Here is a 57,671-nt window from a genome sequence, read left to right as displayed (position 1 = left end):
TTCTACTAACTCTATAAACTAATATAACTTTTAAATATTTATAAAAGAAAAGAGATGACTTAGAATAATTAAAATTATTTTTAAGCCATCTCTTTTAAGTTGTATATAGGTTATGTATTTAAAATTATATTATATTTATTCAAATTACTCTATTAACTTATTTATTAAACTCGAATATATCCACTTTTTATCTTTCTATGTATTGTAGAAGGATATATTCCTATCACTTCGGCTGCCTTTGTTATTGACCCATATTTATTTATAGCTTTACTTATCATTATTTGGTCTACCATTTTATATGCATCATTCAGATTCATAATTCCATTTACCACTATTGGTGATAAATCATCTGATTCGTTATCAATCATATCCAGATTTATAAGCATATTAAATTCATCTTCTCCAATTACGTTTTTGGCTGATAATACTACAAATCTTTCAATAATATTTTTTAACTCTCTTATATTTCCTGGCCAAGAGTATTCTTCCAATAACTCAATAACCTTAGGTGAAACTTCTACTTCTCTATTGTACTTATCATTATAAAGTTTTAAGAAATACTCAACCAATGGAACTATATCTTCTTTTCTTTCTCTAAGTGGTGGTATCTTTACTGGAATAACACTCAATCTATAGTACAAATCTTGTCTAAATTTGAGGTTGTTTCTAAGGTCCTCATGAGAAATATTAGTGGCACTTATATATCTAACATCTATCTTTATAGGTTTACTTCCACCAATTCTAGTAATTGTATTTTCTTGTATGACTCTAAGTAATTTTTTTTGCATTTGCATTGGCAGTTCGCCTATTTCATCCAAGAATATAGTTCCACCATTTGCTTCTTCAAAAAGTCCTTTTTTACCTTTTTTCTTAGCTCCAGTAAAAGAACCTTCTTCATATCCAAAAAACTCTGATTCTAATAATTCATTTGGTATAGCCCCACAGTTTATAGCTATAAAAGGCTTTTCCCTTCTTGAACTATACTTATATATTGTCCTAGCTATAATTTCTTTTCCTACACCTGATTCTCCATTTATAAATATAGAAGAATCTGATGCTGCAGCTCTCTTGACAACTTTTTTTATATTGTCCATAGTCTTACTTTTGCTTATATACTCTGTATCTTCTGATACATCACTATATCTTATCTGAGATTCAAGTTTAATAACCCTTGATATATCTCTTCCTGTAAGTACTCCTCCTGTAAGTTTTCCTTTTGAGTCCCATCTTGGAACAGCTGTATAAGCGATAAGTTTTCCATCAGGATAAACAATATTTCTATAAATCTTTTTCTTTACCTTAAGCATATTTAATATTATTGGTTCTTCAACTAATCCCTGTCTGACAAGATCTGTTATATTTCTACCAAGTACTTCAGTTCTTTTAAAAGGTAAAATCTCATCACTGACAGTATTCATCTTTTCAATTACTCCATCTTTGTTAAATACAACGACAACTTCATCTATATGTTCTATTATATCCTCAACTACTTTGTCAGATATTACAGACTTCTCAAATAAATAAACTATGTTATTTTCATTATCATTATCTTTCATATTATAAATATGTGCAGTCATTCTTAATTCTCTAAAAGCTATTTTCTTTTTATTATTCACCAGTATATCTTTTTTGTCAAAATTTGAATCTAATTCATTTATATTTTTAGGTCTTTTTATATCGAGAAAACTAAAAATATTATCTATTAGATGATTACAGTATATTATTTCGCCTGACTCTTTACATAAAATAGCTGGATTTTCTACATATTCTATAAGCCCTATCAAATTATTATCCATTAATATTCGCACCTTTCATTAAGTAATTTATTGAACTACATACAAAATTTATTGTTTGCTTACAATAAATACTATTAGCACATACAACCAACTCCTTATTTGTCTTTTTTTTAATATCTTCCTTCATTAAAATACAACTTACAGATAATTTTAATGGTCATAGTTTGTTAAAAATTTCATTTTGCTTTTAATTGTATTTTATCACATATTCAGTAATTATTTGTCTATTTAATACAATTTAATTAAAATTAATACTTATTTTTGAAAATAAAGATAATCCTTATAGAATACGACTCACATTTTGTAAGTAATATACATATAAGGATTATCTAGATATCTTGTATTATAAAATTTTATTCAAACAGACTTTTTAATAACTGACAAATACGATTTAGCAATAACCATATTATGTAATAATATTTATGTTACTAACTAATAAGGCTTATTTCATCAGTAGTATTTAGGTACTTGTTACCTATTAAGCTTTTATAGCTTCTAATAAATCATCAACGCTATCTAATTTATCTATAAGCATTGGAACTATTTCATGTAAGTCTCCAACTACTCCATAATCAGCAATTTCTAATATTGGAGCTGCTGGGTTTTTGTTTATAGCAATTATGAAATCTGATGATTGCATACCTGCTAAATGTTGTATTGCTCCTGATATACCACAAGCTATGTATAGGTTTGGTTTAACAGTAGTTCCTGTTTGACCTACTTGGTGAGAATGGTCTATCCATCCAGCATCTACAGCAGCACGAGAAGAACCAACTACTCCACCTAATTTGTCAGCTAATTGTTTAAGCATTTCAAATCCTTCAGGTCCACCTAATCCTAGACCACCTGATACTATAACATTTGCATCTGTAAGAGATACTAAATCTTTTTTACTCTTAACTGTTTCTAAAACAGTAGTTCTTATATCATCTTGAGTTATTTTGTAATCTAATGCTATAACTTTACCAGTTCTTGTTTCGTCTTTTTCAGCTTTATCCATAACACCAGGTCTAACTGTAGACATTTGAGGTCTATGGTTTGGACAAATGATTGTAGCCATTATGTTTCCACCAAATGCTGGACGAGTTTGTTTTATTTTCTTATCTTCTGGGTCTATTTCTAATTTAGTACAGTCTGCTGTTAATCCAGTTCCTACTCTTGAAGCTATTCTAGGTGCTAAGTCTCTACCTATATGAGTTGCTCCGAAAAGCATTATTTCTGGTTTTATTTCATCTATTGCATCTTTTATTACTTTTGTATATGCATCAGTTGTATATTTTTCTAAAAGAGCATCATCTGCAACATAAACTTTATCAGCTCCATAAGAAATCAATTCTTTAGCTAATCCATCAACATCTTTTCCTAATAATACTGCACAAAGTTCTGCATCTACTTCTTTAGCTAATTTTCTTCCTTCTCCTAATAATTCGATAACTACTGGAGTTATTTTTCCATCTCTTTGCTCTGCAAATATCCATACGTTTTTATAAGAACTTAAATCTTTTATATCATTCATAGTTTGTACTCCTCCAACTTATATAATGTGCTTTTGTTTTAGACCTATTATTATTTTGTTAGCTATTTCGTCAGCTTTACCTTCTAAGATTTCTCCTTTTCCTCTTGGTTCAGGAGTAAATGATCTAAATACTTTAGTTGGTGATGCTTTTAAGCCAACTTCTTCTTTATTTACGTCTAAATCATCAATTGTCCAAACTTTTACATCATGTTTATATGCTTTAACTATTTTATCAACAGACATATATCTAGGTGCATTTAATTCTTTTACTGCTGTTAAAAGTACAGGCGTACTTACTTTAATTAATTCATATCCATCTTCTAATTGTCTTTGAACTATTATGTCTTTTCCTTCTATTTTGAAGTCTTGTACATATGTAACTTGAGGAATGTCTAGTTTTTCTGCAATTTGTGGTCCAACTTGTGCAGTATCTCCATCTATTGCTTGTCTTCCTGCAAATATTATATCATAATCGCCTATTTTAGATATTCCTGCTGCGATAGTATTTGATGTAGCCCAAGTATCAGCTCCTCCAAATGCTCTATCACTTAATAATATTGCATCATCAGCCCCCATAGCTAAACACTCTCTTAGCATAAAATCTGCTTGAGGAGGTCCCATTGTTATAACTGTTATAGTTACATCATCATGCTCATCTTTAATTTTTAATGCTTCTTCTAATGCATTTGCATCATCTGGGTTTAATATACTAGGAACCCCATCTCTTATAAGAGTACCTGTTTCTTTATTTATTCTTACTTCGTTAGTATCTGGAACTTGTTTTACGCAAACTAATATTTTCAAAGTCTATACCTCCAATTTCATTAGATTATTTATTATTTTAATACGTTTGATGAAATTACCATTTTTTGAACTTCTGATGTTCCTTCGTATATTGATACGATTCTAGCATCTCTGTAAATTCTTTCTATTTCATAATCTTTTATGAATCCATATCCACCGTGAAGTTGTAATGCTTTATAAGCAACTTCATTTGCAACTTCTGCTGCATAGTATTTAGCCATCGCAGATTCTTGAGCAACTCTCATTCCTGCATCTCTCTTTTGTGCTGCGTCATAAACTAATCCTCTAGCTGCACAAACTTTTGTTTCCATATCAGCTATAGTAAATTGAGTATTTTGGAATTTAGCTATAGGCTTACCAAATTGAACTCTTTGTTTTGTATATTTAACAGCTTCATCTAAAGCACCTTGAGCAATTCCTAAAGCTAAGGCAGCAACACCTATTCTACCTACTTCTAAAGTACCCATTGCTATTTTAAATCCATTACCTTCTTTTCCTATAAGGTTTTCTTTTGGAACTTTAACATTTTCAAATATTAAGTCAGAAGTTTCAGTTCCTCTTATACCCATCTTATCTTCATGAGCTCCTGTTGAGAAACCATCCCATTTGCTTTCTACTATAAATGCTGATGTCCCTCTAAGACCTTTAGATCTATCTGTAACTGCTATTACTATAGCTATATCGCAGAATGGTCCATTAGTTATGAAAGTTTTTCTACCATTTAATATGTAGTGGTCTCCTACTAATTCTGCTGTTGTTTGTTGTCCACCAGCATCAGAACCAGCTCCTGGCTCAGTTAAACCAAATGCTCCTATTAACTCACCTGTTGCTAAACCTCTTAAGTATTTTTGTTTTTGCTCTTCAGTACCATTGTAAAGTATTGGTAATGTAGCAAGAGAAGAACCAGCTGTTACAAAAGTAGCTGTTGAAGCACATCTTCTAGCTATTTCTTCCATTATGATAGCGTAAGAAACATAACCTGCTCCCCCTCCACCATATTCTTCTGGGATATTACTGCTTATAAATTTTGTCTCAGCTAATTTTTTGATTAATTCCTTAGGCATTACACCTGTTTTATCCATTTCTGCTGGTAAAGTATCTAATTCTTTACTAACAAAATCTCTTACTGCTTTTCTTAAAAGTTCTTGCTCTTTGTTATATAACATAGCTTCCTCCAATTTTCATATTTTATAGTAAATTTATTTTAATGAACTTAAGCTAAACTCATCATCTCAGCAAATGTTTGAATACGAGTTCTTGCTTGTTCATTATTCTGAGTTTGTTGGTCAATTTCAACATATAAAGTAGGTATTCCACTATCTTCTATATCTTTCTTAACTAAAGGATAATCGTATTCTTCTGGGTCACAGAATTTCATCATACAGAAGATAACACCATCTACATCTTTCTTTTTAACTTCATCTACTATAAGTGACCCACGTTTTTTCTTAGGGTCATAAGCTAATGAACAACCTTCTATGTTTGACCATTGTCTTGCTAATCTTTCTAATGCATCATCACCTGCAGGTACATCTGTTCTGAATTGTCTTGTTTCTTGAGCTAAATCATCTGCTACTACTGCTATATTATTGTCTTCTAAAATATCTAATATATCTTTAGAATCTGCTAATATACCTGTCAATAAAACTTTCTTTCCAGAACAGACTTCTTCTGGCATTGCGTTTAATTTTGCTATTAAATCTTTTACTAATTTAGTGTGTTCTTCTTTTCTCATAAAGAATCCACTTTTAATTACTAAGCTTCTTATTGATGGTTTTATAGTATTAGAATGTTTATAAGCTACTTCAACAAAGTCTCTCATAGTTTTTCTATGTTCATTGTAAATTTCTATACTGTCATGAATTTTTGCTTCTTCTATTTCATAACCACATATTTCTTCAAGTTCTCTTTTTACACCTTTGTACTCACTGATTAGGTATTTTACACCAGCTTCAAGTTTTCTGTTTTGTGGGTGTACTAATGATATATATTTTATGTGAGGTACTGCTGATTTCCAGTTTTGTCCTAAACAAATTAATGTGTCACACATACCTGGTATGATAACTCCAGATAATTCATCATATGCACCTTTTAATCCATATTCTAGACATGATTGCATTATTGAACATGCAAATGCAGGGAAATATTGTTTAGCTAAATCTAATTCTGTTTGTCCACCCCATATACCAACTGGAAGCATTCCAGCTGCATGTATAATTTCTTCTGGGCAATAAACTGGGAAACAACCTATAGCTTTTTTACCAGTTGCATTTTTATATTCTTTTACAGCCTTATTTGGATTTTCAACTACTTCTTTCATTTTAGATAAAATAGCTTCCATTATATCTCACCTCTATTAAGTTTTTTTCTTTCTTCCATTACTTCAACTAACCCTTGAATTCTTGTTTCAAATTGAGCATTAGTAAAGGCTCTAGGGTCTGCTTGGTCACCATCAAATCCAGCATATGGTAATCCAGTTTCTTCAGCTGCTCTTCTTTGCATTTCATATTGTATTAAACTCATAAGTTTACAGCTTCTGTTCATATGATAGAATGCTCCATCACATTTACCCTCTACTAAAGAATCAACTCTATATTTTGTCATACGGTCTAAGTTTACATTGTTAAACATAGTACTGTATGCTACTGCCATTCCATCTAAATCATTAACTTCATATTGTAATGCCCAAGCATGTGGGTAAACACTACCTGTCATATTAACTCCAAATTTAGCTAATGTTTTCATTTTATATCCAATATATGGCCAGCAAGGTATACCTTCCATCATTATTCTGTATTTTTCTTCTCCTCTGAAAGAAGATTTTCCAGTTTTCATGTTGTCTTCTAACTCTTCTATAAGTAATTTAAATGCTTCTGTAGTTTCTTTTTTACCTCTAGCACAAACTATTACAGCCATGTAAGTAAATAAATCAAATCCATTCATTGGTGAAGGAGAAGAATCTGCTGGTAAACTCATAGAATATTTCCATAGTCTTCCGTTTTCAGCTGATATTTTCATTACTTCTTCAAATTTCTTAGGGTCAAATTTCTTTCCTGATATAACTTCTAATTGTTTTATAGCTTCTTCAAATTGAGCTTTTATATAGTCTATTCTTGATTGAGTTACTTCATCTTCATTATTGAAAGTTGTATCAATCATTATTAAAGGTATATCCAATTCTCTTGAAATATTTTCATACCATTTTATAACTTGATTACATATATTATTACAGCAAAGTAGGAAATCTGGAGCTGGCATATCTAAAGCTTCGCATCCACCATTTTCTAAAAGACCAAAGTTTGTTCTTGCATATGCACATAGGTCGATAGAATATCCTTTAGATTCAGCCATTTCACATAATTCTAAAGAACCTTTTTTAGCCGCTACCCCAGCTGCTTGATTTTCTGGATATAATACATTTAAGTCAAATACTTCTGCTAACTCTTGAGGAAATACTGATGTTGACCAACCTACAGGTCTTCCTTCTTCTTTAGCTTTAAATGCATTTGCATATTGTTCAGCTAATAAATCGTTTATTACTACTCTAGCTTCTTTTTTTTCAGACATTGTCATCCCTCTTTTTATATATTTTTCACTTCTTTTTGTGATTCTTTTGCTTCATCAAAAGCATATAATGCTGCTCCTAAAGCACCAGTTAATTGAGGTATATCAGGTACAATAATTTCTGTATTGATTTCTCTTGCCATAGCTCTTACAATTCCACTATTTCTGGCAACTCCACCAACCATTACTACGTTTCTTTGTACTCCTATTCTTTTTGCTAGGCTAGAAACTCTCTTTGCTACTGAAGTGTGAATACCTGCTACTATATCTTCAATTTTTGCATTTTCTGATAAGTGTGATATAACTTCAGATTCTGCAAACACTGTGCATGTACTACTTATTGATACTTCATTTTGAGAATTCATAGATATACTTCCGAGTTCAGATACATCAACCTCTATTATTTTTGCCATTACATCTAAAAATCTTCCTGTACCTGCAGCGCATTTGTCATTCATAAGAAAGTTTAGTAATCTTCCATTCTTATCTAGCTTTAGTACTTTAGCATCTTGACCACCTATATCAATAATGGTTCTTGTCTCTGGAATTATGAAGTTTACTCCTCTAGCATGACAACTTAACTCACTTATCTGTTTGTCAGCATCAGAATATTTCATTCTCCCATACCCTGTAACTACTATTTTCTCAATGTCTTCTCTTGCAAGACCTGACTCACTATATAATTTTTCCAAAACTCTTGATGGTCCAGTAGTCCCAGTACCAGAAGATATAGTAGCTGAAGCCACAATATCCTCTCCATCTTTTAAAATTACTCCCTTTGATGCAGTTGAACCTATATCTAATCCCATTGTATACATCTTTAGTATTCTCCTTTCCCAAAATCTAGAAATACTAATTAGTATCTTACAACTTTATCTTCTTTTAAGTTATTTATTTTTGATTCGTCATAGCCTAAAGTTTTTAATACTTCTATAGTATGTTCCCCTACTTTTGGTGCTGGTGTATAATCTTTTATTCCTTCATTTCTAAACATAACTGGAGTATTAACTAAGACACCTGTATTTCCACTATCATATGTCTTCTTAAATAAGAAGTCATTTGCCCAAGCTTGTTCATCATCTAGTAAATCTTCACAGCTTTGGATTTTTTCAAATGGTAAGTCTGCTTCTTCTAATAGAACTGACCACTCATCTAATGTTTTTTCTAACATAGCTTCTCCAACTATCTTAACTAAACCTTCAATGTGATTAACCATTGAATCTATGTTGTTGTATCTGTCATCTTCTAATATATACTCTCTATTTATAACCTTACAGAATTTGCCTAACCACTTGTTGTATTGTATTAAAGCTAATTGAATCCATCTTCCATCTTTACATTTATATGTAGTCATTAATGGGCTGTTTGGATTTTCTCTTGATAAAGGCATTTCATTTCCGTATTGTGCTGTTGTTATCATTGTTCCCATTCCATATATAGCTGTATGGAAAAGACTTACTGTTACTCTTTCACCTATACCAGTTTGACCTTTTTTATGTAATGCTGCTAAACTACCTGCTGCTAATGCTAGACCTGCATAGTGGTCACCAAATCCTGCTGCTGTATTTGCTGGAGATGTTCCTTTTTCCATTACAGATTGGCTAACTCCTCCTCTTGCAAAGTATGCAGTATAGTCAAATCCTGGTTTATCTTTTAAAGGTCCTTTTTCACCATATCCTAATATTTGAGCAAATATTAATCCTGGATACTTATCTTTTATTTGATCATAAGCTATACCCATTTTTTCTAATGCTTGAACTCTAACATTAGTTACAAATATGTCTGCTTCTGATATTAATTTATGTAATATTTCTATTCCTTCTTTTGATTTTATATTAATACTTACACCCTTCTTATTTCCATTTTCTAATTCAAACATAGGGTTTTCATCATCTGATGCTGGAGATTTAAATGTTCCACCCATAACTCTTATTCCATCACCTTCTATAGGCTCAACTTTAATAACATCTGCACCCCAGTCACCTAACATTTTTGCACAACATGGTGCTGCGATGAAACTTGAAAGTTCTACTACCTTAACTCCTTCTAAAAGCATAACGTTTTCCTCCTTAATAGTATCAATTATAAAAATTCAATTAAATCACACATAAAGTACTTTTTTCTGATATTAACTATTTGGTGTCAAAGTTCCTAATCTTATTAAGATAACTTATAAAATTATTAAAAGTTATAAATGATTATTTTTTATATTTTTTATTGTCTTACACCTATATTGTTAAGCATTTATCGTGCCAACTTTATATTTAATCAAAATATCGCTTGATTTGAATGTTTTTTAACAATATACAATTGCATTATTAATTCCATTTCGTGGCATTATGCAACTCTCCATTGCATCTTGCTATTTTTTCCATGCATTTAAAAGTTTTTTTTATATATTTTTTTATGAAAAAGCTTGACATTTCAAAAAAAGTTTTCATTGCTAAACTCAAAAACACATGTTATCATTGTAATTAATCAGCAAGTTAGTTAACTAATTTCAGACTTAGATAATTTTTTAATAATATTTAATCTAAAAAATAACAATTTCTTTGATAAATTTTTAAAGCAATTATTCTATTAAATAAAAAATGACTAGATATAAAAATGACACAGGGAAAACAATTTCAAAACTAAATTTTTAACCTTAAAAATTTTGTACAAAAATATAACCTTATATGCTACATATTATTTCTAAATGAAAGATTACCATATAATTTAATAATTACAGGAGGGTATTGATATGAAAATACTAGTATTTGGAGCACGCGATTATGAAGAACCAGTAATAAAACAATGGTCTGAAGAGCATAAGGATGTTCAAGTGGATATTTATCCTGAAAACATGACTGAAGAAAATATCACTAAAGCTAAAGGATATGATGGTATATCTATACAACAAACTAACTATATAGATAATCCTTATATCTATGAAACTTTAAAAGATGCTGGAGTTAAAGTTATAGCTTCAAGAACTGCAGGGGTTGACATGATAGATTTTGATTTAGTTAATAAAAATGAACTTATTGTTACAAATGTTCCTTCTTATTCACCTAATGCAATAGCTGAATTAGCTGTTACTCAAGCTATGAACCTTTTAAGAAAGACTCCTTTAGTAAAGAAAAAAGTCTGTGAAGGTGACTATCGTTGGATAGCTGAACTTCTTGGAACAGAAGTTAGATCTATTACAGTTGGTGTTATAGGTACAGGAAAAATAGGTGCTACTTCTGCAAAATTATTCAAAGGCTTAGGAGCTAATGTAATTGCATTTGACCAATATCCAAATAAAGATTTAAATGATATATTAACTTATAAAGATTCTTTAGAAGACCTTCTTAAAGAAGCTGACCTTATAACATTACATACTCCTTTACTTGAAGGAACAAAACATATGATAAATAAAGATACTTTAGCTATAATGAAGGATGGAGCTTACATAGTAAACACTGGTCGTGGTGGTTTGATTAAGACAGGGGACTTAATAGAAGCACTAGAAGCTGGAAAAATAAGAGCTGCTGCCCTTGATACATTTGAAACTGAAGGATTATTCTTAAATAAAAAAATGAACCCAGGTGAATTAACTGACCCAGAAATAAACAAACTTCTTTCTATGGAACAAGTTATATTTACTCATCACCTTGGATTCTTCACTAGTACAGCGATAGAAAATATAGTTTATTCTAGTTTAAGTAGTGCTGTAGATGTTATAAGCACAGGAACTGCTGCTAACAGAGTAAATTAGTATTTTATAAATATATTTTTTCATTAATTAGCTATTATCTAACAAAATAGCCTTTAATTTCCCAAATATAAGAGAGTCTATTCAATATACATTGAGTATGACTCTCTTATATTGCTTTTCTTCTTTTATATAATCATCCTATTAAATTACCCTAATTACAATCTACTTTTCCATCAAAAGACTTTGAATGGGTACAATTCACTTTTTACCAGAAAAATACCAAACAAACTATGAAAATTGTATGATTAATATTAATATATTTATAAGAAAACATTACAAGAATGCTAGTTTGGGATTTTTGAGGAGGGATTATATTGGAAAAAATGAACAAAGCTACTTCTAAAAAGACGACCTGTATCGTCACTTCAGCGTTATTTGCATCTATAATATGTTTGACAATAGCTTATATATTACATATTCCAGTTGGTGGAAACAACGGATATGTTCATATAGGAGATGCCTTTATTTATCTAGCTGCAACTATTTTACCAACAAACTATGCTATAGCGGCCTCTGCAATAGGTGCTGGTCTAGCTGATTTATCTACAGGAGCTGCAATATGGGTAATACCAACTATAATTATAAAGCCAATACTTGTATTATTTTTCACTTCTAAAAGTGACAAGATAATAAACAAAAGAAATATAATTGCTTCATTTGTAGCAGGCATAGTAGGTCTAGTTTTATATATGTTTGCTGAGGGAATAATTATTGGAAGCTTTACGAGTGCTTTCGTAATGAGTTTACTTGGTTTGTTACAACCAATAGGAAGCTTTATTATGTTTGTACTTCTAGGGATGGCACTTGATAAACTTGATTTTAAAAGACGTTATTTTAACTAAAGACTTAAATTTATGGAGGGAAAATTATGAATATCTTATATACAATTGAAAGCAGTATCTATGTAAATATAACTAATACATGTCCATGTAAATGTGTGTTTTGCATAAGAAATGAAAAAGACGAAGTAGCAAATAGTGGTAGCTTATGGTTAGAACACGAACCAAGTATTGATGAAGTAAAAGAAGCCTTTGACAAATATAATTTAGATGAATATGATGAAATTGTATTTTGTGGATATGGTGAACCACTAATGAGAATAAATGAATTAATAGAAGTTGCTAAATTTATAAAGGAAAAAAGTAATATCAAAACAAGAATAAATACAAACGGTCTAAGCGATTTAATACACAATAAAAAAACTGCTATCATGTTAAAAGATGTAATAGATGCAGTATCAATAAGTCTTAATGCTCCAAATAAAGAAGCTTATAATAGAGTTACTCAACCAAAATTTGGAGAAAAATCATTTAACTATATGCTAGATTTCGCAAAGGATTGTAAAAAATATATAAAAGAAGTTGCTTTTTCAGTAGTAGATGAAATATCTCCAGAAGAAATAGAAGAATCTAAACAATTAGCAAAAGAACTTGATATACCATTAAGAGTTAGACATAAGAATTAACAATTATAAATTAGTATTTAAAATTTTAATACAAGATTGACAACATAAAAATAGTGACTATAGGGTTTTTAAAATAAAAGGGAGGCTGTAAGTAGATTTGTGTAAAAACAAATTTACCTATAGCCTTTTATACACTTTCATTATCTCTCTGATTTATCAATTAAAGCAATAATAACCATCCACCAATTAATATCAGAATTGAACCTGGTATTTTCTCCTTAATATTTTCTTTAAATATAAAGTGAGCAAGTATTAAAGTTATTATCATAGATACTTGAGAAAATGGTTCTGCTATACTGAGTTCTAAATTATTTAAAGCAATTAATAATGCTAGATAAGAATACCCATTAATAGCACCACTTAAAATCGAAAGTCCTTTCTTATTACTAAAAATTTCATAGATTACTTTTTGTTTCTTTTTAAATGCTAAAAAAACAAATAGATTTAATCCGACAAAAAAGTAAAGTATCGTTGAATACAGTATAGGAGATACTTGAACATAAAATGCCTTATCTAATACCCTTCCTACGGATTGAAAAAATATGTACAAAAACATCAATCTACATGGTAGATTATTTAAAATGGCAGATGCATTTTTTAATAAAGAGCTTACATTTTTTAATATAAATACTCCACCAATCATAATTATAATTCCTGCAACTTTTGCTAAACTAAAACTCTCACCTAAAAATACAACTGATAAAAGCAATAGAAATAGTGAGTTTAAACTGTTTATTGGAGTTACAAGTGAAACTTCACCAGTTGCTAGAGATGTTACATATGCTACTGACCCAATTGAATAAACTAAGCTACTTATATAGCATGGTAGTAAAAAAGACCAATCTCCAACTTTACTCGTTATACTAAATGGTAGTAAACATACTCCACCTATAAAGAAAAATAAAAATGATGAAGCTATATTTTTATAAATATCACCTTCTTCATCACCTAATAATCTTACAACTACTCTTTCAAAGGCTAATAGCACTACTCTAATTAATAGTGCAAAATAAGATATTATCATTTTTGACCTCACTTAAAAATTAATCTGACTTACTGAATATACTTACTAAATCTCATTATTATAAATCAAATCTACCATATGGGCAAATCTTTTGGGGTTTTCAATGTCTTATGTTTAAATACAGGCACCTTAAGCTTTTCTCCTAATTTACGACATTGTTCTTTATAAGCCCCCTTTAACTTATCATGAAAAACTATACCATCAATTCCACCATCAATACTGTCTACACACTTTTCTAATTTTTCAAATCCATCTTCATTATCATACATTCCACTTACAATCCATTGATTTGGTAATACATGTCCAATTGATATATTGTATTCTCTATTTTTTATAATATCTGCAAAAGAATTTTCAAAGTGAACTCCTCCTACACACAGTAAAGTTTTTATAGACTCATCATTATCAAATACTCTAATTAGAGATTTCGATAATACTTGTATTGCCGTCTTATTATTAAAACTATTACTATTACTTCCTATCTCAATATCTAACATAGGTACAGAATATTCTGTAATTAATTTAGATACTTCCCCATATGTAGTTCCAGACCAGTGAGTTGCTTCTGTTAATGTAGTGAATTCATCAAGAGAGTTTTCATTTTTTATATCTTCAATTGCATTAATTAAGTTTCTAAAATATTTTGGATTTGAATTTCCAAACTCGCCTGTTGGTACATCTCCAATAGTATGAGCTGTTAGAATATTTGCTGGAGCATTCTCTCCTTCATGCCAATTCACAACTCCTGCAAAATCAAAATTTTTGAAATACTTATTTAAAATTGGCAGATAATATTTATAATCATGACTTATTACATTTTCCGTTTTTACAAACTGGAATAAGTTATTATTTTTATCTATAAATTCTAATACAAAATTATCATCAACAATAATATCAGTCTGCTTTAAATCCATTACTTCCTCACAACAGTTAATTACATTCTTAGCCACTGGGTCTTTATCTAAATTATTACAAAAGAAGAAAACTGCTTTTTTGTTATTCATCTATAAATCACACTCCTATTATTCAAATACTAAATACTCTCATACTTAAAATCATCTAAATATCACTATATACTCCATTCAATTATTATACATAATATACTACCATACTTATTTTAGCTACACCTCTACCTGAGTTTCTATATATATGTGATACATCAGCTTTAAATCTTATAGAATTTCCACTAGATACAATATAATCCTCTCCATTTATTTTAATAGTTATTTCACCACTAAAAACTGTAATAAACTCTTGAGTTCCTGGAAGTTCAGCATTTGAATCCAATGTTCCACCCTCTTCTATCTCAATCATAAATATTTCAAATCTTCTTTTAGAATCAAATGGAAATATCGGATAACTTACATATTTTCCATCATCCTCAATAAAATGGTCTACATCCTTTTTATCAACCAATTCTATATCACTTTCTTGTCTTTCCATCAATGATGTAAATGATATTTTTAATCCATTCGTTATTTTCTTGATAGTAGATATAGTTGGATTCACTTCGCATTTTTCAATTTGAGACAACATACTCTTACTTACCCCACTAAGTTGAGAAATTTTATCTAAGCTAAGATGTTTTTCTTTCCTTATCTTTTTTAAATTCTCAGCAATTATTTCATTTAAATTCTGCATAAATTCACCTCTAATATACTTATATAATCCTAAGTATATTTAATTATTTTATCTAAAGACAGTAACTTACTTTAAAATATTTTATTCGATATACTGTACATTATGTTTAATATATAATATTCTTTTAGAAATGTAAATACTATTTTGAAATTTCCTTTAAAAATGAGCAAATAAAAAAGCCAGTAGCCCATATTTTTTTAAGCTACTAGCTTTTATTATCATAAAATTATATTTTTATATTTTAACTATAAAACTTAGATGCTCCTATCAGTTGTCTTTTGGAAACAATCTTAGCTAGATTAGCTAATGAAGATATTTTTATATCCTTAAAAGAAACTAAAAATACAAACTTAAAATCAGTGAATTCTTGATTTATATTATATATATCAAAATAGCATCTCAAATTATCAAATAGGTAATTTTCTTGCAAATCTGCCTCTATTTCATCAGTAGCATCTTTTAAATATGCTCTTACATCCTCAAATAAGACATTGAAATAAGACTCATCTATTTCCTCACCTAATTCTTCTAATATTTCTTCTATATCTAAATCATCCATATCAAAAGAATTTCCTGTTAATTGACAATCAAACACCAATATATTCTCCTGATTTATAGTATTTGATATATCTTGTACATATTCAAAATCTGGACGTAATTCTAAAATATCTTTTATCTCACTACTCTTTACATGAATTTTTCCTTTTCTGTTTTCTAGTTTTAAATCTATCATATGCTCCCCCTTTCAATTTATAAGTCTTTTAATTACTTTGTTCTATAATCTTTTTAATATCTATCCAGTTATTAACTCTAATTATGTTTTGATGTTCAATATTTTTATTATAGTTAGTATCTAAAAGTATTACTTTAACACCTGCATCAGCTAATTGGACTGAGTTTAAAGGGTTATCTTCTATAAATATATCACAACTCAGTTCTCTTGCCTTTTCAACTTTATAATCACTTCCTAATAAGTAAACATCTATATCTAAAATTCCTTGTCTAATTAACCAGTTTTTAGTTACATCAGTTAAACATTCATGTCTAGCAGTTACAAAATATAAATTATGCCCCTTAGATAATTCATCTATTACTTCAATAGCTCCTTCTACAATTTCTGCTTCATCATATGAATGTACATACTTATCATTAAATTCTGTATATACATCGCTTATTCCTGAACCATATAATTCTTCCCAATTGTGAGTTATACACTCTGACTCTGTAATGTTTTTATTGAAGATATCATTTAGGTATGGAAGAAAATGATAAGGACTAGTTATTGTTCCATCTATATCAATACATATATTTAATTTGTTCATTTTTACCTCCATGTAACATTTATTGATTTTATTAATCAAATATTATAGCACAGCTTTAATTATAAATCAAAATCACATATATGACTATACCTATATAATACCAAAAAGCTTGCATATTTAAGCAAGCTTTTTATAAATTTTACATTTTCAACTAATATATAAGTTTTTCTAAAGTTGGTTCTACTCCAAATTGTGTTTTTAGTTCTCTATATTCATTTAATGCTTTTTCATTATTTATTTTAGTTTTTATTGCTCTTATCATTAAATTTTTTGGTGTATCTAATGGGGATATGTATTCTACCACAGAAGTATCGTATCCATTTCCTTCTAACAATAAAGTTCTTAAACCATCAGTTATTAAGTCTGCAAATCTAGCTTTAAATACTCCATGTTTTAATATTGGTTCCATAGCTTCATATTTATATTGTCCTAATAACTCCTTATGACAGCATGGTACTACTACTATAGCTTCTGACTTTGCTCTAATCCCTAGTCCTATAGCCATATCTGTTGCTGTATCACAAGCATGTAAGCTTATTACAAGGTCAACATCTCTATTAGGTGTATAATTAGTTAAATCCTCTTTTATAAATAACATATTTTTATAGCCTAAATTTTTAGCCATCTTCTTTGAAGCTTCTATAACTACATCTGAATAATCTATTCCTATAAAATAACAGTTTTTCTTTAATACTTCTTTTATATAGAAGTTTAGTACAAAACTTAGATATGATTTACCACAAGCACAATCTAATATTGTTATACAGTCTTTGTCTTTTATTTCTTTTAAAATATTGTCTATAAGCTCCACAAAGTGGTCTATTTGATTATACTTTCTTATTTTATCGTTTTTTATTTTACCATCTTTTGTAAGTACTCCAATTTCTTTTAAAAGTGCATTTGCTTGTCCTACTTTTACATAGTACTCTCTGTTTTTTATTTGAGATGCTGTAAATTCATCTATTTTTGGTACTTCTTCTTTATTATCTAGATACTTTACATTTACTTTTTTATTGTCTCCTTCTATTACGACAATAGTACCTCTTTCAATATATCTAAATACTAGTGCATCATAATTTTCAGCTTCTTTAGATATAATTTTTAACAATTTACTAAATGTATATAACTCTGATTTGCCTTTAAAATTAAATTTGTACTTACCTTCTTCTTCTGTTGCAATTCCTTTAAATTCTTTTCTTCCTGATTTAAAAACTACTTCTAATTCAATAAAAAAATCTTCATTTTCAAGGTTTCTCTGAGTAATCCCCATAAAAAACATATTTAGTTTTCCTATACTCTGCTTATTCATCCTAATCTCCCTTTTAACTTATCTCTTTAACTCTTATTAATCAATAGTATTTGACCCATCTATTTCTTCATTTAAATCATTCAATCTATTTTTAAAACTTTCTATCTGCTTATCTGATAAATCAAGATACTCAGTTATCTTGCCTATATATTTAGGACTTTTAGTATTTATTAATTTTAAGGCACTATCCATGGACTTTTGTCTAAGTTCATACGCCTTTTTTACATCATCTCTAGCACTGCTTAATACCTTTGTATATTCATCCTTAGAAAGTTCTGGGATTTGCATATTCTCATATTCTTCTATAACTTCTTTACATTTATTTCTAGCATTTGTAACATCTTTTTTTATACTAGATAATTTAGTTATGTTTTTTGCAATATCCTTAGTATAAGGTATACATTCTCTCATTGGTACTAAAGCTACTCTTTCTATATTATAAATTTCTTTCTTGAAAATTCCTATACTTTCTAGGTCTATTTTTTTAATATCTTCACTATCATTTTCTTTACTTGTATAATTATCATTGTTTTCTTCAGTATTTCCTTGTTTTTCTGATTCACTATTTGTTGAAGTATTTCTTTCTAAATCATTATTCTTTGTTACATCTTGTTTATTTTCTTCTTTATTATTTTCTGTACTTTGTGTATTTTTATCTTGTTTTAAATCACTATCTTCTTTTTCATTAAAATTTGATACATATTTTTCATCATACGTCTCATCAGAAATATAATTATGATAATACATAGATTCTTTTATCTTATTAAGTCCACTCATATATATGTTGCTTATCATTATTGTTGTAGCTAACACTACATAAATACTACTGTAGATACAAGACCTCTTAAAATTCTTGTAATTTCTGAATATCACTATCAAAGGAATAAGATATAAAAATATAAAAACTAATATCCACCTCATAAATCGTGTCTCCTTTCTCAAAACCGAAATCCCTCAAATATTTATTTTTAATCGTGTATCTTATAGTATTTACCAATTTATGTTTTTTAATCGTGAACTTTTATTAAATTAAATTCTGTATAATCACAAGATGCTAATATATATTCAACTCCATTTCGAATCCCTTTTAGACCCATTTTAAAAGACTCTTTACCATGCAAGTGACCATAAATCACCTTTTCAACATTATATTCTTCATATAATTTTGTAAACAAAGACTCCTCTAATCTATCATTTGTAGGAGGATAATGAGTGATTACTATTATTTTAGAATAACCTTTTTTATGTGCAGACTCTAATGACAGCCTTAATCTATTTTCTTCTCTTTTATAAACTTTTTCATCCGTCTCATCAAATTTAACATCATTAGGACATATCCAACCTCTGCCTCCACAAATTGCATAATCTCTATATTCATAGAAATTTGTTTGAATAAAACGCATATTTTCATATAGCTTATTCAAACTTGTAACTGTTGTCCACCAATAGTCGTGATTTCCCTTTATAAGTATTTTTTTACCTGGAAGTTCATTTATTATGTCTAAGTCTTTTTTAGCTTCTGATAAATTAATTCCCCAAGACGTATCTCCTAATACTAATACTACATCTTCCTCTGTAACAACCTCTTTCCAATTATCTATAATCTTTTTTTCATGACCATCCCAATTACTGCCAAAGATATTCATTGGCTTATTTACCGATGTTGAAAAATGTAAATCACCTATTGCATATAAACTCATAACATCATTCCTTCCTTGATTAAACTAAATAGGCTGTCTCTTCTTAGAAATTATTTTCCATTAAGAGGCAGCCCCATTAATATTTAGTAAATTTTCTATAAGTAGCTTTATTGAACCACTCTATCATCTACCTTAGTATCCTTATATTGCTCTAATAACATATCTATTTCTTGTTTTAATTCTAAAATTTCGGTTATGTTTTTGTCTGTTTCAGTTCTATCCAACTTTCTTTGATACTGCATAGCTTTATGTGTATCACCTAAGTCATATAACTCTTGTATTCTATTTAGAGTGTCTCTAATTGCTATAGACTTCATTTGATACATAGCCTGAGCTTTCATTATATCCTCTCTTATTTCACTCATTTCTTGGTCTAAGAGAAACGCAGCATCAGAAGCTCTTCTAAGTCTTTCTGCTAGAGTCTCAGGTATGTAATGGTCATATTTATATTTTAATGAATGTTCTATTGTAGCCCAGAAATTCATTGCAAGAGTTCTTATTTGTATTTCACATATAATTTCTTTTGAGCCCGCAATTGAGTTTATAGGATATTTTATTATAACATGATAGCTTCTATAACCACTATCTTTGTAGTTTGTAATATAATCTTTTTCTCCTATTATAGTCATATCGTTTCTTACTTTTATCAAATCAACTATAGAATATATATCTTCAACAAACTGGCACATTATTCTTATACCAGCGATATCATCAATTTCAGTTTCTAAATCTTTTGCATTTAGCCTTTTTAACTTAGATATTATGGAAGATATTTTTTTTGTCCTTCCTGTGACAAATTCTATGGGAGAATATTCGCCTTTTGCTAAATATTCTTTTCTTATATTTTTAAATTTTATTTTCAATTCTTCTACTGCATGTTCATAAGGCGCTAGTATTTCATTCCATTTTTCGTATTCCATATTGCTCACCCTTTATTTGTTTTTTATGACCTTCTTTATTTTATCATAATTTATTTTGTTTTTGTATAGTAAAGCAATTCTCCATCCTCTAAGATATACCCTATTTCGTCTAAATCAATTAGGTAACTTATAACAGATACCAATGAAGATTTAAAAAAATGATACTCTTTATAATTATTGCTTAAATTATTGTTATTTATAATATTTTTTAGTAAAATTTCTAAAGATTTTGGTTTTTCAAGTAACTGTCTTATTTGGTATAAATATTTATCTAAAGCATTCAAATGCTTTTCTATTAATTTATAAGCATCTTCTTTTGATATCACTTGTTTTCCATGACCCAAAACTAAATACTCAAAATCTATACCTTTTAACTTTTCTAATGAGTTCATTTGTTCTTGTATATCATATAAAAATAAGAAATCATATTTTGATAGAATTTCATCTCCTATCAAAAGGTCTCCCACAAAAATCACCTTATCTTTAGTTAAAACAGCTATACTTCCAGGTGTATGTCCCTGAAATTCAATTATATCAAACATTTCATTATTTAATTCCAGCCTACCTCCATCTATAGTTTTATCTATTTCTATATCATCTAACATTTTACTTTTTAAAATATTATCCATAAATATATTGCTTTTCCCCCCAACAATATACTTTGAAAATAATTCTGGGTTTTCTATATATAACTTATCGTATTTTGATGACATTACACACACATCTTTATAATGTTCTTTAAATTGATTACATGCCCCATAGTGGTCATCATGGCCATGAGTATTTATAATATATCTAACTTGTATTTTATTTTCATCCAATACTTTGGTTACTCTTCTGGGCCTCGAACCACATAATCCTGGGTCTATCATAAGTGCTGTATTATCCTCAAACACATATATTCCTGTATTTGTACCACCTTTTATAAAGAAAGTATTCCCTTTTACTTTTGTTAGATTCACCATCTTCACCTCATTTTGACAATATTTATACTACAAGTTATTATTTATTTAATATAAGACTCTAGTAGAATAAGCCTTTTTATTCTATTAATAGTTCTTTTTTTTATTTTAGGTTCTTTAGATATCCTTATTTTTACATTATATGCTAAATCTCTGTAAAATAGCGATTCTATAAAATATTCAACTATACCTCTATCCTTAAAATCTATATCTATAATGCCATTAGAATAAAGTTTTGAATCTAGTATCATAAGTTTATCAAAAAAGCTTAATCTCTCAGATTTGCTCAAATAACCTTTGCCTGGAATAAAGCTTTCACAATAATCTATTCTATAATTTACCACTTCATCATTTATTTCAAATCCAAATTGTCTCTTCATCAACTCTTTATAGTCATTATTTTTCTTAGTGACATTATCTAGATTTTTGTTATAGTCTGCTTTTTTCCAATGTCCAAATAATCTGCAATTTAGTGGTCTAACTTCATATATTAAACACCTATTATCATCGTCTTTGAATGGACATGAATTTTTTTTGGAATACTCTTCAAAATAATAGTCTACTATTTTACTTATACATCTTCTTCTTAAATCCGCTCTATCTTCAAGATAACAAAATATATTCAAAAACTCAATTAAATTTATACCTACTGATTCCATACAACAATTACCACAACCAGAACAATTTCCAGTTGGTAAGGATTCATATACATCATTTAGTTCATTAAAGAGCTTATTTTTAGTGGAATAATCTATACAATTTAAAATATCTTTATTTTTTATACTAGTCATTATTATTACTCCTTGTTATAATTATTAAGTTAATACAAACAATTATTATAACATATTTTTTAAATTTAATCGCATGAGGAGGCATTTTATGAATAGATATACAAAAATCATTAATATGATGGGAAGTTACTATACAAAAGACTTTGAAAAAGAAAAAAAGAATGTAGTAAAAGTTAGAGAAGTTAAAGAAGACACGGTTAAAAAATTTTTCTTACAGGGTGACTGTGAAGTTCTAGTAGTATTTGAAGATACTGGCAAAGAAATACTTATTGACGATTTTTCTCCTGAAGAGGATATCAAAAAATACTTAGGAATAAAATTTATAAATAAAAAAAGATAGTTATTAAAACCAATCATCTAAAATATATAATAATAACTACATGTAGTTATTATTATATATTTTCACAATCAAAAGTTATCTTTTATCTCTTTTTTAGACTTTAAGATAGCTTTTTTTCTATTTTTTGTAAAATAATTCCATAACCCACACTAATATTTCACAAAATGATATAATATAACAAATAGATAAATTTTTTAAGTTTCTTAATACTTAATATTTTGCGAGGTGATTTTATGCAAATTTATTTTAGAGTTAAAGCTGTTGGCAAACGTAGACCTATGCTAGAACTTACCCCCTTTGATTTATCTGACAACATCAATTGCCTAAAAGAGGCTATCTCTGAAATTGTATCTAAAAATGTTCTTGAATATAATGAAAAGACCCCAGAAAAATCAATAATAAGCTTTTTAACTAGTGAAGAGATTGAGTCTCAAGCTACCATTGGAAAAGTTGGATTCGGCTCTATCTACAATGAGAACAAACAATCTGTAGAAAAAGCCATAGAAGTTGCACTACAAGCATTTGAAGATGGAATCTATAAAGTTCTTATAAACGAAGATGTTATTGAAGAACTCAATTCTCCTATAAATTTAAAAGATGGTGATATATTCACTTTTATAAGACTCACTCTACTTGCTGGAAGAATGTTTTAAAATAAATAAATTGGAGGTACATAAATGTCAGAACGTACTAGAGTAGAAAAAAATACTAAAATAATTGAAGATTTTAAAAACAATTTTACTAAATCTTCTTCAAAACCATATTACGACTTAGCTAAATCTCTTTGGGATTGTGTAAAAGATGAATCATACTATTATGATGTAAAAGATGAAAATAAATTCTTAGATATGATAAAAAAATACTATAATTGTTATTACTACGAAATTGAAAGTGTAGACACTTTACTTTCTGGTCCTTTAAAAAATGCCTTAGAATTAATGTTTTCTCCTGAACAAGTGGAAGAACTTTGCCAATTAATTAAAAGAAAATTGAATTATCCATATTCAGGAGGATACTATCGTAAAGGATATCGCTCAAATAGACTTAAAGATTATTTTAGAAGTATAATTAGGCTTATTTCACATTATGTTAGTTTGATATACTATGATTTTTCTGTCTTAGATTATCTTACACTTCCAGATAAAGTTCTTCAATATGACTATATAATGAGTGATAAAATCGCACTAGAAATAGATAAAGGAAATAATGATGTAATCAACGCTTTAGAAGAAGTAATTTTTGGAGAAAATCAAACCGCCCTACTTACTAGACAAATGATAATTGGTATTATGAAAAGTCATAGTGAAAAGTGCTATGAAATGCTTTCTAAACTTCTTTTGGCTGCTAAACAACAAGAAGGCCTTAGACAACAAATTGTAGAAAGTCTAGATGAAGGTACAATTCCTGCATCTGTCTATATGTTAAAAACTATCTTAGATAACAATTTAGAAAGATTTAGTTCTGTTATAAGAGCTTTGGATACATGGACAGGACTTGGTTTTTCAGACCAAAAACCTGGAATAATTCGTAAGTGTTTAGAACTTTCATATAAATCATTGACTGATGAAGAGTTTCGTATAGAGTCAATTAATAGTAATGATAACCTTGAAATTTATTTTGCTTTATGGGCAACTGCAACTTACAATATCTACGATTCCTACTCTCTTATTGAAAAATTACTTTCACATGATGAAAAGTACAAAAAGCTTGTGGCACTTTACTTCTTATCAAACACAGAAAGTACATATTTTAAACACTCTGTTGCATCTAAAAATATTAAAGGTGACGATTTAGAGATACTTGCATGGGTAGTTAGAAACTTCTATGTAGAAAGTTCTGTTGGCTACTATTATAATTGGCAAAACAGAAAAGTTGATTTTGACTTATCAGATTCTCCTATTGATAAAAACTTTGAAGCTAGAAAGGAACAATTTGAAAATCTAAAACATACCTTAGAACTTTTAAATTCAAAAACTAAGGAATTTTCTGGCAGTGTATTTCCATGGTCTTGGGTTGAAATTTCTTCTCACAATATACTTAGATGCATGATGACATTAACAGCATATGATATGAATACTCAATTTATGGATGTTCTAATGGACAACTGTCATCTTATGAGTTCAGATTTAAGAGCTTCACTTATAGCTAATTTTATAAATGAGCCAAAAACAGATAAACAACGTAGTTTCTTATTAGAATGTTTGAGCGATAAGAGTGTTTCCAATAGAGAAATTGTATTAACTTTACTTAAAGAACTTGACTTATCAGATGTAGAGTTAGACAGAATAAACAACTTGCTTACTTTAAAAACAAGTTCCATCAGACAAACAGTAATAAAGATTTTACTTGAACAAGATGATTTAAAGCTAGAAAATATTGCTTCTTCTCTAATAAAATCTTCAAATTCGCAAAAATGTCTTGGAGGACTTGAAATTGTAAACTTATTAAAAGACAATACTGATAGACAAGAGCTATATAATAAACTTATTTTATTAGTGGAAAGTGTTGATAAGTCTAAAAAGAATACATCTCAAGTTCAGATATTAATTGATAATTTATTAGGTAAAGCAAAAAATGATTATTGTAAAGAAAATGGATTTGGCATATACAATCCTGAAAATAAGGTTCAAATTCCTGAACAATTTGATTTTAAATGCGATTCCTCTAGTCCATCAAAACTTAATAAGATTATTTCTAATTTAAGCTTATCTTCTAATGAGGATTCTGTTTCTATATCAACTAAAAAAGAAGCTAAGAAGATTCTCGATGTAGATATAAATAAAATATTAAAAGTATATGAAAAATTTGATGAACTTATCATTGAAAATGCAGATTATGAGTATGAAGTTGAGAGATGGTCAGGTAATATGGATAAAATACTTTTAGGTTACTCTACATATAATCTAACTCCTATTAAACGTATAACTGGAAATAATAAGGATACTATTGATAATTATCCATTAGCTGAGCTTTGGAGAGAAACTAGCAAGAAACTTAATTTAGATTATAAAACAATCCTTGAGATTTTATTTTATAGTATACGCCCATGTGCTTATCATGAGATAGAGAAAAGTTGGTTTTCATCTATATATTCAAATGTCCTTGATGAAAAAAAACAAAAGAAATTATATTCAAAATTAGAGAAATTAAAATTTGATGTTCTTACAAGAAGAATACTTTCAGTATTACTAAATGAATTTGACCAGAAAGAAATGTTTGAATACTGTTTGGATACATATTACAAACTAAGAAACCTATTAACTACTGAACAGTGTAAAAAGCAAAGAGTTGAGTTTACTAAAAACTACTATAGACAAAATGAATACTGCCCTGCTTTAGATGCCCCAATTTTGAACTATTGGCTTGGAAAGGCACATTCATTTATTCATGATGATATTTCATTTACTAAGTTCTTCTACACTACATTTGCAAATTATCAACTTCTAGAATATAAATTCCCATTTTATACTAATATAGATATATTTGCTCGTGCATATGAATTGGGATTAATGACTGAGGAACAAATCAATCGAGAAATTGTAACTGGATACAATGCAACAAATATAGTACGAATTTTAACAAATCCTAGATGGAGTGGTGATACATTAGAAAAACATCCATGGCTTGAAAACAATATAAAAACTGTTACAAATAGGATTATAGAAATTGAATCACGTAGAGGTGATATGCCAACAGAAGTTTCTCATCTAGCTGATAATATACAACATTTTGAAGGTATGAATTATTTTGTAAATATCTTAGTTGCTCTTGGTAAAGAAACTTTCCAGAGAGGATATTCATATGGCAGTAATTATTCAAAAAAAGATGTTTTGAGTTCTCTACTTAAAAATTGTTATCCTACTAAAGAAGATAATTCTAAGGAATTAAAAAATTTACTTAAAACTACTGATATTACTGAATTAAGATTAATAGAAGCTGCTATGTATGCTCCTCAATGGGTAAACATAATTGAAAAATATTTAAACTGGAAAGGTTTAAAGAGTACAATTTGGTATTTCCATGCACATATAAATGAAGGATTCTCTGCTCAAAAAGAATCAGAGGTTGCTCTATTCTCTCCTATATCACCACAGAGTTTCATGGATGGAGCATTTGATGTAGATTGGTTTTTGGATTCATATAAAACTATTGGAGAAGAAAGATTCAATATCCTTTACAAATCAGCTAAATACATAACTAGTGGCGGAAACTCTCACAGACGTGCACAGCTTTATGCTGATGCTACACTTGGAAAGCTTGATAAAGACATGCTGATGAAAGAAATTGAAACAAATAGAAATCAAGATAAATTGAGAAGTTTCTCTTTACTTCCTATGAAAAAAGGTGACCTTAAAGAAGCAACTTTCCGTTATGAATTTATTCAAAAGTTTGCTAAAGAAAGCAAACAATTTGGTGCACAACGTCGTGAAAGTGAATCAAAAGCTTGTGCAATAGCAATGGAAAACTTAGCTAGAAGTGCTGGTTTTGAAGATATCAATCGTATGATGTGGGCTCTTGAAACGGAAAAGCTAAATGAAGTTGCTCATCTGTTTAAACCAAAAGATATTGATGGAACTTCACTTTGGATAGATGTTGATGAAAAAGGAAAAACATCTATAAAAGTCCAAAAAGGCGATAAGGCTTTAAAAAGTGTGCCAAAAGCACTTGCAAAACATCCATATGTACTTGAACTTAAATCAGTACAAAAAGATTTAAAAAGTCAGTATTCTCGCGCAAAACAAAGTTTAGAGCAAGCTATGAAAAATGAAACAGTATTTACAGTTAAGGAAATCTCCAATATTTATAAAAACCCAGTTATTTGTCCTTTAGTTAAAAATCTAGTTTGGGTATGTGATGATACTATTGGATATATATATAATGATAAGTCTAAGTTCTTTATTTGTGATACAACTGGTGAATCTTATAGATTAACTGCAAAAAATAAATTAAAACTTGCACATCCAGTTCATCTATTTGAATCTGGTAAGTGGAGTGAATTCCAACATGACTTATTTGATAAGCAAATTGTTCAACCATTTAAGCAAGTGTTCCGTGAATATTATAGAATAAATGCTGACGAATTGTCTGAAAAAACTATATCTCGTAGATATGCTGGTCATCAAATCCAGCCAAAGAAAACGGTAGCACTTCTTAGAAATCAACTTTGGACTGTTGACTATGAGGAAGGTTTACAAAAAGTATTCTACAAAGAAAATATAGTAGCAAAGATGTTTGCACTTGCAGATTGGTTTTCACCAGCAGACATTGAACCTCCAACTATTGAAACAGTAGAATTCTTTAATAGAAAGACTTATAAAAGCTTAGAACTAGCTTCTATACCTCCAATTCTTTTCTCTGAAGTTATGCGTGATATAGACCTTGTTGTAAGTGTTGCTCATGCTGGTGGTGTTGACCCTGAGACAAGCCACTCTACTGTAGAGATGCGTATAGCTATTGCTAAAGAGCTACTATTATTATTAAAGATTAAAAATGTCAATTTTGAAGGCTCTCATGCTCTTATAACAGGTAATTTAGGCGATTATTCTGTACACATGGGTTCTGGTATTGTACATAAAAAAGGAATGGGTGCTTTAAATATACTTCCTGTACATTCTCAAAGTAGAGGTAAGATATTCCTTCCATTTGCTGACGAAGACCCTAAGACTGCTGAGATTATGTCTAAGATATTATTGCTTGCTGAAGATAATAAAATTAAAGACCCTAGTATCTTAAGTAATTTATAAATATAAAACTGTCTCTAAAATATATTGGACTTTCTAATTTTTTAAAGAAAGTCCAATATATTTTACACTATAACTTATATAAATTAGTTCATAATTATAAATAATTTATATAAATCTTTCTTATATATCACCTTCATAGTACTTGCTGTATCACACTAAAAGAAATTTTCCTTCTTCCTTTACTAAAATCTTTTAACCCTATAAAATCTATATAGAAAATCTTTTTCTAGAGATTTGTTTAATATGGCACTTTCTTGAAAATTTATAAACCTTATCTCTAATGAAGATTTATTTATAGGTATAACCTTATGTATAAACCTTAAATTTACTATGTATTGTCTATGAGTCATAAAGAAATTAGGAGGTAGGCGTTTTTTTAAGTCATCAAAGTTCTCATAAAACTTTATTATATCTTCATCTTTAGTATATAGATTAATAGCTCTAGAATTTTTCTCAAACATAACTATATCATCAAAATTAATCATATGTACCTGTTTCCTTATTTTATATACAAAAAGAGTGTCTTCTATAAAATTATTCTTAGCAATTTTATGAGAGTTGATATGGTCTATTGCTATATTAATAGAATCAAGTATTTTTTCTTTTTTAAATGGCTTAACTATAAAATCTATAGGATGCACTTTAAAGCTTTCTAGACTATAATCAGCAAAACCTGTTACAAATACTATATGTATATCCTTATCTATAGAAAGAATTTCTTTAGCAGAATCAATCCCATTTTTATATGGCATATCAATGTCAATAATCAATAAGTCTATTTTCTCATTTTTTATAAATTCAATTGCCTCTATACCATCCTTAACTTTTTTAACATAATCTACATATCCAGACTCTTTAACTATATTTGCTATATCATCTCTTACAATTTTATCATCGTCGCAAATCAAAACTTTTATCACAGACTTTTCTCCTCCTAACTAATAATATTTTGGGATTAAGATTACAAATTCAGTAAAAAAATCATCACTATTTACAAGTATACTATAATCATACTTGTCTAATATGTTTTTAACTAGATGTAACCCATAACCCCTATCTTGCCCTTCTTTAGTACTAAAACCATCCCAAAATATACTTTCAACATTATGTATTTTAGGACCATTATTTTTTATAGCTATAATATACTGAAATTCATCTTCATATGCATGTAATCTTATATATTTCTTTTCCTTTTTTATACCAGACAAAGACTCTATTGCATTGTCTATTATATTTAATAGTACTGAACTCATATCATTAGGTTCAATCTCTAAATTATCCATAAAATCTTGAATGTAGACATCAAAAGATATATCCTTTTCAAGACATTCCTCATATTTTAATGAAGCTATAGCATCTAAATAAGATACTTTTCCATACCTTGAATTTTTTGATTTAAAACTATTTGATATATTCATTATATATTCTTTGGCATCTTCATCTAACCCAGTATTTAATAGAGAATACACTACTTGCAAATGTTTCAAATAGTCATGTTTTTGACTTCTTAATTTGACGATTATATTATCCTTATGATTTATTTTACTATCTAGTTTTTGTAGTTTAGATTCTTGTTCATTGTTATTATTTATCAATCTTATAAATTTAAAGCCTATATAACAACTTAAAATAATTAAAATTAAAAAAAGTATAATATTTAATACTCCTTCAAGTAAAGAATTATATCCTAAACTTAATTGTATATGTTGAATACCCCCCATGAATAAAATCCATACAAAACACGATATAAAAAATGTTAATAGTCCTCTTTTTAATATGTCTAATTCTTTGTAAAACCTGTACTTATTCATTATAAGGTTACTAAATATAAACAAAGCTAATATTACTACAGGAAATATAAAATTGTTCTCCATAATTCCCCTCCCCTCTGCAATTTATATGAGAATTATATCATTTTAAAAAAAATATGTAAAAAGTCAAAATTTACATATAGCTTAATTAAACTTGTAAAAATACATATAAATTTATACAATTAACTACTTAAAACTTGAAAATACTTACTTTGCTATATATTTTAAATAAATATATAATTGATTTAGTTAAGAAAGGAAGTGGTAAATATGAAAGATAATCTGAAAATAGTAGTAAGATACATAAAAAGTTATAAAGCTAGATCTTTAGCAATTGCTCTGAGTATAATTCTTGCTACATCACTTATTGTTGGTATTGGTACCCTCTCAAGAAGTGCTCAGCAAGCAGATGTAGATAGAATGAAAAGAGAAACTGGAGCTGACCATGTATACTTTAAAAATGTAAAGAGAAATCAATTAAAATCCATAAAATCTAGCAAAGATATTAAAAATCTGGGTATAACATCTTACTATGCGTCTACAGATGTTAATGAAAAATTACCTATAAACATACTACATGCAAATAAAAATTACTTGACTAGTCATTCTAAACTTATAAAAGGTCGATTTCCAAAAGCTAGCAATGAGGTGGTAGTCGAGAAATGGATTTTAAATAGTATGGGTTTAAAACCAGAGACAAATCAAGACCTTACTTTTAAATTATATCAAAAAGAAAATCCAGAAACTTTTAAAGTTGTTGGAATACTTGAAGATAGATTTATAGAGAAACAAAAGGGGATGTGTGAAATTTTTTTGAATCTCAATGAATCAAAATTGGATAATTTTACAACTTATATTGAATTTAATGAAGACAGTAATATAAATACAAACATAGACAATATAGCAAAAAATGCTATATTGGATAAGGAAAGTGTGAGAAGAAACTCAATGCTTATAGAGTCTACCATGAAAAATGGTACTTTAGATGACTCAAGTAAATATACTGCAATTGCTATGAGCCTATTTTCTGGTATTGTAATATATAGTATCTATGTTATATCAATATACCAAAGAATACAGGAATATGGTGTCTTAAGAGCTATTGGATCCACTAATTTTAGGATTTTTAAACTTATGTTTTATGAACTTTTCATACTTGCTTTGATAGCAATGCCTATAGGTATATGTACAGGTATGGGGGGTGCACAAATATTTAATAGGTCTGCAGGAAATATTCAATTTGAAGGAAATATAAAGGTTACACCTTTTGTTATTCCAGATAAAATAATCCTCTTATCAATTGCATCTACAATACTAATAATACTAATTATAAGTTTCTTTACATACTTAAAAATAAGAAGAATTTCTCCTATTGATGCTATCAGAAAAACTTTTGGAACTAATAAAAATGTAACCAAAGTTAATTCTTTAATATCAAAATTAACTTTAAATATATCAGTAACAAAATCTATATCTGCAAAAAATATCTTTAGAAATAAAAAGGGCTTCATTATAATTATATTATCTATGAGTATAGGAGGTATAATCGTCATAAAAGACAATTATAAATCTTCTTTTTTAGATGTCCAAAACAAAAGCTCTCAAGAACAAACATATATGAATGCAGATTTTATTCTATCAAATACTTTTTCTAATGAAACTGGTAACAATACTTCTTTCAAGGATATAAAGGGTTTTAATGATAATCAGATAGATAAAATAAAAAATATAGATGGAATTGACAAAGTCAAAACTGCTAGTATCTTAAACACGAGAATAGAGGTAGATAAAATAAATAGATTAGATTACTACGAAGCTATAAATTCAACTCCTTATTATAAGGAATATCCTCTATTTACAAAAAATAATACTACTGGAAAATATACACTAAAGCAAAAGCTAAGAGGTTATAATGATGAGATGATAAAGTCATTAGAAAAATACTTAGTAAGTGGAAATATAAACTTGAAAAAAATGAAAAAAGAAAACTTAGCTATAGTATACGTACCAGAAATTTCTAAAACGAAAAAATACCAGAAGACTTTTACCCATGGTAAAGGAACACCAGTTGTAGATATAAAAGTAGGCGATACTATAAAAGTCAAATATCCAAATGGTAGAATAGATATGGACCTTTATGAAAGTCAAAAAGATAATTATGAATACCTAGAATATGAATTTAAAGTTGGAGCTATTGTAAATTATCCTTTTGCAGATAGTAGTACGTACTCTGGAGATGATGGTGTAGATGTAATAACGAGTAGCGAATATCTAAAAAAATTAACTGGTGTAGATAAGTACAACTTAGTTTATGCAGACCTTAATGAAAATGCAAACAGTAAAAAAATAAATAAACTTTTAGGTAAAATTGGAAGTGAAGTCTCTGGAACTACAACAATAGATATGATGGTAGAAAAAGAAAACTCTGATAAGATGACATCTAGATCCATGATTTATAATTATGGCATAGTAGCAATAATGTTCATAATTAGTGTGCTTAACATAATAAATAACATAAGTTATAACTTAACTTCAAGAACTAGCGAATTTGGAATGTTAAGGGCTATTGGTATCTCTGAGAGAGAATTTAAAAATATGATACTCTATGAGGGAATATTATATGGAGTACTCTCAAGTATAATTACCATCGTGTCAGGACTTATAATACAATTTAAAATGTATTATCTACAGGACTTTGCATCATATGGATTAGATTTTACAATAGATTACAAAATATATATACTAGTTGTTTTAGCAAATATAATTGTAGGTATTCTAGCTACATGTATTCCATCAAGGAAGATAAATAAAATTAGTATAGTTGAAGCTATAAACATCACAGAATAGGAGGGGTAATTATGCCTATATTGGAAACTATTAACTTAGGTAAGATTTATGGAAAAAAGGAAACATCTGTACATGCACTAAAGGATGCAAATTTAAAAATAAATAAGGGTGAATTTGTTGCGATAATTGGTCCAAGTGGAAGTGGGAAAAGTACATTTCTACATTTAGTAGGAGGTCTTGAGAGACCAAGTAATGGTACTATAAAAGTCGATGGTAAAGATATATGTTGTCTTTCAAATAAAAAACTAGCAAAATACAGAAGACAAAAAGTCGGATTTGTATTTCAACAGTATAACTTAATTCCTGTATTAAATGTAAAGGAAAATATAGAATTGCCATTAAAGTTAGACAATAAAAAAGTCGATGAAGAATACATCGAAGACCTTATAACTTTATTGGGACTTAATAAAAGGAAAAATCATCTTCCTAATCAATTATCTGGTGGACAACAACAAAGAGTTGCTATTGCACGTGCTTTATCTGCAAAACCAAGTATAATCCTAGCAGATGAACCAACAGGAAATTTGGATAGTAAAACTACAGAAGAAGTTATGGATTTACTAAAAAGTTCTATAAAAAAATATAACCAAACTCTTATCATAATAACACATAATGAAAATATTGCTAGAAAAGCAGACCGAATTATATCTATAATAGATGGAGAGCTTAGTTAAACTAACACTCTAAAACTACTTATAGAAAAGAGGATTTAAATGTTATTAGTTTTAGGTAATTTAAATTTAGACTTGGATTTTGACTACAGAATAATAAGAGAAGATAATAATGATGTAGATATATTTATAGATATTAATTATCGTAGCTTAGATATAGATACTGATGGCTCTAACTTATTTAATTCTAGAATCCAATTCCCATTTGTAAGAGCATTAATTCTAAGGTTGAATAAAAACAATCATTGCATGACAATTCATTTGTTAAGAGATATAGATTTATTTTCTGCCTTTGCTAACTTCGAGGTAGATTACAGCGACTCTGTAATAAATATAAAAAATCAAAATGAGAAAGTAGTTTTAAATAAATCTATCAAAAAGTAGTAAGGGGGCCTTAATAGGCCCCAGTTTTTTTGTTTTCTATACCTATTATATCATGATAAATAGATTAGTCAATAGAATTTTCTGAATATTTTTATAATTTTTTCATAAAGTTTTTTATATATTTTGCTTTAAAATTATATGTAATAAAAAAATTTTGTGACTAATTTTAAAGTTAATTGATTAAATATACATATTCAAAATCAATATGAATTTTCTTACCTTTTATCATTTTTATTTAGGTTTTAAGTTATAATCTATTATTAACAAATTATTTATATAGTTCTAGTAAAATTCTATTTATATGCAAATCGAATAATTTATATACAAATCTAATAGAATCGATATTCTAAAATGAATATTATTTACCATAATAAACTTTCAAATATATCTCTTTTAATTCACTCATCAATGGATATCTAGGATTAGCACCTGTACATTGGTCATCAAATGCTTGTTCAACCATAGCATCCAATCCCTCTAAGAATTTAGCTTCATCTACTCCTGCTTCTTTTATAGTCTTAGGAAGACCCACTCTTGCCTTTAATTCATCTATTGCTTTTATAAGATTATCCACTTTTTCTTGGTCTGTATTCCCCTTAATTCCTGCAAAAGAAGCAAATTCAGCATATCTTTGTATACAATCAGGGTGTCTGTATTGTGAAAATGCACCCATTTTATTTGGAGCCTCTGCACAATTGAACTTGATTACTTCATTTATTAATAATGCATTTGCAACACCATGTTGAACATGGTGGAATGCACCAAGTTTATGTGCCATAGAGTGGCAAATTCCTAAGAAAGCATTCGCAAAAGCCATACCAGCCATAGTAGATGCCATTGCCATTTTTTCTCTTGCTACTTTATCAGTCTTTCCATTTTTATATGCACGAGGTAAATACTCAAATATTATTTTACCTGCTTGAAGTGCTAGTCCATCAGCTGGTTCAGTTCTTAACATAGATACATATGCTTCTAGTGCATGTGTTAAGGCATCAACACCTGACGCTGCTGTTAATCTTGGTGGCATTTCCATCATCATATCTGCATCAATTATAGCCATATTTGGCATTAATTCATAATCTGCTAATGGATATTTTACACCTGAATCTTGGTCAGTTATAACTGCAAATGGAGTTACTTCTGAACCAGTTCCTGCTGAAGTCGGAATAGCTGCAAAGTATGCTTTTTCACCCATCTTAGGGAATGCATATACTCTTTTTCTTATATCCATAAATCTCATTGCTAAATCTTGGAAATCTATTTCTGGATGTTCATACATTACCCACATTATCTTGCCGGCATCCATTGCACTACCTCCACCTACAGATATTATTAAGTCTGGTTGGAAATCAGCCATAGCCTTAGCCCCTTCTCTTGCACAAGCTAGTGTTGGGTCTGGAGCAACATCAAAGAATGTAGTATGCTTAATTCCCATTTCATCTAATAAATCAGTTAGTTTCTTAGTATATCCATTATTGTAAAGGAAAGAGTCTGTTACTATAAAAGCTTTCTTTTTGTTCATAACATCTTTAAATTCTCTTGCTGCTACACCTAAACATCCTTTTTTAAAATAAACTTTTTGTGGGGCTCTAAACCAAAGCATATTATCTCTCCTTTCAGCTACTGTCTTGATATTAAGTAAATGCTTAACTCCTACGTTTTCTGATACAGAGTTTCCACCCCAAGAACCGCAACCAAGAGTAAGAGATGGAGCCAATTTAAAGTTATATAAATCACCTATACCACCTTGTGATGATGGAGTATTAACTAATACTCTACAAGTCTTCATAGCATTTACAAACTTCTCTACTCTCTCTGGTTGATTTATAGAGTCTACATACAATGATGAAGTATGACCATACCCACCATCAGCAACTAATTTTTCAGCCTTAGCAACTGCATCTTCAAAACTCTTAGACTTGTACATTGCAAGGACAGGAGAAAGTTTTTCATGTGCAAAAGGTTCCTCTACTTCAACAGATTCAACTTCGCCAATTATTATCCTAGCTGTTTTTGGTACTTCTACATCTGCCATTTTAGCTATTACATGAGCTGGTTGCCCAACTATTTTGGCATTTAAAGTTCCATCAATTATTACTACTTTACCTACCTTTTCTGTTTCTTCTTTATTTAAGAAATGTGCGCCACGATATTTAAATTCTTTTTTAACTTCTTCATATATTTTTTCTGGTACTATTACTGCTTGCTCAGAAGCACATATCATACCATTATCAAATGATTTTGATACTAATATTGAACTTACAGCCATTTTTATATCTGCACTCTCATCTATTATTGCAGGTACATTTCCAGGTCCAACTCCAACAGCTGGCTTACCTGAAGAGTATGCAGATTTAACCATTCCAGGTCCACCAGTAGCTAATATAAGGTCTGCTTCTGCCATAACAACATTAGTCAATTCAATTGAAGGCACATCTACCCAACCTATAAGACCTTTTGGTGCTCCTGCCTTAACTGCCGCATCATGTACAACTCTAGCCGCTTCTATAGTACAGTTTTTAGCTCTTGGATGAGGTGAAAAAATTATACCATTTCTAGTCTTTAGGGCTATTAGTGATTTGAATATAGCAGTTGATGTAGGGTTAGTTGTTGGTATAACTGCTGATAATACACCTACTGGTTCAGCAATTTTCGTAAATCCAAATGCCTCATCTTTTTCTATGACACCACAAGTTTTAGTATTTTTATAAGCATTGTATATATATTCTGAAGCAAAATGATTTTTTATAACTTTATCTTCAACAATACCCATACCAGTCTCTTCAACTGCCATTTTTGCTAGAGGAATTCTCTGTTGATTTGCTGCTGTTGAGGCTGCTAAGAAAATTTTATCTACTTGTTCTTGTGTAAATGTTGCAAATTCTTTTTGTGCTAATCTTATTTCTTCTAGCCTTATTTTTAATGTTTCAACACTGTTGACAATCTCAGGACTACATACTTCAACATTTGACTTCTCTACAATCTTTTCTTTTTTATCCATACCAAAAACCTCCCTAAAATAATTATGCATCCTCATATTTTTTATAAATCTTAAATGCATTATCTATATCTTTTAACCTATACTTAAAATAATTTTATAGATTTAATCTCTACACTTTAGATTTTATTTCCTTTATTGTTCTAGGTCAAGAAGTTTTTTTCTGAATATTTCGTGAATTTATTTTTTAACAAATACATTATTTTTTTTACTATTATTAAATTTTTTTACTTAAATGAGATATATTTCATTTAAATAATTTAATTTAACTAAATAAAACACTAAAATGATAATTTATATCTTTCATTTTTTTAACTTATTAAATTTTATATGTTATTTGTACAAGTAATATATAATATTTGGATTCATTTTCATAAAATAATACTTATTTTTGGTTTATATATACTTTTTATTTTTAATAATAACTATATAATTTTAAAAAATACATAATCTAAAATTATTTTAATTTCTATCAGTTATTTTTAAATCAATATTTTAGAATAATATTTTTCATATAGATAAATAATTTTTATATAGCACTCGTTAATTTTTTACTTATGAGATACATACAAAAAAATTTATACTATAAAATTTTCATAAATTTTTATTTACTCATCATATTAATTAATTTTTTCGCAGCTATCTTCAATGAATTAGTTGTTAATAAACCCCAATTTCATTGAATAAAAGTATAAATCATAAAAATTTTTATATTAAATTTGTTATATATGTAAAAGATAAAATTGCATATAATATTTTTTTCATTAAATTTTTTTCTTTTTACAACAAATACTCACTACCTTTTGATATAATATTTTTATCAATTATTATTATATTCAAGTTTTGAAAGGAGTTTTAAAATGAGTTTATTAGTTTTCGGACATAAAAATCCAGATACAGATTCAATATGTTCTGCAATTTCATTAGCATATTTAAAAAACAAGCTAGGAATAGAAGCAACAGCTTATGCTTTAGGAGATATCAGAAAGGAAGCTAAGTATGCCTTAGACTACTTTAAGGTAGATGCACCTGAAATCTTAGATAACGTTAGAATACAAGTTAGAGATTTAAATTATGATAGGGTACTACCTTTAACTCCAACTTCTTCTATATTAGAAGCCTATAATCTTATGGATGAAAAAAATGTTAAAACATTACCTGTAACTTATGAGGATGGAACTTTTGCTGGTATTATTACTATGAAAGAAATAGCTAAAAACCTTCTTCATCAACATTTTACAACTATACACACATCACTATCAAATATCTGCAAAAACCTTAATGGTACTATCCTTGTAGATTGTGGTGAAGATGTAAAAGGTAGAGTTGTTACTTTATCATTTGGTATGGAAACCCTAATAGAGACTTTAAAAGAAGGGGATATAGCTATTGTTGGTGATAGATATGATAGTATTGAATACGCCATCGATACAAAAGTTAAACTTTTAATACTTACTAATCATACAGAAATTTCAAAAGATTTACTAGCTCTTGCTAAAATAAATGGAGTGTCTGTTGTTTCTGTTGAAAGTGACAACTACAAAACTTCTAATGTCATAAATCAATGTAGCTTCTTGGATTCTATAGAAGCCACAGACAACTTGATTACATTTAAAGAAGACGACTATATGGATGAAATAAAAGAAATTATGTTAGAAACAAACTTTAGATCTTATCCTATATTAGACGATGACAATAAGTTTTTAGGATTAATTTCAAAAGGGCATCTATTAAATCCATCTAAAAAGAATGTTGTTTTAGTTGACCACAATGAATATGCTCAAAGTGCTGATGGAATTGAACAAGCAAATATAGTTGAAATAGTTGACCATCATAAACTTGGTGGTATTTCTACTGATGTTCCTATGTCTTTTAGAGTTATGCCTGTTGGATGCAATAGTACTATAATTTATCAAATGTATAAAGAAAATAACGTTGAGATACCTTATGAAATAGCTGGTCTTCTTTTATCTGCTATATTATCTGATACATTATTATTTAAATCTCCAACAACTACTGATATGGATAAGAAAGCTTGTGAAGAATTAAGTAAAATAGCAAAAGTAGACATGGAAAAATATGCTATGGATATGTTTAAATGTGGTACTTCTTTAGATGAGTTTACTATAGAACAAATAGTAAATATGGACTTTAAAGAGTTTAACATGAGTGGACATAAAGTTGGTATTGGACAAGTATTTACTTTAGACACAGACTCTATATTTGCTAAGAAGGATGAATTTTTATCTTATATAAATTCAACTGATTATGACAAATTAGTTCTTGCAGTTACAGATATAATAAAAGAAGGTTCTTATTTAATTTACAAAGCAGAAGATAGATTGATTGCTGATGCATTTGGTATTGAAGGAGTTCAAGGAACATTTGCTCCAGGTGTTGTATCTAGAAAGAAACAATTAGTACCTAACTTAACTACTGCAATTAAAAATTTTAAATAATATAAAATCTTTAGACAACACAAAAACTGTTTCAAATTTAAATTTGAAACAGTTTTTTTCTTACATAACAATAATAAATTCTATAAAAAAAGAATACACTATTAGAAAATTCTAATAGTGTATTCTCTTCTTATTATATATTACACTTTAAATTATTCCTTGACTGGTCTAGCTGGTGTAAACTAAACCAGTCTCTCTCAAATATTAAGCACTTTTTTCTTATTATGTTTTTAGGATTTATTGTCTCTATTATTGTAAACCAAAGTTATGAAATTGTAAATAGAATATATTACCATTATAATGTTTTTTCTTAAGTAAAAACATACAAATAACTTTCTTTTTTTAAACAAAATCATTAAATTAGCTTTAAAAAATGTTAAAATAAATGTTTTCCACATATCTTATATATTTATTTTAATATCTTATATATTAAAAACCTAATCATAAATAATTTAATAGAATTATTTTTCTATAATACTATTAAATAATATTCTAATAAGATTATTGGAGCTATTTAGTATAATAAAAATTTAATATATAACTAAATTTCAGTAAAATAAATTAAATTAAAAAGTGAGATGTATTCATATCCTCTAGAAAATATAATAACATCTCACTTTATATTTAAGTTGTATAGATTTTTACTTTTATCTATCTATGACCTAGTTTTTTTCTACATCTGAGTAATCTACTCCAAAAGTTTCTACAGTCACAGCTTTCATAATTTGTGGAGTCTTTGGCTTGTCCGCTGCTCCTGTTCTAACTGATGCTATTTCATCAACTGTATCCATACCTTCTATAACTCTACCAAAGCCTGCATATTGACCATCTAAATGTGGTGAATTTTTATGCATTATAAAGAATTGAGAACCAGCTGAATTAGGTGCCATAGTTCTAGCCATTGATATAACTCCTCTTTCATGCTTTAGATTGTTAGTAAATCCATTTCCACTAAATTCACCTTTTATAGAATGGCCTGGGCCACCCATTCCAGTACCATTTGGGCATCCACCTTGTATCATAAATCCTGGTATTACTCTATGAAATGTTACTCCATTATAATATCCATCATCTACTAATGATACAAAATTCTTAACTGTATTTGGTGCTATATTTGGGTATAACTCAATTTTTATTTCTTTTCCATTTTCCATTACTATAGTTACTATAGGATTTTTATTTTCCATGACTTATTACCTTCCTTTTTATTAATTAAATTACACAATTACATTTATTATATTATACTCTAAATTAAAGTCTATCAAGTATATTTTTTCCTATTTCATATCCTTCTTGATATATAGTTTTACAAAACTCATCATCAAAGTTAAGAGTATCTTTAGGTGCAAATTGAGTGTTAGGTCTAACTACTATTATTTTATCTTCATTATATATTTTTTTGATGTCATCTGGTAAATCATAATTATACTTTGTGGATATCAAAATAATTTTATCCACATTATCCACAATTAAAGGCTCAATTAATGCACTCCTAATTAGACCTCCATCCAATTTAAAACCATCGTAAATACCATCTTGCACATCCTTCATAAATTGTTCTTTAAATCCAAGAGTAGCATTTGGATTTGATGGTAACAATCCACTATATGAAATGCTTAAGATTGCTTCGCCTTTAGGCATTTTTGACACATTTACAACCTTTTCTGATACTACCTTATTATTAACTTCTACATAATTAACATAGAAGTTCATTTTCTCTATTTTACTATCATCTAGTTCTTTCAGATTGTCTATAGCAGGAGAATTATCCACAGTATTATTTACTATTTTCACATTTCCGTTCTGGATATCTTTTATATTTGTCCACATTTTTTCCAAGTTATCAACATTGCCTGTGTATAAATAATATCCATTTATCGCTCCTATTGATGTTCCTGAAATCGAATAAAAATTATTTATTCCATTATCATATAAAGCCTTAACTACCCCCGCTTGGTAAGCTCCTTTTGCTCCTCCACCTTCTAAGCATAGTCCTAATTTCATAGTTTCATCTCCAAATTATTTATCTTATATTTATATTTCAAAAAATTTACTAAATGTTTTATATATACTATAATGGTCTTCAACATTACCTAATTCTCTTACAGAATGCATTGCTAAAATTGGACTTCCTACATCAACAGATGGTATATCTACATGAGTAGAAGATATTGGACCTATTGTACTTCCACCCCTCTCATCTGACCTATTTACAAATTCTTGATACTCGACATTAGCTTCTTTACATATATTTTTGTAAACAGCTATAGAATATCCATCGCTTGTATATGCTTGACTTGCATTTATCTTTATAACAGGCCCTTTCCCCATAACTGGTTTATTAGTTGGGTCATGTTTTTCTGGAGTATTTGGATGAATAGCGTGAGCTAAATCTGATGATATCATGAAAGACGAATAAATAGACTCAAAAAATCCTTCTCTATCTTTCCCTATTGATAAACATATTCTCTCCAATATATTTAGTAGCATATTTGAATCTGCACCTTGTTTAGTGGAACTTCCAACTTCTTCATTATCAAACACAGCCATTACATTTACACCACTTTGTCCTTTAGTATCAACTAAAGCATTTAAACTAGCATGTACCATTGCAAGATTATCTTGTCTTCCAATAGATATAAATTCATCATTAGCCCCTATTAAACTTCCTTTTTCAAATTCATATAAGAATAAATCAAAGTCTATTATATCTTCCATCTTTACATTTAAATTAGACGATATTTGTTTTAAAATAAAGTTATCTTTTTCTAATGTATCATTTAATAATCCAACTAGAGGTAACATATCTTTTTGTTTATTATATGAATGACCATCATTTATACTTCTATTCAAATGTATAGCTAGATTTGGTATTATACAAATTGGCTTTTTAAAGTCGATAAGTTTTTCCTTTGGCTTAAGTACACTATCTCCTTTTAAGACTACTCTCCCAGCTATACCAAGTGGTCTATCTAACCACGTACTTAATATTGCTCCTCCATAACATTCTGTATTCAGCTTCAAATAAGCTTTCTCAGCTTCTATTTCTGCATTTGGCTTAATACTAAATGTAGGAGAATCTGAATGAGAACCTATTATTCTAAATCCACCTTCTTCTATATTATCTGAGTTAACTACAAAAGCTACTATAGCAGATAAATTTTTAGTCATGTAGTATTTTCCACCTACTTTTAGATTCCATTTCTTATTTAAAGCTAACTCTTCAAATCCATTTTTATCTAAGACTTCTTTGGCACTATCAACTGCGTGAAAAGATGATGGGCTATCGTATATGAAATCTATTAAATTTTTAGCAAAGCTTATACTATCCATTCCTAATTTTCCTCCATTATAAAATATCTAGTGTTGTATATTCTTTATTTATTTTTTTAATTCCTTGTTTATCAAAGGCTATAGTAACATCTGTTCCAATTATAGACACGACTGTTCCAACCCCAAATTTAGGATGATGTACTTTAGAACCAAGCTTTATATCTTCTGGATTAGTCTCTTTATTTGAATCTTTTATTGTAGCATTAACGTTATCTGCAACTTTAGATTTACTTATAGTATTCATATACTTTTTAGTATATTTATCTAACATATTATAACTTGCTTTAGAATAACTTAATTCCTTTTTCATTTTGTACAATCTTTCTATACATTCTTCTGGTAACTCTTCCATAAATCTTGAAGCTATTGCAACATTTGTTTTACCATATAGCGTTCTCTTTTCAGTTAGTGACATGTATAGCTCTTCTTTAGCTCTAGTTATACCAACATAACAAAGCCTTCTCTCTTCTTCTATTTGAGATTCACTCAGAGACTTTATAGCTCTTGATATAGGAAATAGACCTTCTTCCATACCTGTCAAAAATACAACTGGAAACTCTAACCCTTTAGATGTATGTATTGTCATAAGAGAAACTCTATCATTGTCCTCTTCATCATTAGATTCAGATGTAAGTGCTATACTAGTTAAAAATGTCTCTAAATCTTTATTTTCATAAGTATCATCACTACTACTTTCAAACTCTAGTGCTATAGATATAAATTCTCTTAAATTATCAATTCTATCTTGAGCTTCTTCACCTTTACCAGTTAAATCTTTTTCATTTTTATTTCTTATCTCTACAAGTTCATCCATATATCCTGTAGTATCCAAAACTTTTTCTATTAATTTACTAACAGGATAGACTTCTTTTATGGTTCTAAGTGTACCTATAATATCAACAAATCCACTTATACTTGCTCTAGCTTTTGTAGATATATCAGAATTTGTTTCTATATCAATTAAAACTGAATATATACTCTCTTGTTTCAGATTGGCTCTATCTTCAATTTTTTCTATAGTTCTAAGCCCTATACCTCTTCTAGGAACGTTTATAATTCTTTTTATAGATATGTCATCCTGTGGATTTTGAATAACTCTTAAATACGCTACTAAGTCCTTTATTTCTTTTCTCTCATAAAACTTTGTACCACCATATATATTATATGGAATTTGACTTCTGTTTAAAGCGTCTTCTACAGGTCTTGCTTGTGCATTTGCTCTATAAAGTACTGCAAAATCTTTGTATGGTCTATTCTCTTTTCTAGCTATTTGTGCAATTGAGTCAGCTATAAAATCAGCCTCTTCTATTTCACTACCAGTTAGTTGTATCTTTATAAGTTCTCCTTCTTTCTTTTCACTCCAAAGTTTCTTTCTTTTTCTTTCTATATTATTGGATATAACTTTGTTAGCTGCATCTAATATTACTTGTGTTGACCTATAATTTTGTTCTAGTTTAACAACATGTACATTATCATAATCTTTCTCAAATTCAAGTATGTTTCTTATATCTGCGCCTCTCCATCCATAAATACTTTGGTCATCATCTCCAACAACACAGATATTTTGATGTTCTCTAGCTAATAATTTTATTAGTTCATATTGAGCTTTACTTGTATCCTGATACTCATCTACCATTATGTATCTAAATCTACTTCTATAATAAGCTAACACTTCATCATTAGCCTTAAAAAGTTCTACAGTTTTAAGTATTAAATCATCAAAATCAAGTGCACTATTTCTCTTTAAACGGTCTTGATATAGAGCATAAATATCTGCAATCTTAACCATTCTATTATCTGCCATGTTGATATCTTTAAACTGTTTTGGAGTATAAAGCTTGTCTTTTGCTCCTGAAATGGCGCTTATAACTGCTTTTGGTTCAAATACCTTATCACTTAAATTTAATTCTTTAAGACAGTCTTTAACCAATGTAACTTGGTCTGCAGAATCATAAATTACAAAACTCCTATTGTAACCAATCTTATTTATATCTTTTCTGAGTATCCGAACGCAACAAGAATGGAATGTACTTATCCACATGTCCTTAGTTTCAGGACCTATGTTTTGCTCAACTCTCTCTCTCATTTCATTTGCAGCTTTATTTGTAAATGTTATAGCTAATATATTTGGTGCTTGTACACCTTTATCTTCTATAAGGTATGCTATTCTTGTTGTTAATACCTTAGTTTTACCTGAACCAGCACCAGCCAGTATAAGTACTGGACCTTCAGTTTTTTCTACTGCTTCTCTTTGAGCAGGATTTAATGTATCTAAATTCATATTTCTCCTCCTGTTAACAGCCATAAATATATTTTAATCTAAAATATGAATTACTTCAAATTATAATTATGTATTATATTAATAGATTATTGTCAAATTTTAACAATTAGATAACACTTACTTATAAAATTTATTTTTATTCTTTATAAAAAAAATAACCTTATGATTTGGGGAATCATAAGGCACCTTTAAGGGGTCTAGGTTAAGGGTTATTATATAAATCTATTTTTTTAAAATAGGTTTAGGGCTTAATTATTTATTTGTATTAAGTCTCTTTCTTTCCAGTACTTATACAAATCTTCTTCTTTCTTAAATAAAGGTAAGTTCATATTTTTATGTACCTTTACTAACCACGGAGATTCTAATCCAGCTTGTATAATATTGTTCTCATTTACAAATACACTTTCTGCGTTTCCTTCATCAATTAAAATCCCCTTATCCAGTACATATATATAATCGCATATTTCATACATTAAATTCATATCATGACTGGATATTACTATTTTTATATTATTTTCATCTAATCTCTTTATTATATCTACAATAGACCTAGTACTTACTGGGTCTAATCCAGCTGTAGGCTCATCAAGCAATACAATTTCATTTTCCATTGCTATAACTGATGCAATTGCTACTCTTTTTTTCTGACCATAACTTAAAAAGTGTACTGGTCTATCTATAAAATCTATTCCATTAACAGCTATCAAAGCTTTATTTATTCTCTCTTTAATAATTTTTTCATCCATTCCAATGTTTCTCATCGCAAATGCTATATCATCATATACTTTTGAGTAAAATATTTGTTTTTCTGGGTCTTGAAAGACAATCCCTACATTTTTTCTAAGATTATACAAACTCTTCTTATCATACTTTAACTTTTCTTCTTTGAAAAGTATTTCTCCAGACGTAGGCTTTAGTATTCCCATTAAGTTCATAAATAAAGTTGATTTTCCTGAACCATTTGAGCCTATTATACCTATAATATTTCCCTTTGAGAAATCCATATTAATGTTCAATAATGCATTAGCATTTTTTTCATATTGATATGTTAAATTATTTATTTTAAACATCATTATCCCCTACTATGTGAAATTTACCATCATACAATTTTATGTCTAATGATATACACATATCATCATACCTTGTCATAAGCCTTTTGTACAGCATACTTCCAAGAATCCCTAAAGATTTATATGAAGTTTTTAAATTTATGTACCCAAATCTTAATTCTTGTGACTTATATATCTCTGAAAATTCTTCTAAAAATATAAATATAAATCTATATATCAACATTGATAATTCAACAAAGGTGTCCGGTAAATGCAATTTCTTAAAGAAAAATATCAACTGATTAAAAGGTGTTGTAAGTATACAAAAATACACACAAGTTAAACAAGACATAGCTCTAAATAACACATGAATAGACATGTCAATAGATGCCTTTGATATTCCTACATAAAAACTAAAAAACTGAAAACTATATAGTAGGTCTGTTTTATTAAAAGATATATTCACAAGAGTTATACCTATACTAAGAAATAAAAAATACATCGGTATTTGAAGTAATTTCAAATAATTTTTTAAATCTATCCCTGCTACACAAACAACTAAAATACTCATTAAAATCATAATTCCACTTAAGATAAATATATTTTTTATTATCATAGAAGCAATTAGAAAAATTGCTCCTATGGCTACTTTTTTATTTGGATTTACTTTACTTAATCTATTTGTATATGCATATTTATCAATGATAAGCATAATTAACTTCTCTTTCCTTTTTGAAGACCTAATATGTATCCTATTACACCTGCACCTAGAGCTGCTTGTGCAGAGAATAATAAACTCTCTATTTCTCCACTTGGTGGCTCATATGGACTACTAAACCAAGGCTCATAATTTGGATTTATCTTAGTAATTTCACTTTCAGCTTGACCATCTGCTCCTCCATATTCAGCACCTGAATTTACAAGTAATGGGAATATGATAAGAGCTACTACTAATAAAAGTAGTAATATGTTAGTTTTTGTTTTTGTTTTAGCACTCATTAGCTTTAACTCCTTTATCATTATTTTCTAGTATGCTTTTTTCTCCATTTTCTGTAATCAAATTATATACAATTACAGTAAGAATACCTTCTGCTATTGCTATTGGTATTTGAGTCATAAAGAAAATTCCTAAGAATTTAATTGCTGAAGCCATCACTCCACCTGATGGGTCTGGGAAAGCAAGTGCTAGTTGTATTGAAGTTATTGTATATGTGGCTAAATCTCCTATTGCTGCTGCAAGAAATACTGGTATAGCATTGTTTCCATCTTTTTTCTTTAATGCTTTAAATATTAAAAATGATATAATTGGCCCTATTATAGCCATTGAAAAAGCATTAGCTCCTAAAGTAGTTATTCCCCCATGTGCTAGTAATAATGCTTGGAATATTAGAACTATAGTTCCAAGAACAAACATTACACTTGGTCCAAACATTATTGCTCCAAGACCTACTCCAGTAGGATGTGAACAACTTCCTGTTACTGAAGGTATTTTTAATGCTGATAAAACAAATACAAATGCTCCACATAGAGCTAATAAAACTTTCTTCTTAGGGTCTTGCTTTACTATTTTACCTATTGATTTTAATCCCACTAAGAAAAATGGTATAAATATAACTCCCCATGCTATAGACCATTTTACTGGTAAGTAACCTTCCATTATATGCATTGCATTTGATGTAACTGGAGTTAAAATGATTAACATAAGTGCAGCTATAACCCCTAATTTGATATTTTGTTTCATTTGAGTATCCCCTCTCCCTTTCTAATAATTAAAATATGAATAATATATGTAACCTTATTCTAGCAAAATAAAAAAGCCTAACTCGATGGCTAGGCTTCTAATTTTCGACAATCTAAATACAAACACATAAAATAAACATATCTGTATAATTATTATAAGAAACTTTCTCCATCCCCGAAGAAATCACTTTAATATTTTAGGCAGGTCTCCTGACTTAGCTTCATCCTACTCCTCTTCCTTCCCATGAAATATAAAAGCATATTATCATAGTGGCTAACAAAAGTTTCGTCTGCATCACAGTAGCGGGGGCTGTAAAGGAATTTAACCTTCTTCCCTATTAATCTTGCTTAAAGAACCTATAATATTATATATTTAATTTTTAATATTACTTTATTTTTAATTCATTTTCTATATAAATCATTGTATACCTTTTCTGTGAAAATTTCTACATTTTTTACAAATTTTATTCATTTTTATATTTTTATGTATATAAATTCTTTTTTATAAATCAATTAACTCCTAATTATCTTTTTTAAATACATTGAAACCACATCAGAAAATCTAGTTATGTCTCTTGAATATATAAAATCGTTTCCATATATTAATCTTTCAGCTTCAAGTTCTGATTCTTTACCTGTAAATACTCCTAATACTAAAATATTTTGTTTTCTAGCTTTTCTTACTTCATTAGCTGTATCTCTTAAACCAACAATACCTCTATAAGCTTTTTCTCCTCTTAAAGTTCTCTCGCTATTTTTTCCTATCTTTACATCATTTGGCCTTCCATCACTAAGAACTATCAAAATTTTATTTTCTTCGTCTCTATTTATCAAACCACTACATATGGATTTTATAGCTAAACCATCTCTATTATTACCAGCACAGAAGTATTCAAAGATGTTTTCACTATTTTTAATACTGTCATCATAATCCTTAAATCTTTTTAATATCGTGTAATCTAAGAAACTAGAAAAACCCATAACTCTATTTGGTATTCCAACTTCTGTCAAGGCATTTGCAATTATGTAAGCTTGAATTGCTACATCTCCTTGGTTTCTACTTTGAGAACCACTTGCATCCAACAATATATCAATAACATATTTCCCTTTTTCATTTTCTATATCTTTATAAAATATTTTATTATTGTTACTCCTTCCAACTCTCCAAGCTCTATTTGCTAGGATAGTTCCACAATCAGAATACACTCTAGTTTTAGCATTTTCTTCTACTAAAATCCTAGCAAGGCTTTCTTTTAATCGCTTTATTTGTTGTCTATACATCCTAGCATGTTCTCTAAATTTGCCTAAATTATTTTCTTTTTGTCTTGTCACATATTTTAGCTGAAAAACGTTATTACATTCACTTCTAAGAACACCGTCTGTAAAGTGAATTCTGCATCCCTCATGTACGTTTCTGCAATTTTGTGTTTCAAGCTTTTTAATTTCACCCTTACTTAAATAAGTTTTCCCATAATAATGTTCTATTTTTGAATATATTTTATTTACAGTCTCTTCATCAACATATATAACTCTGTCTGCTGAATTGCTAGATTGAGAATCATCAAAATCCCCTACCCCTTCTACAAGCATCGATGAAGATATTGAGTCTATATCACTTTCAATAATGTTTTCTTCTTCATCACTATAAAGTTCTTCATACATAAAATCAGCAAATGTATCAAAGTTTACTTCAACATCCTTTACATTGTTTTCATCATATGTAAAATTGCTTTCTTCTCCGTTTAATATATATTCAAAATAAGTTAAATATATAACATCTAATGCTTTTAAAATCTCCATAATATCTTGATTCGTATCTATATTCCTTATGTCATTAACTATTCTTCTAGTTATACTGTCTAATGCTGGATGCTTGTCCATATTATAAAGTACAAATGCATATTTAATTTTATCCATAATATTGTCATTGTTTATTTTGGTAAAACGTGAAACAATATCTTTATAAGCATTTCTTCTTATATCTTCTATCCCTGGCCTATCTTTAATGGCCTTTTCTTCAACTATTGTATTTAATATAACTTGAATTAGACCCAATATAATATCTTTGTCATATCCTTTTCGTATTCTGTTTGTAAGATATTTTTTAACTATGTCCCAATCTACATATTTTCTTCTAGCTCCTGCAATTATTGCAAAGTATAGACCTATTTCTTTTGAAGAATAATCTTTTTCTGATATATCTATACTTTCATTGTAATCACCAGCTATTGTCCAAGATAAGTTATTTGCTCTATTTTCAAATTCATAATCATCATATATCCATTTCATAATCTCACCTATATTAAATATGACTTATTGGAAATACATCTGCACTCTCCCATTTATTAGGTATTCTCGTTTTAATTACATCTCCAACCATTTCTTTTTCATATATATCAAAAGTCTTTCCTGTCAGTCCCATATTAATTGCAAGAGTTGGTTTCAATCCTCTCCTTATAGTCTTAAGAGATGCCATAAGGCCACGTAGGTCAATAGCTTTACTAGATATCTCACCATTTTGAGATTTCAATTGTAAATCTAAAAATATTCCTGCAAAGTGTATTAATTTCTCTTCATCAGCATCTGAAAATTCATTTTTTAAAATCATCATTAACTTATCTTCTTCTATTGGAGGAATATCTATTACCATAAATCTAGATACTAGTGCTTCATTAAGTTCTTTTGTTCCTGCATACTCGTAATTCATAGTTCCAATAAATCTTGTTGCTGGGTGCAGATTAACTCTCTCATAGCCGGGTACATCAATCACTCGACGATAATCTAAGGCTGAATGAACTACAACTATAGCATCATTTTTTGCCATGTTAATTTCATCAAATACACCAAAGCCTCCATTAATAGCACATTCATAAACTGAACCTCTTCTAAGTTTAACTTCATTGTCTATAAATGTATCTGTACCTATAAGTGTTGAACTATCTGTGTTTATATGAAATGATGTATTCCACTGAGGTCTATTAAATATCTCGCCTAAATTATCAGCAAGTAAATTTTTTCCTGTTGCCTTTGGTCCTGACAATAAAATATTTTCTTCTTCTAAAATCGCTGCTATACACATAGATAATATGTCTTTTCCATAAAAATAAGTTTTAGACTTTGTTACTCTGTATTCTAAATCTTTTTCTAATCCATAATAATTTCTAAAATACAGTACATCTTCAATAAGCTTTCCATCTACCTCTTGTACCCTTAGATTATCTATTATATCCATATTCTTACCCCTTTTATATAAATAGTATTTGTTTCATTTCTTAACATCATTTTAACATAAAAGGATATAAGCTAGAATTGATTTTTTGAACTACCCCACCTTAACTACCTTCGGTAATGTTTGAAGATGTAGATTTCTATTCGATAGCACTTTTGAACTAAGCATTCATAGGCTCTAAGGGATATTCCATCCCCAATAATCTTAATCCTTCTTTTAGTATATTTACACTAGCATTTATATCTCTGTAATGCTGTGTATTGCATTTTTTTCATTTGCAATAAGTGTACTTGGATATTCACGAAAAAATAGCCATATATAAAAATAAATCGGATAATCAATTATATATTAGCTACTGCATATTATTTGCTGATGTTTCTTGATTTTATTCGGTTACACGTATATAATATATGCTGATATATTACGAGGAAAGGGTGGTTGAAATATGGAGTATATGTCTTGCCCCGAAGCAACAAAAAAGTGTGGCATTTCCGAAAGACGAGTACAAAAACTATGTGAAGAAAGTCGCATACCAGGCGTTTCAAAACTCGGGTATATGTGGCTGATACCAAAGGTCGCGGAAAAACCTGTTGACGGCAGAACAAAAAGAAGAAAGGAACTACAATATGAATAGTGTTTTGATTATAGATGATGACAAAGAACTTTGCGCTCTTATGAAAAAATGTGTTGAGCAAGAAAATTTATCTGTTATTACTTCATATGGCGGTGTAGAGGGGTTGGATTTGGTCGATAAAAATAGACACACACTCTCTCTTGTAATTTTGGACATAATGATGCCGGATATAGACGGTTTTCAAGTTCTAAAAAAAATTAGGGAAACAAGTAATATTCCAGTGCTTATGCTTACAGCTAAAAGTGACGAGGACGATAAAATTTCCGGGCTACGTTTAGGTGCTGACGATTATCTAACAAAGCCGTTCAGCATAAACGAACTTATGGCTCGTGTCAATTCTCTTATTCGCCGGTATACTATGTTAAACCCTGCTTTTATAACAGACATGGATTGCATAATAATAAATGGCATGATTATTGACAAGATAAACCGCATTGTTTCCATCAATAATATTCCTGTTCAACTTACAAGCAAAGAGTTTGATTTACTTTCTTTTCTGACTTCTAATAAGGGACGGGTGTTTACCAAAAAACAGATTTATACACAAGTATGGGAAGAAGAATATGCTTTTGACGATAGTAATATCATGTCTTTCATCAGTAAACTGAGAAAAAAAATTGAACCAGACCCCAACCATCCATTTTATATTTTGACAGTCCGAGGTGTCGGTTATCGTTTTAATAAGGAGGCTTAACATGAATACAAGTGTTTATCTGCTTTTGGTATTTGTTCTTAGCCTGATTATTATAGCGTATCTTGTTTCTGTCCTACGACGTGTCCGAACACAACTTACACTTATAAAAGATGCTTTAGAGGATATAAAAAATGGAAACCTTAATCGCCGTATTTTAACAAGGGAAAGCGACATGACAAGGCAAATTTGCTATGATATTAACGAAATGGCAATCAATGGCCAATCACAGCTTATTCAGCAAAAACAATCAGAACAAGCCTACAAACGTCTAATGACAAGTCTCTCCCATGATGTAAAAACTCCTCTTGCTTCTTTGGTCGGTTATTTGGAAGCATTAGAAAGCAAAATTGTTGTAGGAGAAGAAAAGGACGAATATATCCATGTTGCGTCCGATAAGGCTCATTACTTAAAGCATTTTGTAGAAAATCTATTTGAATGGGTAAAATTGGATTCTAAGGAACAGGTTTTTCATTTTGAGATTTTTGATTTGAATGAGTTATCCCGTAATATTATAGCTGATTGGGTTCCTGTTTTAGAAAGCAGTCATTTTGAATATGAATTTGATATACCCGAAATAGAGTACTTCTTACGCATAGACGCAAACGCATATACCCGTATCCTTAATAACCTATTACAAAATATTATTACTCATAGCGAAGGTGACAAAATGACACTACGAATTTTTGAAAACAAACAGCAAGCTCAAATTATAATAACAGACAATGGGAAAGGTATATCTTCTGACAATCTCCCACATATTTTTGAAAGGCTGTACCAATGCGACCATTCAAGGTCTGCAAAGGGAAATGGTTTAGGCTTGGCGATTGTAAAAGAACTTATTAACGTTCATAAAGGAACTATTACCGCCAACAGTACCCCCTGTATGGGAACAGAATTTACAATATTGCTTCCTAAAGCCCTGTAAAAATACGGGGCTTTCTTACTGCTAAAACAAGATAAAAACAAGGTTACGGCAAGGTTTTGGCAAGGTTCATGTTTTATAATTCTAATTGTAATTGCTTCTGATGTTGTATCAGCTATGATATTGCTGAAGTAAATTTATTGAAAGTGAGGAACTTATATATGAATGATTTTTTGATTGAAACAAAACAACTGACAAAAATTTATGGAAAGCAAACAGCAGTTGATAAAGTCAATCTCCATGTAAAAAAAGGCCGAATTTATGGTCTGTTAGGGCGCAACGGAGCCGGAAAAACCACAATTATGAAAATGATTTTAGGGTTGACTTCAATCACGTCCGGAGAGGTAGATATATTCGGAGAGAGTATTAAAGGCCAAGAAAAACGAATATATCCCCGTATCGGTGCAATTATCGAAACGCCAGGATTTTATCCCAATCTGACTGGGACGGAGAACTTAGAGATTTTCGCAAAGCTACGCGGTACAGCCGCCCCCAATGCCGTAAAAAGCGCATTGGAAATTGTCGGCTTACCTTATAAAAATAAAAAACTGTTTAGTAAATATTCGCTTGGCATGAAGCAGCGACTTGGTATTGCCAACGCTATCCTGCATGACCCAGAACTGTTGATTTTGGACGAGCCAACCAATGGTCTTGACCCTATTGGTATTGCGGAGATGAGGGAGTTTATTAGGAATTTGAGCGTTGAGCGCGGAAAGACAATTCTTATTTCCAGTCATATTCTTTCTGAAATCTCATTATTGGCTGATGATATTGGAATTATCGACCATGGTATTCTTCTGGAAGAAAGTAGCATGAGCGAACTGGAAAAGAGAAACAGTAAATATATCCTGTTACAAGTTTCAGATATTCCGAGGGCGTCATTGATTTTAGAGCGTCAATTCAACTCGAAAAATTATTCCATTCAAGACGACCACACCCTACGCCTTTATGACACTACTCTGGATATGGGTGAAATCAATAAAGCACTTGTAATGCAGGATGTAACTGTTATTAGTTCTCAACTTTGTAATAATACCTTAGAGGACTATTTTAAAAAAATCACAGGAGGAGAGGGCATTGCTTAAACTTATTCAAACAGAATTTCTTAAACTGCGTCGCAGGAAACTTATTTGGCTCATGTTGTTGGCCGCCCTCATTATGCCGTTTTTCGCACTACTATATTTCAATTATTTTGGGGAAGCAGGGGTTGACCCGATACAGTTTTATAAATGGTCTGCATTTGGTTACACACTTTGGATTATTTTGCCCGTTGTTTTGGGTATGCTTTGCACCATGCTTATGCACGAAGAAAATCAGTATGATATGCTCAAACAACTTTGGATTGTACCTATCAGCAAAATGGGATACTTTTTTAGTAAATTTTTTGTTGTTTTGATTTACTCTATTTGTTTTATGCTGATTACAGCCGTTGCTTCCGTGCTATTTAGTGTACTTTCTGGATATGTCGTATTTAAATGGGGAAGCATTTTATATTTGTTGGAAAAATGTTTAGAAATTGGTGTAATCACTGCTTTTGTAATGTTGCCGATTTTGGCAATCGCTACATCTCAAAAAGGATACATTCTCCCAATTTGTATCACATTGGTATATGCCTTTTCCGGTTTTGTTCTAATGACAATAAATATGTATTTACACCCATTATCCAGTATGGGAGTTATTATCATGAGAAATAAAGACATTCCAGGTCTTATATTTTCACAGGAAATTAATGTCCCATTAGCATTTCTTTGTATTTGTATTTGGAGTATTGTATCAGTATTGTTTGCAAACATTGCACTAGGAAGAAGAAAGTGAGGTGTAGATAATGTGGAAATTACTTTGGGCTGAATGTCAAAAAATTCGTCGTTCAAAAATTGTTTGGATTACAGTTTTTGCATCCATTATGATAGCAGTCATAGTTTTTGCAGGAGGGCAGGATGTATATAATGACCTAGATTTACATTATGGCTTAAAGAGCGTTTATGACGGTTCACGGTATATAGACAATGCAGGTTGGTATATGAATGCGGTACAACCTTGGTCAACTTTTTTTGTTCTTCCTGCTGTCATTGCCCTATTAGGAAGCTATATTATTTGTCGTGAAGAAGAGGAGGACACTATTAAATCCCTACGTCTTATTCCCATAAATGAAACAAAATTAACCATAGCAAAAATGATTATTACTTTTATATTCAGTATACTTCTTTATTTGTTACTCTTTACTATAACATTTTTGACTGAATCCGTTTTACATTTTTCCGATTTATCGATAAAACTGGTTTTAAGTTGCATGAAAGAGTATTTTCTTGATGGCATAGGTGTATTCCTTGCAATTTCTCCCATTATTGCCTTGGTATCGCGCATGAAAAAAGGATATTGGCTTGCATTAGTATTCACAGAAGTTTATTCTATTGCTGGACTATTTGCAGGTATGTCAAATGTCTTACAAACCTTTTTTCCTATTGTAGCAATATTTAATCTTTCTGGATACTATATAACTACTGGAGAAAAAATTATGGGGAGTATCATAAGTTTATTACTTTGTGCCTGCCTTTCTGCATTTATACTGAAAGGGCTAAAACATAATGAAAAAAATTGAAATAGGTATCTCAAAATGAAGAAGATGAAAAAACTGATTATGCTAATTGTATTTTTACTTCTTTTTGGTCTGCTACACTGTTATACCGAATGGAAATTCAACAATAACCCACCTAAAGGGATAATAGAACGAATAGATGAGTGGATTGACCAGATTGGACTGGATTAGTAACTTATATTTAATCATAGTAACTGTAATATTGGCAAGTTATTGTTTCACGCTTTAATGCCATAATTTCAAATATTTAGCTTTAATCTGCTGGACGACATCAAAGAAAAAAAGCCATTGTAGAATCAACATATTTTTAAACACTTATGAAGAGGTAGCTTTGATTTTCAGAGCTGCCACCTTTTCTTTCATATAAGCAAAAATCACCACAGACACAGACGATAAAAAAACGCCTAGAACCCGCAAAAACATAGTGTTCATGCGGGTTTTTGGTGTTTTCTATTCCCACAACTGCCCTTAAATCATCTTGTGCTAAATAAAAAAATTCTACTATTTTTTATAATCTTATCCTGTGATGTTTTTTATGTATATATGACTTAATACCAAATCCAATAAGAATTACGGATATTGGTATAATGAGAACTAGAAATTTATAATCATTATAATGTGACATTATTTTTACCCAACTCTCTGAAAAAATATACCCAATACTAATTAACGAAGTATTCCATATGGTGATACCCACAATAGAGGATATAATAAAAGTTATAATATTCTGACCTGCAATACCTGCTATAAAAGATATGTATGTTCTACATAGAGGAATTAACCTACATACACAAACAGAAATAGAAGAGTATTTGTTAAAATAATCTTGTGATGTAAAAATTCCCTTTTTTGCCTTGGGACATATCTCTACTATCTTATTTATGATAGATTTTCCTCCCAAATTGCCTATTGTATAACAAAATATTGAACCAAGTATACCTGCAACTATACTTAAAATTAAAATAGTTAAAAAACCAAAATGATTTCTTGCTGCAATAGCTCCACAAAGTGGTAAAACTACTTCACTAGGTAATGGAAAACAAGCATACTCAATCATAATTAATACAAATACAGATATTAATCCATATTGTAAAATAAAACTATTGATTACAGACACCTAATTATCTATCTCCTTTCTTATTTAAAAGTACATACCTATAAAACCTCACATCCTACATTAAAAGAATTAATTTATAAAAAACTCTTTTAAATATTATATGTGTTTATATAAAGCATTTATAACAGACTTATCCTTTTTAAATAAGAAATTTGAAAATAAGAAACTTGACAACAAAAAATAAAAAAAATTACGTGGCTACGTCCTACTCTCCCAGGCAGTTTCCCACCAAGTACCATCAGCGCTAGAGAGCTTAACTTCTGTGT

At 29.1% G+C, this 57,671-nt stretch carries 50 protein-coding genes and 1 riboswitch (1 of these 51 running past the window's edge); of the genes, 17 read left to right on the top strand and 33 right to left on the bottom strand.

Translation table 11 applies throughout. The features are described from left to right. Positions 1-22, top strand: the final stretch of a protein-coding gene (fba, locus tag KGF41_RS15460; RefSeq protein WP_227829328.1) for a class II fructose-1,6-bisphosphate aldolase. Its footprint begins 905 nt before the window's first position; the window shows 22 of its 927 coding nt (coding positions 906-927); its start codon lies off the left edge, out of view; its stop codon occupies positions 20-22. A 142-nt stretch (positions 23-164) separates the two neighbouring features. On the opposite strand, the gene KGF41_RS15455 is transcribed toward fba, so the two are convergent. The 8 genes from KGF41_RS15455 to hadA all read right to left on the bottom strand — a co-directional run bounded on the left by KGF41_RS15455 (position 165) and on the right by hadA (position 9,736). Beyond that, the gene (locus tag KGF41_RS15455; protein ID WP_227829327.1) at positions 165-1,796 is read right to left on the bottom strand and encodes a sigma-54 interaction domain-containing protein; all 1,632 of its coding nucleotides are present in this window, start codon (positions 1,794-1,796) and stop codon (positions 165-167) included. 478 nt (positions 1,797-2,274) lie between these two features. Next, positions 2,275-3,312 carry an electron transfer flavoprotein subunit alpha/FixB family protein gene (locus tag KGF41_RS15450; RefSeq protein ID WP_227829326.1) on the bottom strand — a complete coding sequence of 346 codons (1,038 nt, stop codon included), beginning with the start codon at positions 3,310-3,312 and terminating at the stop codon, positions 2,275-2,277. Positions 3,313-3,330: 18 nt separating this feature from the next. Further along, positions 3,331-4,116 carry an electron transfer flavoprotein subunit beta gene (etfB, locus tag KGF41_RS15445; protein ID WP_227829325.1) on the bottom strand — a complete coding sequence of 262 codons (786 nt, stop codon included), beginning with the start codon at positions 4,114-4,116 and terminating at the stop codon, positions 3,331-3,333. Between the two features lie 32 nt (positions 4,117-4,148). Further along, entirely contained in the window at positions 4,149-5,282 is a 1,134-nt protein-coding gene (acdB, locus tag KGF41_RS15440) for a putative isocaproyl-CoA dehydrogenase AcdB (RefSeq protein WP_227829324.1), read from the bottom strand. Positions 5,283-5,329: 47 nt separating this feature from the next. Then, complete coding sequence (hadC, locus tag KGF41_RS15435; protein WP_227829323.1) at positions 5,330-6,457, bottom strand: (R)-2-hydroxyisocaproyl-CoA dehydratase subunit beta; 1,128 nt, start codon at positions 6,455-6,457, stop codon at positions 5,330-5,332. Beyond that, on the bottom strand, positions 6,457-7,683 hold the full coding sequence (hadB, locus tag KGF41_RS15430) for a (R)-2-hydroxyisocaproyl-CoA dehydratase subunit HadB (protein ID WP_227452795.1): 1,227 nt from the start codon (positions 7,681-7,683) through the stop codon (positions 6,457-6,459). Before hadB ends, hadC begins: the two co-directional genes overlap by 1 nt. A gap of 14 nt (positions 7,684-7,697) precedes the next feature. Then, positions 7,698-8,498: a 2-hydroxyisocaproyl-CoA dehydratase activator HadI gene (gene hadI, locus KGF41_RS15425; RefSeq protein WP_227829322.1), complete on the bottom strand. Its 801-nt coding sequence runs from the start codon at positions 8,496-8,498 to the stop codon at positions 7,698-7,700. 38 nt (positions 8,499-8,536) lie between these two features. Further along, entirely contained in the window at positions 8,537-9,736 is a 1,200-nt protein-coding gene (hadA, locus tag KGF41_RS15420; RefSeq protein ID WP_227829321.1) for an isocaprenoyl-CoA:2-hydroxyisocaproate CoA-transferase HadA, read from the bottom strand. 687 nt (positions 9,737-10,423) lie between these two features. On the opposite strand from hadA, the gene KGF41_RS15415 reads away from it, so the two are divergent. The 3 genes from KGF41_RS15415 (at position 10,424) to KGF41_RS15405 (ending at position 12,887) form a co-directional block, all read left to right on the top strand. Then, on the top strand, positions 10,424-11,422 hold the full coding sequence (locus tag KGF41_RS15415; protein WP_227829320.1) for a D-2-hydroxyacid dehydrogenase: 999 nt from the start codon (positions 10,424-10,426) through the stop codon (positions 11,420-11,422). 314 nt (positions 11,423-11,736) lie between these two features. Continuing rightward, positions 11,737-12,264 (top strand): TIGR04002 family protein, encoded by a 528-nt coding sequence (locus tag KGF41_RS15410; RefSeq protein WP_227829319.1) that lies wholly within the window; start codon positions 11,737-11,739, stop codon positions 12,262-12,264. Positions 12,265-12,290: 26 nt separating this feature from the next. Beyond that, the gene (locus KGF41_RS15405; protein ID WP_227829318.1) at positions 12,291-12,887 is read left to right on the top strand and encodes a TIGR04100 family radical SAM protein; all 597 of its coding nucleotides are present in this window, start codon (positions 12,291-12,293) and stop codon (positions 12,885-12,887) included. A 160-nt stretch (positions 12,888-13,047) separates the two neighbouring features. On the opposite strand, the gene KGF41_RS15400 is transcribed toward KGF41_RS15405, so the two are convergent. The 11 genes from KGF41_RS15400 to KGF41_RS15350 form a co-directional block, all read right to left on the bottom strand. Beyond that, a complete protein-coding gene (locus tag KGF41_RS15400) occupies positions 13,048-13,911 on the bottom strand; it encodes an EamA family transporter (protein ID WP_227829317.1) in 864 nt (287 codons plus the stop codon). A 71-nt stretch (positions 13,912-13,982) separates the two neighbouring features. Further along, positions 13,983-14,915: a D-aminoacyl-tRNA deacylase gene (locus KGF41_RS15395; RefSeq protein ID WP_227829316.1), complete on the bottom strand. Its 933-nt coding sequence runs from the start codon at positions 14,913-14,915 to the stop codon at positions 13,983-13,985. 85 nt (positions 14,916-15,000) lie between these two features. Next, positions 15,001-15,552, bottom strand: a complete 552-nt coding sequence (locus KGF41_RS15390; RefSeq protein WP_227829315.1) for a helix-turn-helix domain-containing protein — start codon at positions 15,550-15,552, stop codon at positions 15,001-15,003. A 241-nt stretch (positions 15,553-15,793) separates the two neighbouring features. After that, entirely contained in the window at positions 15,794-16,285 is a 492-nt protein-coding gene (locus KGF41_RS15385; protein WP_054272357.1) for a hypothetical protein, read from the bottom strand. 28 nt (positions 16,286-16,313) lie between these two features. Beyond that, positions 16,314-16,874 carry a 5' nucleotidase, NT5C type gene (locus tag KGF41_RS15380; RefSeq protein ID WP_227829314.1) on the bottom strand — a complete coding sequence of 187 codons (561 nt, stop codon included), beginning with the start codon at positions 16,872-16,874 and terminating at the stop codon, positions 16,314-16,316. 151 nt (positions 16,875-17,025) lie between these two features. After that, positions 17,026-18,183, bottom strand: a complete 1,158-nt coding sequence (locus KGF41_RS15375; RefSeq protein ID WP_227842902.1) for a class I SAM-dependent methyltransferase — start codon at positions 18,181-18,183, stop codon at positions 17,026-17,028. 36 nt (positions 18,184-18,219) lie between these two features. Beyond that, the gene (locus KGF41_RS15370; protein WP_227829312.1) at positions 18,220-19,104 is read right to left on the bottom strand and encodes a hypothetical protein; all 885 of its coding nucleotides are present in this window, start codon (positions 19,102-19,104) and stop codon (positions 18,220-18,222) included. Between the two features lie 86 nt (positions 19,105-19,190). Further along, the gene (locus tag KGF41_RS15365; protein ID WP_227829311.1) at positions 19,191-19,883 is read right to left on the bottom strand and encodes a metallophosphoesterase; all 693 of its coding nucleotides are present in this window, start codon (positions 19,881-19,883) and stop codon (positions 19,191-19,193) included. A 107-nt stretch (positions 19,884-19,990) separates the two neighbouring features. Then, on the bottom strand, positions 19,991-20,803 hold the full coding sequence (locus KGF41_RS15360) for a GTP pyrophosphokinase family protein (RefSeq protein WP_227829310.1): 813 nt from the start codon (positions 20,801-20,803) through the stop codon (positions 19,991-19,993). A gap of 50 nt (positions 20,804-20,853) precedes the next feature. Next, a complete protein-coding gene (locus tag KGF41_RS15355; RefSeq protein ID WP_413841143.1) occupies positions 20,854-21,765 on the bottom strand; it encodes an MBL fold metallo-hydrolase in 912 nt (303 codons plus the stop codon). A gap of 44 nt (positions 21,766-21,809) precedes the next feature. After that, on the bottom strand, positions 21,810-22,556 hold the full coding sequence (locus KGF41_RS15350) for a YkgJ family cysteine cluster protein (RefSeq protein ID WP_227829308.1): 747 nt from the start codon (positions 22,554-22,556) through the stop codon (positions 21,810-21,812). 88 nt (positions 22,557-22,644) lie between these two features. Here KGF41_RS15350 and KGF41_RS15345 point away from each other — a divergent pair, with 88 nt between their 5' ends. From KGF41_RS15345 to KGF41_RS15335, 3 genes are all read left to right on the top strand, one after another. After that, positions 22,645-22,896, top strand: coding sequence for a hypothetical protein (locus KGF41_RS15345; RefSeq protein WP_227829307.1), 252 nt, complete (start codon positions 22,645-22,647; stop codon positions 22,894-22,896). Between the two features lie 233 nt (positions 22,897-23,129). Next, positions 23,130-23,549 (top strand): hypothetical protein, encoded by a 420-nt coding sequence (locus KGF41_RS15340; protein ID WP_227829306.1) that lies wholly within the window; start codon positions 23,130-23,132, stop codon positions 23,547-23,549. Between the two features lie 24 nt (positions 23,550-23,573). Continuing rightward, positions 23,574-28,640: a DUF4132 domain-containing protein gene (locus tag KGF41_RS15335; RefSeq protein WP_227842900.1), complete on the top strand. Its 5,067-nt coding sequence runs from the start codon at positions 23,574-23,576 to the stop codon at positions 28,638-28,640. Between the two features lie 182 nt (positions 28,641-28,822). On the opposite strand, the gene KGF41_RS15330 is transcribed toward KGF41_RS15335, so the two are convergent. Both KGF41_RS15330 and KGF41_RS15325 read right to left on the bottom strand, forming a co-directional pair. Next, the gene (locus KGF41_RS15330) at positions 28,823-29,560 is read right to left on the bottom strand and encodes a LytR/AlgR family response regulator transcription factor (protein WP_227829304.1); all 738 of its coding nucleotides are present in this window, start codon (positions 29,558-29,560) and stop codon (positions 28,823-28,825) included. Positions 29,561-29,578: 18 nt separating this feature from the next. After that, a complete protein-coding gene (locus tag KGF41_RS15325) occupies positions 29,579-30,514 on the bottom strand; it encodes a sensor histidine kinase (RefSeq protein WP_227829303.1) in 936 nt (311 codons plus the stop codon). Between the two features lie 207 nt (positions 30,515-30,721). Here KGF41_RS15325 and KGF41_RS15320 point away from each other — a divergent pair, with 207 nt between their 5' ends. From KGF41_RS15320 to KGF41_RS15310, 3 genes are read left to right on the top strand one after another with little or no spacing between them, the layout of a single operon-like run. After that, positions 30,722-33,298, top strand: coding sequence for an FtsX-like permease family protein (locus tag KGF41_RS15320; protein WP_227842899.1), 2,577 nt, complete (start codon positions 30,722-30,724; stop codon positions 33,296-33,298). A gap of 11 nt (positions 33,299-33,309) precedes the next feature. Next, entirely contained in the window at positions 33,310-33,972 is a 663-nt protein-coding gene (locus KGF41_RS15315) for an ABC transporter ATP-binding protein (protein WP_227829301.1), read from the top strand. Between the two features lie 39 nt (positions 33,973-34,011). Next, a complete protein-coding gene (locus tag KGF41_RS15310; protein ID WP_227829300.1) occupies positions 34,012-34,353 on the top strand; it encodes a hypothetical protein in 342 nt (113 codons plus the stop codon). A gap of 358 nt (positions 34,354-34,711) precedes the next feature. On the opposite strand, the gene adhE is transcribed toward KGF41_RS15310, so the two are convergent. After that, entirely contained in the window at positions 34,712-37,354 is a 2,643-nt protein-coding gene (gene adhE / locus KGF41_RS15305; RefSeq protein WP_227856940.1) for a bifunctional acetaldehyde-CoA/alcohol dehydrogenase, read from the bottom strand. An 857-nt stretch (positions 37,355-38,211) separates the two neighbouring features. Between adhE and KGF41_RS15300 the strand changes: the two genes are divergently transcribed. Further along, entirely contained in the window at positions 38,212-39,810 is a 1,599-nt protein-coding gene (locus KGF41_RS15300; protein ID WP_227841488.1) for a putative manganese-dependent inorganic diphosphatase, read from the top strand. 662 nt (positions 39,811-40,472) lie between these two features. On the opposite strand, the gene KGF41_RS15295 is transcribed toward KGF41_RS15300, so the two are convergent. From KGF41_RS15295 to KGF41_RS15250, 10 genes are all read right to left on the bottom strand, one after another. Next, on the bottom strand, positions 40,473-40,997 hold the full coding sequence (locus KGF41_RS15295) for a peptidylprolyl isomerase (RefSeq protein ID WP_227830372.1): 525 nt from the start codon (positions 40,995-40,997) through the stop codon (positions 40,473-40,475). A 64-nt stretch (positions 40,998-41,061) separates the two neighbouring features. Beyond that, the gene (locus tag KGF41_RS15290) at positions 41,062-41,814 is read right to left on the bottom strand and encodes a patatin-like phospholipase family protein (protein ID WP_227830373.1); all 753 of its coding nucleotides are present in this window, start codon (positions 41,812-41,814) and stop codon (positions 41,062-41,064) included. A gap of 30 nt (positions 41,815-41,844) precedes the next feature. Then, the gene (locus KGF41_RS15285) at positions 41,845-43,143 is read right to left on the bottom strand and encodes a M18 family aminopeptidase (RefSeq protein WP_227843059.1); all 1,299 of its coding nucleotides are present in this window, start codon (positions 43,141-43,143) and stop codon (positions 41,845-41,847) included. 16 nt (positions 43,144-43,159) lie between these two features. Next, a complete protein-coding gene (locus KGF41_RS15280; protein WP_227843058.1) occupies positions 43,160-45,424 on the bottom strand; it encodes a DUF3553 domain-containing protein in 2,265 nt (754 codons plus the stop codon). A gap of 248 nt (positions 45,425-45,672) precedes the next feature. Next, positions 45,673-46,494, bottom strand: coding sequence for an energy-coupling factor ABC transporter ATP-binding protein (locus tag KGF41_RS15275; RefSeq protein ID WP_227854820.1), 822 nt, complete (start codon positions 46,492-46,494; stop codon positions 45,673-45,675). Then, entirely contained in the window at positions 46,487-47,185 is a 699-nt protein-coding gene (gene cbiQ / locus KGF41_RS15270; protein WP_227840786.1) for a cobalt ECF transporter T component CbiQ, read from the bottom strand. The genes KGF41_RS15275 and cbiQ overlap by 8 nt, the downstream gene beginning before the upstream one ends. Positions 47,186-47,187: 2 nt before the next feature. Next, positions 47,188-47,472: an energy-coupling factor ABC transporter substrate-binding protein gene (locus KGF41_RS15265; RefSeq protein WP_227830378.1), complete on the bottom strand. Its 285-nt coding sequence runs from the start codon at positions 47,470-47,472 to the stop codon at positions 47,188-47,190. After that, a complete protein-coding gene (locus tag KGF41_RS15260; RefSeq protein WP_227435530.1) occupies positions 47,462-48,214 on the bottom strand; it encodes an energy-coupling factor ABC transporter permease in 753 nt (250 codons plus the stop codon). Before KGF41_RS15260 ends, KGF41_RS15265 begins: the two co-directional genes overlap by 11 nt. A gap of 181 nt (positions 48,215-48,395) precedes the next feature. Then, a riboswitch (cobalamin riboswitch) is annotated at positions 48,396-48,589 on the bottom strand. Positions 48,590-48,726: 137 nt separating this feature from the next. Continuing rightward, on the bottom strand, positions 48,727-50,502 hold the full coding sequence (locus tag KGF41_RS15255; RefSeq protein WP_227843056.1) for a nitric oxide reductase activation-like protein: 1,776 nt from the start codon (positions 50,500-50,502) through the stop codon (positions 48,727-48,729). Between the two features lie 13 nt (positions 50,503-50,515). Beyond that, complete coding sequence (locus KGF41_RS15250; RefSeq protein ID WP_227856939.1) at positions 50,516-51,445, bottom strand: AAA family ATPase; 930 nt, start codon at positions 51,443-51,445, stop codon at positions 50,516-50,518. 442 nt (positions 51,446-51,887) lie between these two features. On the opposite strand from KGF41_RS15250, the gene KGF41_RS15245 reads away from it, so the two are divergent. The 6 genes from KGF41_RS15245 to KGF41_RS15220 all read left to right on the top strand — a co-directional run bounded on the left by KGF41_RS15245 (position 51,888) and on the right by KGF41_RS15220 (position 56,291). Further along, entirely contained in the window at positions 51,888-52,076 is a 189-nt protein-coding gene (locus tag KGF41_RS15245; protein ID WP_227843054.1) for a helix-turn-helix domain-containing protein, read from the top strand. Next, positions 52,069-52,770, top strand: a complete 702-nt coding sequence (locus tag KGF41_RS15240) for a response regulator transcription factor (protein WP_227856938.1) — start codon at positions 52,069-52,071, stop codon at positions 52,768-52,770. The genes KGF41_RS15245 and KGF41_RS15240 overlap by 8 nt, the downstream gene beginning before the upstream one ends. A 1-nt stretch (position 52,771) precedes the next feature. Beyond that, on the top strand, positions 52,772-53,695 hold the full coding sequence (locus tag KGF41_RS15235) for a sensor histidine kinase (RefSeq protein WP_227854822.1): 924 nt from the start codon (positions 52,772-52,774) through the stop codon (positions 53,693-53,695). A gap of 158 nt (positions 53,696-53,853) precedes the next feature. Next, entirely contained in the window at positions 53,854-54,777 is a 924-nt protein-coding gene (locus tag KGF41_RS15230; RefSeq protein ID WP_227856937.1) for an ABC transporter ATP-binding protein, read from the top strand. Next, positions 54,770-55,507, top strand: a complete 738-nt coding sequence (locus KGF41_RS15225) for an ABC transporter permease (RefSeq protein WP_227843051.1) — start codon at positions 54,770-54,772, stop codon at positions 55,505-55,507. Before KGF41_RS15230 ends, KGF41_RS15225 begins: the two co-directional genes overlap by 8 nt. Before the next feature lie 10 nt (positions 55,508-55,517). Then, a complete protein-coding gene (locus KGF41_RS15220) occupies positions 55,518-56,291 on the top strand; it encodes an ABC transporter permease (protein ID WP_227843050.1) in 774 nt (257 codons plus the stop codon). A gap of 505 nt (positions 56,292-56,796) precedes the next feature. Here KGF41_RS15220 and KGF41_RS15215 read toward each other — a convergent pair. After that, positions 56,797-57,405 (bottom strand): DedA family protein, encoded by a 609-nt coding sequence (locus tag KGF41_RS15215; RefSeq protein WP_227830387.1) that lies wholly within the window; start codon positions 57,403-57,405, stop codon positions 56,797-56,799. Positions 57,406-57,671 lie beyond the last annotated feature (266 nt).

The organism is Clostridioides sp. ZZV14-6150 (assembly GCF_020657875.1).
GTDB lineage: Bacteria > Bacillota > Clostridia > Peptostreptococcales > Peptostreptococcaceae > Clostridioides.
This window is presented reverse-complemented; position numbering and strand designations above follow the sequence as displayed.

Bases quoted from the DNA above. Each gene is read 5' to 3' on its own strand.
- KGF41_RS15370 (WP_227829312.1), bottom strand. From the start codon at position 19,104: ATGAGGTGGATATTAGTTTTTATATTTTTATATCTTATTCCTTTGATA.
- KGF41_RS15400 (WP_227829317.1), bottom strand. From the start codon at position 13,911: ATGATAATATCTTATTTTGCACTATTAATTAGAGTAGTGCTATTAGCC.
- KGF41_RS15220 (WP_227843050.1), top strand. From the start codon at position 55,518: ATGTGGAAATTACTTTGGGCTGAATGTCAAAAAATTCGTCGTTCAAAA.
- KGF41_RS15385 (WP_054272357.1), bottom strand. From the start codon at position 16,285: ATGATAGATTTAAAACTAGAAAACAGAAAAGGAAAAATTCATGTAAAG.
- hadC (WP_227829323.1), bottom strand. From the start codon at position 6,457: ATGGAAGCTATTTTATCTAAAATGAAAGAAGTAGTTGAAAATCCAAAT.
- hadB (WP_227452795.1), bottom strand. From the start codon at position 7,683: ATGTCTGAAAAAAAAGAAGCTAGAGTAGTAATAAACGATTTATTAGCT.
- KGF41_RS15265 (WP_227830378.1), bottom strand. From the start codon at position 47,472: ATGAGTGCTAAAACAAAAACAAAAACTAACATATTACTACTTTTATTA.
- KGF41_RS15275 (WP_227854820.1), bottom strand. From the start codon at position 46,494: ATGTTTAAAATAAATAATTTAACATATCAATATGAAAAAAATGCTAAT.
- acdB (WP_227829324.1), bottom strand. From the start codon at position 5,282: ATGTTATATAACAAAGAGCAAGAACTTTTAAGAAAAGCAGTAAGAGAT.
- KGF41_RS15375 (WP_227842902.1), bottom strand. From the start codon at position 18,183: ATGAATAAGCAGAGTATAGGAAAACTAAATATGTTTTTTATGGGGATT.
- adhE (WP_227856940.1), bottom strand. From the start codon at position 37,354: ATGGATAAAAAAGAAAAGATTGTAGAGAAGTCAAATGTTGAAGTATGT.
- KGF41_RS15455 (WP_227829327.1), bottom strand. From the start codon at position 1,796: ATGGATAATAATTTGATAGGGCTTATAGAATATGTAGAAAATCCAGCT.
- KGF41_RS15245 (WP_227843054.1), top strand. From the start codon at position 51,888: ATGGAGTATATGTCTTGCCCCGAAGCAACAAAAAAGTGTGGCATTTCC.
- KGF41_RS15295 (WP_227830372.1), bottom strand. From the start codon at position 40,997: ATGGAAAATAAAAATCCTATAGTAACTATAGTAATGGAAAATGGAAAA.
- KGF41_RS15365 (WP_227829311.1), bottom strand. From the start codon at position 19,883: ATGAGTTTATATGCAATAGGTGATTTACATTTTTCAACATCGGTAAAT.
- KGF41_RS15250 (WP_227856939.1), bottom strand. From the start codon at position 51,445: ATGGATATAATAGATAATCTAAGGGTACAAGAGGTAGATGGAAAGCTT.
- KGF41_RS15405 (WP_227829318.1), top strand. From the start codon at position 12,291: ATGAATATCTTATATACAATTGAAAGCAGTATCTATGTAAATATAACT.
- KGF41_RS15380 (WP_227829314.1), bottom strand. From the start codon at position 16,874: ATGAACAAATTAAATATATGTATTGATATAGATGGAACAATAACTAGT.
- KGF41_RS15300 (WP_227841488.1), top strand. From the start codon at position 38,212: ATGAGTTTATTAGTTTTCGGACATAAAAATCCAGATACAGATTCAATA.
- KGF41_RS15450 (WP_227829326.1), bottom strand. From the start codon at position 3,312: ATGAATGATATAAAAGATTTAAGTTCTTATAAAAACGTATGGATATTT.
- KGF41_RS15360 (WP_227829310.1), bottom strand. From the start codon at position 20,803: ATGGAATACGAAAAATGGAATGAAATACTAGCGCCTTATGAACATGCA.
- KGF41_RS15350 (WP_227829308.1), bottom strand. From the start codon at position 22,556: ATGACTAGTATAAAAAATAAAGATATTTTAAATTGTATAGATTATTCC.
- KGF41_RS15280 (WP_227843058.1), bottom strand. From the start codon at position 45,424: ATGAATTTAGATACATTAAATCCTGCTCAAAGAGAAGCAGTAGAAAAA.
- KGF41_RS15320 (WP_227842899.1), top strand. From the start codon at position 30,722: ATGAAAGATAATCTGAAAATAGTAGTAAGATACATAAAAAGTTATAAA.
- KGF41_RS15315 (WP_227829301.1), top strand. From the start codon at position 33,310: ATGCCTATATTGGAAACTATTAACTTAGGTAAGATTTATGGAAAAAAG.
- KGF41_RS15230 (WP_227856937.1), top strand. From the start codon at position 53,854: ATGAATGATTTTTTGATTGAAACAAAACAACTGACAAAAATTTATGGA.
- KGF41_RS15345 (WP_227829307.1), top strand. From the start codon at position 22,645: ATGAATAGATATACAAAAATCATTAATATGATGGGAAGTTACTATACA.
- KGF41_RS15415 (WP_227829320.1), top strand. From the start codon at position 10,424: ATGAAAATACTAGTATTTGGAGCACGCGATTATGAAGAACCAGTAATA.
- KGF41_RS15390 (WP_227829315.1), bottom strand. From the start codon at position 15,552: ATGCAGAATTTAAATGAAATAATTGCTGAGAATTTAAAAAAGATAAGG.
- hadI (WP_227829322.1), bottom strand. From the start codon at position 8,498: ATGTATACAATGGGATTAGATATAGGTTCAACTGCATCAAAGGGAGTA.
- KGF41_RS15285 (WP_227843059.1), bottom strand. From the start codon at position 43,143: ATGGATAGTATAAGCTTTGCTAAAAATTTAATAGATTTCATATACGAT.
- KGF41_RS15240 (WP_227856938.1), top strand. From the start codon at position 52,069: ATGAATAGTGTTTTGATTATAGATGATGACAAAGAACTTTGCGCTCTT.
- KGF41_RS15310 (WP_227829300.1), top strand. From the start codon at position 34,012: ATGTTATTAGTTTTAGGTAATTTAAATTTAGACTTGGATTTTGACTAC.
- KGF41_RS15335 (WP_227842900.1), top strand. From the start codon at position 23,574: ATGTCAGAACGTACTAGAGTAGAAAAAAATACTAAAATAATTGAAGAT.
- KGF41_RS15340 (WP_227829306.1), top strand. From the start codon at position 23,130: ATGCAAATTTATTTTAGAGTTAAAGCTGTTGGCAAACGTAGACCTATG.
- KGF41_RS15260 (WP_227435530.1), bottom strand. From the start codon at position 48,214: ATGAAACAAAATATCAAATTAGGGGTTATAGCTGCACTTATGTTAATC.
- KGF41_RS15395 (WP_227829316.1), bottom strand. From the start codon at position 14,915: ATGAATAACAAAAAAGCAGTTTTCTTCTTTTGTAATAATTTAGATAAA.
- KGF41_RS15255 (WP_227843056.1), bottom strand. From the start codon at position 50,502: ATGAAATGGATATATGATGATTATGAATTTGAAAATAGAGCAAATAAC.
- hadA (WP_227829321.1), bottom strand. From the start codon at position 9,736: ATGCTTTTAGAAGGAGTTAAGGTAGTAGAACTTTCAAGTTTCATCGCA.
- cbiQ (WP_227840786.1), bottom strand. From the start codon at position 47,185: ATGCTTATCATTGATAAATATGCATATACAAATAGATTAAGTAAAGTA.
- KGF41_RS15235 (WP_227854822.1), top strand. From the start codon at position 52,772: ATGAATACAAGTGTTTATCTGCTTTTGGTATTTGTTCTTAGCCTGATT.
- KGF41_RS15325 (WP_227829303.1), bottom strand. From the start codon at position 30,514: ATGGAGAACAATTTTATATTTCCTGTAGTAATATTAGCTTTGTTTATA.
- KGF41_RS15290 (WP_227830373.1), bottom strand. From the start codon at position 41,814: ATGAAATTAGGACTATGCTTAGAAGGTGGAGGAGCAAAAGGAGCTTAC.